45 protein-coding genes and 2 pseudogenes (2 of these 47 cut by a window edge) are annotated in these 56434 nt (G+C 71.9%); 27 read left to right on the top strand and 20 right to left on the bottom strand.

Annotated elements, in window-relative coordinates:
• Positions 1–2861: the 5' portion of a cytochrome P450 gene (locus AC3EUV_RS02640; protein WP_435602032.1), read on the bottom strand. Its footprint begins 328 nt before the window's first position; the window shows 2861 of its 3189 coding nt (coding positions 1–2861); it begins with the start codon at positions 2859–2861; the stop codon falls past the left edge of the window.
• 105 nt (positions 2862–2966) lie between these two features.
• Between AC3EUV_RS02640 and AC3EUV_RS02635 the strand changes: the two genes are divergently transcribed.
• The 4 genes from AC3EUV_RS02635 (at position 2967) to AC3EUV_RS02620 (ending at position 6105) form a co-directional block, all read left to right on the top strand.
• Entirely contained in the window at positions 2967–3674 is a 708-nt protein-coding gene (locus tag AC3EUV_RS02635) for a PAS domain-containing protein (protein ID WP_435602031.1), read from the top strand.
• Between the two features lie 79 nt (positions 3675–3753).
• Positions 3754–4215: a universal stress protein gene (locus AC3EUV_RS02630; RefSeq protein ID WP_435602030.1), complete on the top strand. Its 462-nt coding sequence runs from the start codon at positions 3754–3756 to the stop codon at positions 4213–4215.
• A gap of 97 nt (positions 4216–4312) precedes the next feature.
• On the top strand, positions 4313–4528 hold the full coding sequence (locus AC3EUV_RS02625; protein WP_432140705.1) for a dodecin: 216 nt from the start codon (positions 4313–4315) through the stop codon (positions 4526–4528).
• Positions 4529–4653: 125 nt separating this feature from the next.
• Positions 4654–6105, top strand: a complete 1452-nt coding sequence (locus tag AC3EUV_RS02620; protein ID WP_432140738.1) for an amino acid permease — start codon at positions 4654–4656, stop codon at positions 6103–6105.
• Positions 6106–6180: 75 nt separating this feature from the next.
• Here the strand turns inward: AC3EUV_RS02620 and AC3EUV_RS02615 are convergent, their stop codons facing one another.
• Positions 6181–6657 (bottom strand): hypothetical protein, encoded by a 477-nt coding sequence (locus tag AC3EUV_RS02615; RefSeq protein WP_435602029.1) that lies wholly within the window; start codon positions 6655–6657, stop codon positions 6181–6183.
• Between the two features lie 570 nt (positions 6658–7227).
• On the opposite strand from AC3EUV_RS02615, the gene AC3EUV_RS02610 reads away from it, so the two are divergent.
• Positions 7228–7965 (top strand): class I SAM-dependent methyltransferase, encoded by a 738-nt coding sequence (locus AC3EUV_RS02610; protein WP_435602028.1) that lies wholly within the window; start codon positions 7228–7230, stop codon positions 7963–7965.
• A gap of 46 nt (positions 7966–8011) precedes the next feature.
• Here AC3EUV_RS02610 and AC3EUV_RS02605 read toward each other — a convergent pair whose 3' ends face one another.
• Positions 8012–8242: a hypothetical protein gene (locus AC3EUV_RS02605; RefSeq protein ID WP_432140702.1), complete on the bottom strand. Its 231-nt coding sequence runs from the start codon at positions 8240–8242 to the stop codon at positions 8012–8014.
• A gap of 1749 nt (positions 8243–9991) precedes the next feature.
• Here AC3EUV_RS02605 and AC3EUV_RS02600 point away from each other — a divergent pair.
• The gene (locus tag AC3EUV_RS02600) at positions 9992–10918 is read left to right on the top strand and encodes a phosphotransferase family protein (protein WP_432140701.1); all 927 of its coding nucleotides are present in this window, start codon (positions 9992–9994) and stop codon (positions 10916–10918) included.
• An 8-nt stretch (positions 10919–10926) separates the two neighbouring features.
• Here AC3EUV_RS02600 and AC3EUV_RS02595 read toward each other — a convergent pair whose 3' ends face one another.
• Positions 10927–11847: an NsdA family TPR-like regulatory protein gene (locus tag AC3EUV_RS02595; RefSeq protein ID WP_435602027.1), complete on the bottom strand. Its 921-nt coding sequence runs from the start codon at positions 11845–11847 to the stop codon at positions 10927–10929.
• On the bottom strand, positions 11823–12179 hold the full coding sequence (locus tag AC3EUV_RS02590; RefSeq protein ID WP_435602026.1) for a hypothetical protein: 357 nt from the start codon (positions 12177–12179) through the stop codon (positions 11823–11825). The genes AC3EUV_RS02595 and AC3EUV_RS02590 overlap by 25 nt, the downstream gene beginning before the upstream one ends.
• 272 nt (positions 12180–12451) lie before the next feature.
• On the opposite strand from AC3EUV_RS02590, the gene AC3EUV_RS02585 reads away from it, so the two are divergent.
• The 4 genes from AC3EUV_RS02585 to AC3EUV_RS02570 all read left to right on the top strand — a co-directional run bounded on the left by AC3EUV_RS02585 (position 12452) and on the right by AC3EUV_RS02570 (position 16749).
• Positions 12452–13126, top strand: a complete 675-nt coding sequence (locus tag AC3EUV_RS02585; protein ID WP_432140699.1) for a bifunctional DNA primase/polymerase — start codon at positions 12452–12454, stop codon at positions 13124–13126.
• Positions 13116–13412 (top strand): hypothetical protein, encoded by a 297-nt coding sequence (locus tag AC3EUV_RS02580; RefSeq protein ID WP_435602025.1) that lies wholly within the window; start codon positions 13116–13118, stop codon positions 13410–13412. Before AC3EUV_RS02585 ends, AC3EUV_RS02580 begins: the two co-directional genes overlap by 11 nt.
• 278 nt (positions 13413–13690) lie before the next feature.
• Positions 13691–14065 (top strand): tautomerase family protein, encoded by a 375-nt coding sequence (locus AC3EUV_RS02575; RefSeq protein WP_435602024.1) that lies wholly within the window; start codon positions 13691–13693, stop codon positions 14063–14065.
• A 299-nt stretch (positions 14066–14364) separates the two neighbouring features.
• The gene (locus tag AC3EUV_RS02570; RefSeq protein WP_435602023.1) at positions 14365–16749 is read left to right on the top strand and encodes a GH92 family glycosyl hydrolase; all 2385 of its coding nucleotides are present in this window, start codon (positions 14365–14367) and stop codon (positions 16747–16749) included.
• Here the strand turns inward: AC3EUV_RS02570 and AC3EUV_RS02565 are convergent.
• Positions 16714–17352 (bottom strand): LysE family transporter, encoded by a 639-nt coding sequence (locus AC3EUV_RS02565; RefSeq protein ID WP_432140695.1) that lies wholly within the window; start codon positions 17350–17352, stop codon positions 16714–16716. The two genes, AC3EUV_RS02570 and AC3EUV_RS02565, sit on opposite strands and share 36 nt — an antisense overlap.
• Before the next feature lie 115 nt (positions 17353–17467).
• On the opposite strand from AC3EUV_RS02565, the gene AC3EUV_RS02560 reads away from it, so the two are divergent.
• Positions 17468–18430: a LysR family transcriptional regulator gene (locus tag AC3EUV_RS02560; RefSeq protein WP_432140694.1), complete on the top strand. Its 963-nt coding sequence runs from the start codon at positions 17468–17470 to the stop codon at positions 18428–18430.
• An 8-nt stretch (positions 18431–18438) separates the two neighbouring features.
• On the opposite strand, the gene AC3EUV_RS02555 is transcribed toward AC3EUV_RS02560, so the two are convergent.
• The 5 genes from AC3EUV_RS02555 to AC3EUV_RS02535 form a co-directional block, all read right to left on the bottom strand.
• Positions 18439–18651, bottom strand: coding sequence for an EF-hand domain-containing protein (locus tag AC3EUV_RS02555; RefSeq protein WP_042160858.1), 213 nt, complete (start codon positions 18649–18651; stop codon positions 18439–18441).
• Between the two features lie 84 nt (positions 18652–18735).
• A complete protein-coding gene (gene uvrA / locus AC3EUV_RS02550) occupies positions 18736–21189 on the bottom strand; it encodes an excinuclease ABC subunit UvrA (RefSeq protein WP_435602021.1) in 2454 nt (817 codons plus the stop codon).
• 34 nt (positions 21190–21223) lie between these two features.
• Positions 21224–22588, bottom strand: a complete 1365-nt coding sequence (locus AC3EUV_RS02545) for an NAD(P)/FAD-dependent oxidoreductase (protein WP_432140692.1) — start codon at positions 22586–22588, stop codon at positions 21224–21226.
• A gap of 150 nt (positions 22589–22738) precedes the next feature.
• Entirely contained in the window at positions 22739–23908 is a 1170-nt protein-coding gene (locus AC3EUV_RS02540; RefSeq protein ID WP_432140691.1) for a CapA family protein, read from the bottom strand.
• A 108-nt stretch (positions 23909–24016) separates the two neighbouring features.
• Entirely contained in the window at positions 24017–25147 is a 1131-nt protein-coding gene (locus AC3EUV_RS02535) for a tetratricopeptide repeat protein (RefSeq protein WP_435602020.1), read from the bottom strand.
• 188 nt (positions 25148–25335) lie between these two features.
• Between AC3EUV_RS02535 and AC3EUV_RS02530 the strand changes: the two genes are divergently transcribed.
• A complete protein-coding gene (locus AC3EUV_RS02530) occupies positions 25336–25542 on the top strand; it encodes an alpha/beta fold hydrolase (RefSeq protein ID WP_435602019.1) in 207 nt (68 codons plus the stop codon).
• Positions 25543–25614: 72 nt separating this feature from the next.
• Here the strand turns inward: AC3EUV_RS02530 and AC3EUV_RS02525 are convergent, their stop codons facing one another.
• Positions 25615–27693 carry a restriction endonuclease gene (locus AC3EUV_RS02525; RefSeq protein ID WP_432140688.1) on the bottom strand — a complete coding sequence of 693 codons (2079 nt, stop codon included), beginning with the start codon at positions 27691–27693 and terminating at the stop codon, positions 25615–25617.
• A 494-nt stretch (positions 27694–28187) separates the two neighbouring features.
• On the opposite strand from AC3EUV_RS02525, the gene AC3EUV_RS02520 reads away from it, so the two are divergent.
• Positions 28188–30296: an alpha-galactosidase gene (locus AC3EUV_RS02520; protein ID WP_432140687.1), complete on the top strand. Its 2109-nt coding sequence runs from the start codon at positions 28188–28190 to the stop codon at positions 30294–30296.
• A gap of 584 nt (positions 30297–30880) precedes the next feature.
• Entirely contained in the window at positions 30881–31723 is an 843-nt protein-coding gene (locus AC3EUV_RS02515) for a nitroreductase/quinone reductase family protein (RefSeq protein ID WP_432140686.1), read from the top strand.
• 30 nt (positions 31724–31753) lie between these two features.
• Here the strand turns inward: AC3EUV_RS02515 and AC3EUV_RS02510 are convergent, their stop codons facing one another.
• Entirely contained in the window at positions 31754–33316 is a 1563-nt protein-coding gene (locus tag AC3EUV_RS02510; RefSeq protein ID WP_435602018.1) for an AMP-binding protein, read from the bottom strand.
• Between the two features lie 308 nt (positions 33317–33624).
• On the opposite strand from AC3EUV_RS02510, the gene AC3EUV_RS02505 reads away from it, so the two are divergent.
• Positions 33625–35460, top strand: coding sequence for an alpha-L-fucosidase (locus AC3EUV_RS02505; RefSeq protein WP_435602017.1), 1836 nt, complete (start codon positions 33625–33627; stop codon positions 35458–35460).
• Positions 35461–35579: 119 nt separating this feature from the next.
• Positions 35580–35981 (top strand): annotated as a pseudogene (locus AC3EUV_RS02500) (TIGR03086 family metal-binding protein); the annotation flags it as partial.
• Between the two features lie 55 nt (positions 35982–36036).
• Here AC3EUV_RS02500 and AC3EUV_RS02495 read toward each other — a convergent pair.
• Positions 36037–36207, bottom strand: a complete 171-nt coding sequence (locus tag AC3EUV_RS02495; RefSeq protein WP_159742382.1) for a hypothetical protein — start codon at positions 36205–36207, stop codon at positions 36037–36039.
• 391 nt (positions 36208–36598) lie between these two features.
• Here AC3EUV_RS02495 and AC3EUV_RS02490 point away from each other — a divergent pair, with 391 nt between their 5' ends.
• Positions 36599–38023, top strand: coding sequence for a lipase maturation factor family protein (locus tag AC3EUV_RS02490; RefSeq protein ID WP_435602016.1), 1425 nt, complete (start codon positions 36599–36601; stop codon positions 38021–38023).
• Here the strand turns inward: AC3EUV_RS02490 and AC3EUV_RS02485 are convergent.
• Complete coding sequence (locus AC3EUV_RS02485) at positions 37917–39005, bottom strand: tetratricopeptide repeat protein (protein WP_435602056.1); 1089 nt, start codon at positions 39003–39005, stop codon at positions 37917–37919. The two genes, AC3EUV_RS02490 and AC3EUV_RS02485, sit on opposite strands and share 107 nt — an antisense overlap.
• 295 nt (positions 39006–39300) lie before the next feature.
• On the opposite strand from AC3EUV_RS02485, the gene AC3EUV_RS02480 reads away from it, so the two are divergent.
• Positions 39301–40503: a lactonase family protein gene (locus AC3EUV_RS02480; RefSeq protein ID WP_435602015.1), complete on the top strand. Its 1203-nt coding sequence runs from the start codon at positions 39301–39303 to the stop codon at positions 40501–40503.
• 99 nt (positions 40504–40602) lie between these two features.
• The gene (locus AC3EUV_RS02475; RefSeq protein ID WP_435602014.1) at positions 40603–40863 is read left to right on the top strand and encodes a hypothetical protein; all 261 of its coding nucleotides are present in this window, start codon (positions 40603–40605) and stop codon (positions 40861–40863) included.
• Positions 40864–40886: 23 nt separating this feature from the next.
• Here the strand turns inward: AC3EUV_RS02475 and AC3EUV_RS02470 are convergent, their stop codons facing one another.
• Positions 40887–42155 (bottom strand): aspartate aminotransferase type Ic, encoded by a 1269-nt coding sequence (locus tag AC3EUV_RS02470; RefSeq protein ID WP_432140680.1) that lies wholly within the window; start codon positions 42153–42155, stop codon positions 40887–40889.
• A 298-nt stretch (positions 42156–42453) separates the two neighbouring features.
• Between AC3EUV_RS02470 and AC3EUV_RS02465 the strand changes: the two genes are divergently transcribed.
• Entirely contained in the window at positions 42454–43872 is a 1419-nt protein-coding gene (locus tag AC3EUV_RS02465) for a hypothetical protein (RefSeq protein WP_435602013.1), read from the top strand.
• Positions 43873–44007: 135 nt separating this feature from the next.
• Positions 44008–45414, top strand: coding sequence for an alpha/beta hydrolase family protein (locus AC3EUV_RS02460; protein ID WP_432140678.1), 1407 nt, complete (start codon positions 44008–44010; stop codon positions 45412–45414).
• A gap of 83 nt (positions 45415–45497) precedes the next feature.
• Here the strand turns inward: AC3EUV_RS02460 and AC3EUV_RS02455 are convergent, their stop codons facing one another.
• Complete coding sequence (locus tag AC3EUV_RS02455; protein ID WP_435602012.1) at positions 45498–46271, bottom strand: PaaX family transcriptional regulator C-terminal domain-containing protein; 774 nt, start codon at positions 46269–46271, stop codon at positions 45498–45500.
• An 83-nt stretch (positions 46272–46354) separates the two neighbouring features.
• Between AC3EUV_RS02455 and AC3EUV_RS02450 the strand changes: the two genes are divergently transcribed.
• The 4 genes and pseudogenes from AC3EUV_RS02450 (at position 46355) to AC3EUV_RS02435 (ending at position 50694) form a co-directional block, all read left to right on the top strand.
• Positions 46355–48019, top strand: a complete 1665-nt coding sequence (locus AC3EUV_RS02450) for an acyl-CoA dehydrogenase family protein (RefSeq protein WP_435602011.1) — start codon at positions 46355–46357, stop codon at positions 48017–48019.
• Positions 48019–48570 (top strand): annotated as a pseudogene (locus AC3EUV_RS02445) (crotonase/enoyl-CoA hydratase family protein); the annotation flags it as partial. The gene AC3EUV_RS02450 and the pseudogene AC3EUV_RS02445, both read left to right, overlap by 1 nt.
• A gap of 165 nt (positions 48571–48735) precedes the next feature.
• Entirely contained in the window at positions 48736–49245 is a 510-nt protein-coding gene (locus AC3EUV_RS02440; RefSeq protein ID WP_435602010.1) for a DUF1990 domain-containing protein, read from the top strand.
• Positions 49246–49470: 225 nt separating this feature from the next.
• Positions 49471–50694: a metallophosphoesterase gene (locus AC3EUV_RS02435; RefSeq protein WP_435602009.1), complete on the top strand. Its 1224-nt coding sequence runs from the start codon at positions 49471–49473 to the stop codon at positions 50692–50694.
• Between the two features lie 60 nt (positions 50695–50754).
• Here the strand turns inward: AC3EUV_RS02435 and AC3EUV_RS02430 are convergent, their stop codons facing one another.
• Positions 50755–51186 (bottom strand): DUF2000 family protein, encoded by a 432-nt coding sequence (locus AC3EUV_RS02430; RefSeq protein WP_435602008.1) that lies wholly within the window; start codon positions 51184–51186, stop codon positions 50755–50757.
• Between the two features lie 333 nt (positions 51187–51519).
• On the opposite strand from AC3EUV_RS02430, the gene AC3EUV_RS02425 reads away from it, so the two are divergent.
• Positions 51520–53664, top strand: coding sequence for a SpoIIE family protein phosphatase (locus AC3EUV_RS02425; RefSeq protein WP_432140672.1), 2145 nt, complete (start codon positions 51520–51522; stop codon positions 53662–53664).
• Between the two features lie 165 nt (positions 53665–53829).
• On the opposite strand, the gene AC3EUV_RS02420 is transcribed toward AC3EUV_RS02425, so the two are convergent.
• Together AC3EUV_RS02420 and AC3EUV_RS02415 are read right to left on the bottom strand one after the other, a co-directional pair.
• Positions 53830–55227, bottom strand: a complete 1398-nt coding sequence (locus tag AC3EUV_RS02420; RefSeq protein ID WP_432140671.1) for an NADP-dependent succinic semialdehyde dehydrogenase — start codon at positions 55225–55227, stop codon at positions 53830–53832.
• A gap of 467 nt (positions 55228–55694) precedes the next feature.
• On the bottom strand, positions 55695–55907 hold the full coding sequence (locus AC3EUV_RS02415) for a hypothetical protein (RefSeq protein ID WP_435602007.1): 213 nt from the start codon (positions 55905–55907) through the stop codon (positions 55695–55697).
• 31 nt (positions 55908–55938) lie between these two features.
• Here AC3EUV_RS02415 and AC3EUV_RS02410 point away from each other — a divergent pair, with 31 nt between their 5' ends.
• Positions 55939–56434: the 5' portion of a L,D-transpeptidase family protein gene (locus AC3EUV_RS02410; RefSeq protein WP_435602006.1), read on the top strand. Its footprint extends 200 nt past the window's final position; the window shows 496 of its 696 coding nt (coding positions 1–496); it begins with the start codon at positions 55939–55941; its stop codon lies beyond the right edge, outside the window.

Below are 56434 nucleotides of genomic sequence, written 5' to 3'. Positions count from 1 at the left end.
GCGGTGGGGTCGTCGCAGCCGAAGTAGAGCCGGGCGGGGGACCGCCGGCCCGCGGCGACGCGGTCGGCGACGGCGCCGCGGAAGGGCGCGAGGCCGGTGCCCGCCGCGACCAGGATGACGGGGGTGTCATCGGCCGGGTCGAGGCGGAAGGCTTCACGGCAGGGCTGGACGCGGGCCAGTACGGTGTCGCCGGGCCGCACACCGTGCAGATAGGTCGAGCCGGTGCCGCCGGGCAGCAGCGAGACCATCAGGTCGGCGTGCCGGGCGTCGGTGGCGGGCGAGGACGACAGCGAGTAGTGCCGGGTGCGCAGCGGCGGCAGCAGCTCCAGCAGCACCGGCCAGGGCAGCGCCCCGCGCAGCGCCGGGTGGTCCTCGATCAGCTCGATCAGGGTGCGCGGGTCGTCCTCGGCGAGGGTCTCCAGGGCCTGGCGCTCGGGCGGGCAGGGGTTGCGGGCGGCGAGCACGGCGGCCTGTTCGGGCGTCGGCCGCATCCCCAGCTCCAGGTGGTGGGTGAGCAGCTGCCGCACCGTCAGGGGCCGGTCGACCGGCAGGGTGTCGCGTCCGGCGCGGCGGCCGGCGTGCAGCGCGAGGACGGTGTCCGGGTCGGCGCCCAGGGCCCGGGCGGCCCGCTCGACGGCGGCCGGGGCGTTGACCGGCAGCACCGCGAGGTGGTCGGCCGTGCGGTAGGTGACGCCGTCCGGCAGGGCGATCCGCAGGAAGCGCTTGGGCCGCGGCCACTCCGGGGCGGTGAGGTCGTGGGCCTCGGTGACGGTCATCGGGACGAGGTCATGGCGGGCGGCGAGGGCGTCCAGCGGGCCGCCGGTGATCTCGGTGACGGTGTAGCCGGTGTCCTGCCCGGACGACGCGGCGGCGCCGATGGTGGCTGGGTCGCCGTACCGCGTCAGCAGCTCGGTGCGCAGTGCCGCGGTGAACTCCTTGACGGTGCCGCCGAGGTCGCCGGAGGCATCGGCCTCGGCGCGCGGCAGCAGCCGGTGGGCGCCGAGCGCGGCGAGCCGGTCGTCGATCAGGGTGGGGATGTGCTGGTAGGTGGCGGCCCAGTTGCGGTCACCGACACCGAGCACGGCGAACGGCAGGTCCGCGGCGGCGCCGTCCTGCGCGGTGTTCAGCCACTGGACGAAGGCGGCCGCGTCGTCGGTGGGCTGGCCGTTGTAGGAGGCGGCGACGATGACGACCGGGCAGTCGGCGGGCAGCGCACCGGCGTGGGCGTCCAGCGGCGCCACATCGGCGGCGAAGCCGAGTCCGGTGGCCTCGTCAGCGAGCCGCTCGGCGAACTCGCGGCAGGTGCCGTAGTTGCTGCCGTGCAACAGCAGCAGTCCGGTGCCCTGGGGGACGCGGGTCGGCAGGCCCTCGTCGGTGGCCGGGTCGTTCCCGGTGCCGTCGGCGCCGCCGGGGAGCACGGCCAGCGCGGCCCGGACCGCGGCCCGGTCGGCGGGCGTCCGGGCGGCGAGGGTGAGGGTGAACCCGTCGGGCTTGAGGGTCAGGGTCTCCTTGATGCGCAGCCGGTAGTCGCCGTGGTCGATCAGACGGTAGCGGTGGGCGAGGAGGGCGAGCAGCATGGTCGCCTCGTGGAGGGCGAACTGCCGCCCGATGCAGGCGCGTTCACCGGTACCGAAGGGCTTGTACGCGTGCGGGGAGCGGGCCGCCTCGGCCTCCGGGCTGAAGCGGGAGGGGTCGAACAGCTCGGGGTTGTCGCCCCACACGGGGTCGCGGTGCAGCATCGGGGTGAGCACCGTGATCAGCTGCCCTGCCTGCACCGGGTAGCGGCCGCCGAGCAGGGTGTCCTCGTGGGCCTGCCGGGTGAAGGCGGCGGCGGTGGGCCACAGCCGCAGCGCCTCGTTGAGGACCTGCCGGGTGAACGGCAGCCGTCCGATGTCCTCGAACGAGGGGTCGGGGTCGGCCTGGTCGCCCCACAGCTCGTCGGCCTCACGCTGGACCATGCGCAGCGCGAGCGGGTCCTTGAGCAGGTGGTAGAGGGCGAAGGAGAGCGCGCCGGAGGTGGTTTCGTGGCCGGCGATGAGGAAGGTGATGACCTGGTTGCGGATGTTGGCGAGGTCCAGGGTGGGGCCGTCGCCCGCCGCGCCGTCCTCCTGCCCCCGGGCGCCGAGCATCAGGCCGAGCAGATCGTCGTCGCCGTTCTCACCGCTCGCCGTGCGGGCGGCGATGACCTCGTCGACAACCGACGCGAGATAGTCGGCGTCCGCCTGGAAGGCCGCGTCCGCCGCGGAGTGGTCGGCGTCGGGGTCGCGGGAGAACTTCGCACCGCTCCATTGGAGGCAGCGCACCATGGCCTCGACGAACGGGTGCGGGGTGTCGCCGCGGGAGAACGACTCGAAGTCGAAGCCGAAGCCGGCCAGTCCGATGGTGTCCAGCGTCATCCGGGTCATGTCCTCGGCGACCTGGACGGGGGTGCCGTCGGCGACCCGCCGGTCCCAGGCGGCCATGACCCGGCGCGCGACCTTGAGCATCGCCGGGTGGTACGTACGCATCGAGCCGAGCGCGAAGGCCGGCATCAGGACCTCGTGCGCCTTGGCCCAGTTCGGCTCGTCGTTGTAGGCGGTGAACAGACCGTCACCGGCGAACTCTCTGACGTTCTCCAGGATCACCGACACACCCTTGCTGAAGCGGGATTCGTCGGCGACCTCGGTGACCAGGTCGAGCGCGGAGACGAACAGCGTCTCCCGCTCGCCGAGCTTGCGCTTGAAGACCGGGCCGTGGATCCGGGCGAGGTCCATGGACTGCTGGAGGGGCGTGTGGGTGAGCCCGGTGTCCGTCAGGTCGGCCACCGGAATGCCGTCATCGGCGGCGCGTTCGTCGCTGTGGAGCGCGAGGGTGTCGGTCATGTCTCCAGCGTGCGCGCCCCCGTGCGCAGGTGACGCCCGGACAACTGCATGATTGTGCAGTGGTTTTTCGCTGCTCGCTCTTGCGCGCGGACCGGAGAAGAGGCAATGGACAACGGGACTGCCGGCGGTACGCCGGGCGCCGGCACCGACGGCGCGGGCGCACCAGACTGTGAACGCCCGCACATCGACCCGGCCGGGCCGTACGCGGACGGTCCCTGGCGCAACTACTTCCTGATCCTGCTGGACCGTATCCCCACCCCGATCGCGGTGTGCCGGGCCGATGGCACGGTGCTGATCGCCAACCCGGCCATGGCCACCCAGTGGGGCGCGGCACCGGGACAGCTGCGCGGCCGCAATCTGCTGGATCTCTTCGAGCCCCGGGCGAAGGCACAGGTCGACCGGCTGATCGAGGCGCTGCGCATGGGGCGCCGGTCGCGCTATCCGGTGGAGGTGCGCTGGCAGGACGGGTCCGACGGCAGTGCACGGGAAGGGGAGCTGACGATCGATCCGGTGGGCGATCCGTCGGTGCACCCGCCCGCCCTGCTGGCGCTGCTGCGGGTCGCCGAGAGCGCTCCGGCCCCGGCGCCGCGCGCCCCGGCGAGCCCGGTGGAGGCCCGCATCCTGGCGCTGGCCGCGGGCGGCGCGACCACGGCGTCGATCGGTACGGCGCTCGGCCTGACGGTCGACGGGGTGAACTACCACCTCACCCGGCTGGCCCGCCGCTGGCGGGTACAGGGCCGTACGGCACTGGTGGCCAGGGCGTATGTGCTGGGCGTGCTGTCGGCGGACAGCTGGCCGCCGGCGCCCGCCTGACCGGGCCGGGGCGGGCCCCGGGGACGGCGGCGCGGCCCGGGGGGCCCGGCAGCACGTGTGTGCGGATAACCTCCGTGGTGTGGAGGAGAACGCAGCCGCGCAGTTCGAGCGCGGAACGGACGGCCCTAAGGTCATCGTCGTCGGCATCGACGGCTCCGACTCGTCGTGGCGCGCCGCCGCCTACGCGGCGGGACTGGCCAGGCGCCAGAGCTCGAAGCTCGCCCTCGTCTATGTCCAGCCGGTGCTGCCGGCCGGTGCGGCCATGGGGGCGCCAGTGGTGGATGCCACCAACGAGGTCGCCGAGGAGCTGATGGCCGAGATCCGCAGCGCGAGCGAGCGGCTCCAGGGGATGTACCAGGTGCGCTGGGAGTTCCACACCCTGCGCGGCGACCCGTACAACGGCATGGTGCAGATGGCCGACGAGCTCAAGGCGGACGCGGTGGTGGTCGGCGCCTCGGAGTCGGCCGGGCACCGCATCATGGGCTCGGTCGCGGTGCGGCTGGTCAAGGCCGGCCGCTGGCCGGTCACCGTCGTCCCGTAGGTCCCGGCCCGCCCGCCGCTCCGCTGGTGGGGTGCGGCGCCCTGATGCACGGTGGAAAGTGGACGGGCGGAGCGCCGCCCCGGCGAGGGAGACCACCGTGACCGACCGCACCTATCGCGTGACCGAGATCGTCGGTACGTCCCAGGAGAGCATGGACGCCGCGGTCAGAAATGGCATCAAGCGCGCCGCGGACACCCTGCGCAATCTCGACTGGTTCGAGATCACCCAGGTCCGCGGGCACATCGTCGACGGCGAGATCGACCATTACCAGGTCGGCCTGAAGGTCGGATTCCGGCTGGAGGACGCCGATTGAACACCTCTCCCGTGTACGTCTCCCGGCGAGTCCCGGCAGTACTAGGGAGTCGCCTTCCTTAGTCGCCCCCGAGGGTCCATGATGATCCGCCGTCGGACCACGACGGAGCGTACGGAGGGATGACGATGGGCCTGCGCGCGGGACAGGGCGTATTGCGCCGTAAACCGATCGAACACATTGAAGAGGCGGAAGGCACCGCGAGCCAGCAGCTCACCCGGGCGCTCGGCCTGTGGCAGCTGACCGCCATCGGCGTCGGCGGCATCATCGGCGCGGGGATCTTCACACTGGCCGGCACCGTCGCGAACGAGAAGGCCGGACCGGCGGTGCTGATCTCCTTTCTCATCGCGGGGATCGCGAGCGCCGCGGCGGCGTTCTCCTACGCGGAGTTCGCCGGGCTGATCCCGAAGGCGGGCTCGGCCTACACCTATGGCTATGCGGTGCTCGGTGAGGTGGCGGGCTGGTTCATCGGCTGGGACCTGCTGCTGGAGTACACCGCGATCGTGGCGGTGGTCGCGATCGGCATCTCCGGCTACTTCGGCTTTCTGCTCGGCGAAATGGGCGTCCATGTGCCCGCCTGGATGCTGGGCGCGCCGGGAACGGGGCCGGGGCACCGGGTGGACCTGTTCGCCGCGGTGCTCTGTCTGCTGATCGCCTACCTGCTGACCCTGGGCATCAAGAACGCCGCACGCTTCGAGACGATCGTGGTGGGCCTGAAGGTCCTGGTGGTCGTCGTGGTGATCGTGGTCGGCTTCTTCCACATCAACACCTCGAACTACCACCCGTTCTTCCCGTTCGGGGTAACCGGCGCCTTCACGGGCGCGGCCACCGTCTTCTTCGCCGTCTTCGGCTATGACGCGATGAGCACCGCGGCCGAGGAATCCAAGGACGCCCAGCGCCATATGCCGAAGGCGATCATCTATTCGCTGGCGGTCTCGATGGTGCTGTACGTCCTGGCCTGTCTGGTGCTGACGGGTATGCAGAACTACAAGGACATCGACCCGGAGAGCGGTTTCTCATCGGCGTTCAAGTCGGTGGGGCTGAGCAGCCTCGCGGATGTCATCGCGGTCGGCGCGATCATCGGCATTCTGACCGTCATGTTCACCTTCATGCTCGGGGTGACCCGGGTGTGGTTCTCGATGAGCCGCGACGGTCTGCTGCCGAAGTGGTTCGCCAAGACGAGCCCGAAGCACCATGTGCCGACCCGGGTGACCTGGATCGTCGGCTTCGCCTCCGCGGCCATCGCGGGTTTCCTGCCGATCGGTGAGGCCGCCGAGCTGACGAACATCGGCATCCTGCTGGCGTTCGTGGTGGTCTGCATCGCGGTGATCGTGCTCCGCTACAAGCGCCCCGACCTGCCGCGGACCTTCCGTACGCCGGGAATGCCGGTGGTGCCGGCGATCGGGGTGTGCTTCTCGATCTGGCTGATCACGTTCCTGGCATGGCAGACCTGGGTCCGGTTCGCGGTGTGGTTCGTGATCGGCATGGTCATCTACTTCGCCTACTCCTACCGCCGCTCGAACCTGGCGCGGGCGGAACGGGAGGCGTCCGGTGCGGGGGACGGCCCGGCGAAGCTGTGAGCCGCGCCCGCTGACCGGGCGGGAGTCGTGCGGCGGGGGCCGGCGGGCGTGGGTCCGCCGGCCCCCGCCCGTCTCTCAGAAGACGAACGGTCCGGGCGACTGCTTGGACGTGGCCTTGCAGGTGGCCGTGACGCCGAACACCACGACCTTCAGGGAGGTGGCCTCCAGGCGGTCGCCCGCGGCGACCTTACCGCTGAGCGGTCCGGTGGAGACCGGACTGCCGGCCGGGATCGCCGGGTTGGCCTGACCGCTGAACTGGGTGGTCCCGGAGCCGTTCTTGGTGAGTGTGAGGGTGGACGCCACCGTGTTCGCGCCGATGGCTATGGGTGAGGTGATCGCCGAGGTGGAGAGGCTGATGGTCGCGGCCGTGCCGTTCTGGGTCGCGGTGAGCGTCCCCTTACCGGAACCGTAGAAGCCGCAGTCGAAGGAGAGGGTGGCGGTGCCGGGGGTCACCGCGGGGGCGGTCGGTGCCATCGCGAGGGTGCCCGCGGTGGCGACGGCGACGACAAGTGCCGTACGGAGGCCGAATCTGCCGGGTCTGAGGTGCTTCATAGGGGGGTTACCGCCTTCGTGAGGGGGGTGCAGGTCCATGGCACCGGCCGTCGAGGGGTGCGGGAGGAACGACAGGCAGCCACCCGGGGGCCGCGGTCGGACCCCGTGCCGACGCACCGTCCAGATCTGACGGTTGGTCAGCGACCTGAATCGCTGCCCATTGAGGCATGCGCCCCTGAAGAGAGCAAGGCAGAACCCCATGATTTTCCGGCCTCCCGGCCGACGGAACGACGCGGCCGGAACACCCTTCTCATCCGTCACTCTGCGCCGCCACGAGGGCCTCGCCGGCCGCCGTCTCCGGACAGAGCGCACGGACCGCCCGGCCGGACGGCGGTGACACCCGGACCGGCCGGAAATCGGCCGGGAAACTCGGCCCGGAGCAGCGGGAATTGGCCCCTTCCCGGCCTTCGATGGGGGCGTGAGCGGCGTGCCACCCCGCGGCGCGGGTGGCGCCCTTCGCCGTCTCGCCCCAGCCCCGCACACAGCCGCCAACAGTGTCCCGACATCGCCTCTGATCTGGGCTTTTGTGCCTGCTGAACCTACGATCGCCGGACAGGAAAGGGGGACCCGATGGACCGGAACATCCGCACCGTGGACGACGTACTCAGGCTTCTGGACGGCCTGTTCGCGCCGGAGGCCGACCGCTGGACGAGCGAGGGGGCCGCGTGGTGGGACGGCTTCTACGCGGACCGCGAGCGGGCGGTGCCGTTCTTCGTGGCAAAGCCGGACGAGCATCTGGTCGCGTACGTCGAGCGCGGGCTGATCGCCCCGGGCCGGGCCCTCGACCTGGGCTGCGGGCCGGGCCGCAATGCGCTGCACCTCGCCTCGCTGGGCTGCGCGGTGGACGCCGTCGACCTCTCCCCGGCGGCCGTCGCCTGGGCCGAGGACCGCGCCCGGGAGGCGGGCGCCCAGGTCGCCTTCCACTGCGGCGACGCCTTCGCGATGGCCGGCGACGCACTCGACGGGCCGTACGACCTCATCCACGACTCCGGCTGCTTCCACCATCTGCCGCCGCACCGGCGCATCAGCTACCTCGCCCTCCTCGACCGGCTGCTCGCGCCCGGCGGCCATCTCGCGCTCACCTGCTTCGCGGCCGGCGCAATGGGCTCCGAACTCCCCGACGTTGAGTTCTACCGCCAGTCCCGCCTCCACGGCGGCCTCGCCTACAGCCCCGAGTCGCTGCGCCGGATCTTCTCGGACCTGACGGAGGTCGAACTGCGCCGTATGCACGACGAGCCGCCGGAGTCCCCGTACTTCGGCGAGCCCTTCCTCTGGACCGCGCTGTTCCGCCGCGACACCCGGGCATGACCTCCACGAGCCATGGGCGCAGTCGGCCGCGGCTCCCCCCGTCTGCTCAGTGGCTGCCGCTGGGCAGGGGGTGGCCCTCGACCAGCCCCTGGCAGACCGTCGGTGTGGCGGCCAGCCGCACGGTGCCGGTCATCGTCCCGGTGGCCTCGGCCGCGATCTGCTCCACGGACCGGGCCGCCGACAGCGCCATCCCGGCGTGCGGCAGGACCCGTTCACCGAGGGGGCACTGGTGATCACGGCGCTGACCTGCGCAGGGGCCAGCCTGCGGGATTACCAAGCCAACCGTCCGTCAAAGTCCGCCGTTGTCCGCCCGTGCCCCACCATCTGGCACGGATCTGGCATGCCCGTGACTGCTTCAGTGGCAGTGGCAGTCGTCACGAACGATGTCCGACGGTCGTGGAGCGGAAGATCTGGGGCCACCGGACCCTCCCTGCGGCCCTTTCGGCTGCGGATGCCTATAGACGGGGCCGACCGCCCTTGGTGCTTGCCGAACGAAATTGGCTCCTGGAGAACAAAGTTGCGTGGTGCGGGTTCATGCGGCACCATCTCTGGCTAGGCCGGATAGGCGGCCTGTTCCGGCATCGCGCTGCCCCTTCTGCGGTGCCATCCGAGGGACGAAGAAGCCAGCGCTCCACCTGTACTTGTCGAGTCTGTTCTTGCGCGCCCAAATTTGGGTGCACCGATCAGTTTTCGAGTGTGTGGGGCAGCAACGCTCGAGGACGGATCCAACTGTGACCGCTGGTGGTCGTCTCACCCGCCTTGCTCGTACTCGCAGCCATTATTCGGGCGAGCCCGTCCAGTACGCCTCAGAGGCGCTTCGGAATCATCGTCACCTGCCGCTACTGCCGGACGCTCAGGACGCACAGGCAGTCCTCGAAGCAGCAGTGATGGAGAAGCTGGGGCGCGGGGGCGAGTGGTGGGCGCATCCAGTGGGAATTGCTGGTGTGCATCTGGCCCCTCATCGCTCAGTGGTTGTCCTCGACAGCCATAGCGGATCTCGCTCGGGCAAGAAGCTCCCGACGAGCGATTACGCCTTAGCGCATCTCCTGCCGTCTGCGGAACCGGGCGTCCAGGTTGGTGGTGTAATGCGGCTGCGTGTAGCTGGCATACGAAATCTTGATCTTCACCTCAGGCTGGTCAACACCGAGAGCCGCTTGGTCCTCAGGGGGACTCCAGGGACTCGCTGGCATCACCTTCTTGCAGAGCGGCGACGTGACCTGGAAGAGGGCGGCTTTGTTCCCCTGTGGGACGAACCCGGGCCCTCGCCCTACGAGCGTGAGGATGAGCGTGAGTTTGCGTCACTGGTTCAAAGAGGCCGAGATTTGGCATGGCTCGGTTCTGGCCTTCTTCGGCGCATCGCGATCTTCCAGCACGCCAGTACCGCTTATTCGACTCGATCGTGGATCACTGGAGACGAGTGGATCTTCGAGCTGGACACGCACCGGGACGTACCTCTAGCGCATGACGGGTTTCTCAAGTCCCTAGTGGATGACGTATGGGGCCTCCCACTGAAGATCACGCGCCGATTCTGCGATTGCAGCTTGCAGGGGACAGCGAGACGGGGCTACCAGTGCACGTACTACCTAGAGCACAGGGACCCCGAAGTGCCAGGGACCATGCAGATCCGCTTCAGGTGGGGAGACGCTGTATACGGCGACGACGTACGAGAAAGGCTTGAGGAGCTCAAAGCTGATCAAGAGTGGCTCGAAAGGGTACTGCCTCGCCGATCAAGCCAACTCGGCGGATCGGTCGTTCGGAAGGGCGGGCCTCGATGAACTGGGACAGCATTGCCCTGTTGGTTCTGGCGCTCTCGGGAACCGTGAGTCTGCTGCTGTCGCAGGTACACGATGTCTTGGCGAAGACTGCCGAGGTCATTACTGCATGGCAGGAGGTACGGCGGTGCCTGGAGAGGCGAGATGGTGACCAGAGCCGACAAAGCCCGCCTCAGGAATAAGGCGGGTGGCCTGTACCCGCTCCGCTCCTGCCCTCTGGCACCAATCTGGCACGGCCCGGTACGGTCGATCGCATGATCTCGGACCTCGGCACGAGTCCAGACGCACCGCGGGATTTCACGGCAGAGGGCGTGGAAGCCGTGCTCCGCGAGGCGTGCGAAGAGGCCCGGATCGATGCGTCCGGGGCGGAGCTGCTGCGGCTCGGCTCGAATGCCGTCTACCGGCTGCCGTCCGTTCCGGTGATCGTCCGCATCGCGCGTGATCCAAATGCGGCAGCGGAGATGGAGCGGGCTGTCCAGGTAGCCCGCTGGCTTGAGTCGCAGGACTACCCGGCAACGAGAGCGCTGCCCGGCGTGCGTCAGCCGCTGTCGGCCGGCGGCAGAGTCGCCACGTTCTGGGAGAGCGCCCAGGACCGCGAGGAGTACGCGACGGTGACCGAGCTGGCAGAGCTGCTGCGGCAGCTGCACTGGCTTGAGGAGCCGGAGTCGTTGCGTCTGCCGTACTTCGATCCGTTCGCCAAGGTGTGGTCCTCGTTCGAAGCCCTTAATGGCGTCTCGCCGGATGAAGCAGCGTTCCTGGAACAGCGGGCTCGGCGATTGCACAAGGAGTACGACCGGCTGGACTTCGTTCTGCCGTACGGCCTGATCCACGGTGACGCCAACATCGGCAACATTCTGCGGCACCGCAGCGGGCAGGCCGTCCTGATTGATCTGGATGGCGTCTGCCTGGCCCCGCGGGAGTGGGACCTGATCCTTACGGCGATCTTCTACGACCGCTTCGGCTGGCATGACCGGAGCGATTACGAAGGCTTCGTCCACCACTACGGGTTCGACATCATGAATTGGCCCGGCTACTCGGTGCTGGCCGATGTCCGTGAGCTGATGATGGTGCTGTGGATGGGCCAGCAAGTCGGCAGCAGCGAGAAGTCTGCTACCGAGTTCAGCCGCCGGCTGCATGCGCTCCGTACCGGGGGCAGCCGGCGGGACTGGAGCCCATTCTGACCTGACGACTACGAAGCCGTCAGCACTTGCCCGCTTGCGATCCACAAACGGTGTTCCGCGGCCTGCTCGTGGAACTCGCGGTCGGCGGCGGTAGACCCTGACACCGCGAGGTGTTGGCGGAACTCGGCAAGGTAGGCGACGCATCGGGCGGACCGGAGCTGTTCCCCGAGGTCAAGAGCGTCTAGGGCGACGTTACAAGCTTCCTCCACGTCGCCGGCGTGGAGGTGGGCGTCGGCCAGGACCATGGTGGCGAAGAAATCGCTGCGGACGTGGCTGCCGCTCATGGCGTTTTCCGCGTGGGAGACGGCCTGACGAGCGCTGCGCACGTCGCGGAAACAGTGGGCGGCCTCCGCTGCCAGTTCGGCAGCGTCGAAGTAGGTGATCCACTCGGGCTCCTCGTCCGCATTGCAACTCTCCAGCGCTTTGGCAGCTGCGGTGAGCGCGCTTTCGCACGCGTGCCGGTCACCGGTGCGTGCCAGCGCCCGCGCTTCCATCGCGTGGAACTGTGCTCGCAGGGTCGGAGTGGCAACGGCGGAGATGCCCATCAGGGCAGCACGAGCGAGGGTGGCGCCGTGGGTGAACTGGCCCAGAAACGTGGCCTGGTGGCTCATCGCAGACAGGATGCTGCCGGCCAGGCGCCGTTCGTTGCCATCTTGGGCGAGCCTGAGTGCCTGGAGAAAATACCGCTGCGCAAGCCCGTGCTGGCAAGCGTCGTACGACATCCACCCCGCCAGCAGGGTGGCTTCGGCGACGGTCGAAAACAGGGCGCGCCCCACGGACTCGGTGTACTGGCCGGAGAGCAGGGGCGCTACGTCCCGGCTGAGGTACTGGATCACGGACTGCCGAGCATGGTCTCCGCCGAACCGGTCATCGAGCTGGGCGAACATGTCGCAGGTCGACTTGATCACCGCGACGTCGCCGAGACCCACACGCGGCTCTCGATCACCAGCGCCTTGGGAAATGCCGCGTCCGGAGCAACAAGCCACCGTAACGACGCTTCACTCCATGCGGGCTCGGAAGCCTGGGCCTGAAGCAGGGGGTCATAGCCGTTCAGGTCCGCCCGCCAGAGGCGGTCCACATTCGCAATGGCAGCGTCGGGGCTAGTGGGGTAGCTGGCGTCCAGGAGGGCGGAGTCCTGGCCGGTGAGGTGGCCCAACCCCAGTTCAGCGGAGGACATCCCCAGGGTTTCGCAGACCACGGGGCCGTAGAACTCATCCGGAGCGCTGTGGCCGTTCTCCCAACTGGCGATTCGCCGCTTCACGCTCGCATCGGCCGGGAGCGACTGGCCATGACGAACGGCGACTTGGCGTAGTTCATGGACCAGCCGAGCCTGACTCCAACCGTGGCTCTTTCTGGCACGCAGCAGGAGAGGACCGAACGACGTCGGCGTCGATTCCGTGGTGATCGCCTCCCCGGACGGCGTGGGCGATGCCCGTTCCTTCCCCTGAATCTAGGGATCTGACACGCGCCGCGTGGCGACTCCGGTGGATTTCCCGCGGTCCGGACCCTGACGGGTGATGACGCGACCGTGCAATGCCCGTCATCCCCCATCACCACTCGTCATCTGCCCAGCTCAGGGCCTCACGCAGGAGTCTGGTTGCACCGCGGCAGACGAGCCGCCGCAGTTGCCGACCGAGGTGGGATGACGTGCAGAGGATGACGAGGCGAGGCATTCAATGGCTGTCCGCTGTCGCTGACGATCCAGTGATGTGCCGGGCTCATTGGGCGGATGACCCCAGGCGCCCTTACACGCTGCCGACCGGGCGCCTCTTCGATGTGGTGGTCATGAGCCAGCGGTTGGGCATGGAGACCTTCGACCAGTTGGTACGCCGCGAAATGCCGCTCGGCCCGGTCATGATGGACCGTCGAGCAAAGCAGATCGGCTTTCTTCTGTCGTCCAAGTCGCGGGCTCGCTTCGCGCGTCTCGTGTCCCTGGAGACGCCCACCCCGCCCGAGTACCGCTACCTCGACGCCGGCTCCTTCGTCGTCGTACCCGGGCCGATGCCGATGGCCGATGACCGCCACCAGTGGCTACGCGCGCCCATTCGCCGCCCCGAGGCATCCCCGCTGCGCACGGCATCGCTAGCAGTGATGTTCGCGGCCGCATCAGCCCTGATCGAGCGAGCAGACCGCTACGGCGAGCAGTACCCGAGCTCCGAAGCGGCCGGGCCCGAGAAGCTTGAGCGGGTAAGCGACCGTGCCCAGTAAGGAAGATCCCGAGGACTCCGCCCGCTGGTCACCGCTGGAGACAGACGAGTGGTACGCAGCCCGCAACGCCACCACCGCGTTGCGGGACGTACTGACCGCAGCCGGCATGGCACGTGACTTCCCCTACCTCCGTGCCGACCTGAAGGCCTTCGGCCACGGCCTCATCGAACTCGGCCGAGTCTCGCCGGAGACGGCGGAGCGCCTGGCCGAGCTGCTGCGGCGGGCGTTGCTTTGCTCCCGTGGTTCTGAAGAGGCAGGCGACTCGTGCACTCGCAAGACGGACTGACCAATAGCAAGGAGGGGGTGGAGAACGTGACGGACCCGCGTCGTGTAGTCGCCAAACGAGCCGAGAACCTTTCGCCGGCAATGCCCTACGTACGTGGTTGGGCCGAAGCCAAGCGCGGCGCTGACGCGCTGGCCGAACAGCTCCACAGCGCCGGCCTGGGGACGGACTTCCTTGGGCTGAGGGCTGATGTGACGGTCTTCGGCGATGGGTTTGGTGGTGACGCTGGCTCCGTGCCCCCGGTTCCGGCGGCGGAACCGCGAGCACCACCGAGGAGAGCCATGCCGTACTTCCGGGTCACCGTTCCCGACCCCGATCTCCCCACCGACGTCCAGCGCGCCCTCGCCGAGGGGCTGACGCGGCTGGCGGTCACGGTGCTGGGCAAGTCCGGCACGCGCACCATCGTCCATCGCAACCTGGTGCCGCCCGGCCGCTATTACGTCGACAGCGAGCCTCTGACCGACGGCCGTGACGCGCATGTGGAGGCGAGTCTCACCGCGGGCACCAACAGCGCCGCGGAGAAGGCCGCCTTCATCGCCGCGGCCGATGAGCTGCTGACGGACCTCCTCGGCCCACTCCCCCGCTCCGGTGTCGCGCTGCACGAACTGCACCCGGAGAGCTATGGCTACAACGGGGTGACGCAACTCGACTACTAGCGGCGAGCCGTGGCCGCACCGGGCGCACCGGAGGCCGCCGCCGCAGCCGTCCGCTGAGCCTTCTCCCCGTTTGCGCGCGTGGTGTCCGGTGCGCCCCGTCGGCCCCCGCAAGGGTGCCCCCGGCTCCTCGACCGGGGCCGGGCGCACCGGAGTTACTTCCGCGGCACCTCTTGACGCGTACCGGGTCGCCGCCAAGAATGAGCGCGCTCTGACAACGTTGTCGGCCGCGCAGGCCGTGTGGGCTCGTCCGCACGGGCCGGCCGGCAGTCCGGCGACCCAACCCCCGGAGGTCCGGATCCATGCCATGGCTCAGTCGTACCCGGCTGCGTACCGCGGGCGCGGTGCTGGCGGCCGCGCTCATCGGGAGCGCGCTCGCGGTCCCCGCCGCGCGGGCCGAGCCGCCCGGCGGCCCGCTCACCGACCTGGTCAATCCGTTCATCGGCAGCCAGAAGGACGGCAACACCTACCCGGGCGCCGCCGTACCGTTCGGCATGGTCCAACTCTCCCCGGACACCGGGCATTACAGCGGCTACGGCTACGACGACGACCACATCCGCGGCTTCAGTTCGGTGCACATCTCGGGTGTGGGCTGCGGGCTCGGCGGTGATCTGCCGGTGCTGCCCACCACGGGCGACATCACCGAGACCGACTATGCGAAGTACGCGTCCGGCTACCGGCACGACGACGAGTCGGCCCGGCCCGGCTATTACCGCGTCGGCCTGACGTCCTACGGCGGGATCACCGCCGAGCTCACCGCGACCGCCCGCACCGGGAAGCAGCGCTACACCTTCCCGGCCACCGACAAGGCCAATGTGCTGCTCAATACGGGCCAGTCGCTGCACAAGACGGTCTCGACCCGGGTGGAGGTGCTGGACTCCCGCACCATCCGCACCGCCATCACGGGCCGCGGTTTCTGCCAGGACACCAAGCCGTACACCGTCTACACGATCACCCGCTTCGACCGGCCGTTCACCTCGTACGGGACCTGGGACGGCGACAAGGTGACGGCCGGGTCCAGGAAGTCCACCGCCACCGGACGGCACGGCGCCTACGCCCGCTTCGACACCCGCTCGGACCGGACCGTCGAGGCGACCACGGCCCTCAGCTATGTGGACGCGGCGGGCGCCGCCCGCAATCTGCGGGCCGAGGGCGGCAGTTCCTTCGACGGTACGAAGGCCGCGGCCGACCGTGCCTGGGAACGGCGACTGGGCCTGGTGAAGGCCCGGGGCGGCGACCGGACACTGCGCCGGACCTTCTACTCCTCGCTCTACCGGTCCTTCCTCGCGCCGAACATCGGCAGCGATGTGGACGGCCGCTATACGGGCTGGGACCAGCGGACCCATCGCGCCAAGGGCTTCACCTATTACCAGAACTGGTCGTTGTGGGACACCTATCGCACCCAGGCGCAGCTGCTGTCGCTGCTGGCGCCGGATGAGTCCCGCGATATGGCGCTGTCGGTGCTGCGGATCGCCAAGGAGAGCGGCTGGCTGCCCAAGTGGGGCTACGGAACGGTCGAAACAAACATCATGACCGGCGATCCGGTCACCCCGTTCCTGACCAACGCCTATCAGCAGGGGCTGTTGCGGGGCCATGAGGAGGAGGCGTACGCGGCGCTGAGGAAGAACGCCGACGGAGTGCCCCCGGCGGATTCACCGGCGGTGGGCCGGGAGGCCAACGCGCCCTATCTGAAGGACGGCTTCGCCCCGTACGTCAAGGGCCGTCCGCACACCAAGCCCGGCGACTCCGACTTCGACCACGGCGCCTCGGCGACCCTCGAATACGCGCTGTCGGACGCGATGCTGGCCCAGATGGCGCGCGATCTGGGGCACGACAAGGACGCCGACCGGTATGCGGCCCGCGCCCGGAACTACCGCAAGATCTTCGACGGTTCGACCGGCTTCTTCCGGGCCCGCGACGCACAGGGCGCCTTCACCGGTCCGGCCGACCCGGCCAAGAGCGAGGGCTTTCACGAGGGCACGTCCTGGCAGTACCAGTGGCTGGTGCCGCAGGATCTGCCGGGGATGCTGCGGCTGATCGGCGGCAAGGACAAGGCCGATGAGCGCCTGGATGCGTTCTTCGCCTACCAGAAGCTGCTGACGGACCCGGAGAAGACCGCTCGCGAGGTGTGGGTCAATGGCCCCTACGACTACTACAACGCCGACAAGTACAACCCGCAGAACGAGCCGGATCTGATCGCGCCGTACACCTATCTCTCGACCGGCCGCCCCTGGAAGACGACGGATGTGGTGCATGCGGCGCTGACCCTGTTCACCGACGCGCCGTCCGGGATGACCGGGAACGACGATCTGGGGACGATGTCGGCGTGGATGGTGCTCTCCTCTATCGGGGTGTTCCCGGTACAGCCGGGCACCGACAGCTGGGGGCTGAGCACCCCGGTCTTCGACCGGGTGGATCTGACGCTGGACCGGCGCTACTACCCGTCGGGGCACTTCACGGTCACGGCGCCCGGCACCTCCGCCGCCGACCGCTATGTGCAGTCGGTCCGTCTGGACGGCGCCCACCACGACCGGACCTACCTCACCACCGACGAGCTGCGCTCGGGTCGTGAACTGGCCTTCACCGTGGGGCCAAAGCCGTCCGGCTGGGGCACCGGCGACCGGGCCGCACCGCCGCCGGTGGGCACCGCCTCAGCCGCGCAGCAGCAGCCCGGCCGCCAGGGCTGAGATCACCACGGCGGAGAGCAGCGCGGTGACGGTCCGCCCCCGTGGGCCGGTCAGCGTCCGGCCCAGCACGGCTCCGCCCGCGGCCAGGAACAGCTGCCAGCTCACGGAGGCGGTGATCACGGCCGCCACGAAGGCGGCGGGACCGGCGGTGCCGTCGCCCAGGGCCCCCGCACCACCGGCCAGCACCAGCGCGGAGAAGTAGAGGACCGCCCAAGGGTTGATCAACGTCAGCCCCAGGAAGGCGAGATAGGCCCGGCCGGGGCGTCCCAGGACGTCCCGTTCCGGGCCTTTCTCCGTGCCCCGGTGGCGCAGGGCCCGTACGGCGGTCCGGAGCGCCATGCCGAGCAGGATGACGGCGGCGAGCGCGCGCAGCGGGCCCGCGACCGGGGCGAGCGCGCGCGAGAGGGCCGCGCCGCCGGCTACCGCGGCCAGCGCGTAGAGGCCGTCGGCGGTCGCCACCCCGAGCGCCGCCGAGGCACCGACCCGGAACGAGGTCCGGGCGGTCACGCTCACCAGCAGCACGGCCAGCGCGCCAACGGGAACGGCCAGCGCATAGCCCGCCCACAGGCCCGGCAGAAAGGCATCGGTCAGGATCTCGGTCATGCCGTCCACCTTCGGGCGGGCCCATGTGGTGGGTCCATCGAAAGTTTCCGTAGAGAACTGTGTGGCACCTCCGCACGGTTGGGGCGGCGCCCGTGGGCGTCTACGCTCTCCCCGCATGATCGATCCCCGCTTACAGACCCTGCGCGTCCTGCATCAGCGGGGCACCGTCACCGCGACCGCCGAGGCGCTGCATCTGACCCCGTCGACGGTCTCCCAACAGCTGCGGCAGCTGTCGGCCCGGCTGGGGCTGGAGCTCCTGGAGCCGGCGGGCCGAAACGTACGGCTGACTCCCGCGGCGTTGGCGCTGGTCGAGCACGCCGATGCGCTGTTCGTGCGCTGGGAGGAGGCGCGTGCGGATCTCGCGGGGTACGCGGACGGGGTGGCCGGGCGGCTGCGGATCACCGGGGTGGCGACGGCGATCGCCGGGGTGATCGCACCGGCGGCGGCGCGGCTGCGCGAGGAACTGCCGCGGCTGGCGGTGGAGATCGGCGAGGACCCGGGCGAGAACCGCTTCGAGCTGCTGCTGGCCGGCCGGGCGGACATCGCCGTGGTGATTCCGGCGCCGGGTGGTCCTCCCCCGAACTCGCGGCTTCGCGCCAGTAGGGAACTCCCCCCGCCGGACGATGCGCGCTTCACCCAGCAGCCGGTTCTGGAGGAGCCGCAGGACCTGTTGGTGCCGGCCGGGCACCGGTTCGCCGGGCGGGTGGCGCGGGGTGTGACACTGGCGGAGGCGGCCGGGGAGAGCTGGATCCGCGCCGGGGATCCGGCCGATCAGCATCAGCTGCTGCTGACCGCCTGTGCCACGGCGGGCTTCACCCCGCGGGTGCGCCATGACGCGGTGGACTGGTACGCGGTCGCCGCCCTGGTAGCGCACGGCTTCGGGGTCTGTCTGATACCGAGGCTGGCACCGGTGCCGGAGCGCTGTCCGGTCGTCCGGGTGCCGCTGCGCGGGGAGCCGCTCCCCGTACGGCGGTTCCTGGCGGCCGTGCGGCGCGGCAGTGAGCGCCGGCCGCCGATCGCCCGCGGGCTGGCGGCGCTGCGCGCGGCCGCGGGCGAACGGGAGGCGAAGGGGGTGTGAGCGGCGCGTCAGGCCTGAAGGGCCTGCCAGAACTCGTCGAAGGACATCCGGCCGTCGCTGTCGGTGTCCTTGGCCTTGATGACCGCCTCGGCGACCGGGCCGGTGACGAACGGGTCGCCCATCTCGGCCATCGCGTGCTTGAACTCCTCCGGCGTGACCTGGCCGTCGCCGTCCGCGTCGAACCGGTCGAACGCCGCCCTGGCCTTCTCCATGTCTGCCATGTGAGGTGCCCCCTTCGTGGTGCTGCGCAGTGCTGTGCGCGGTGGTGATACCTGGTGATCTGACCTGCGTACATTAGCGGACCGTCAAGAAGCGTCCGGCCGCGCCCTCCGCCGTGCCAGGTAGTGGGCGGTCCGGCTCCCGGGCGCGTCCGCGACCTCGGCAGGGGTGCCCGCCGCGACGATCCGGCCGCCGTCCGCGCCGCCGCCGGGACCGAGGTCGATGACATGGTCGGCGCCGGCCACCACCCCCATGTCGTGCTCGACGACCACCACGGTGTGGCCGGCGTCGACCAGGCCGTGGAGCTGGCGCAGCAGCACCTCGGTGTCGGCGGGGTGGAGCCCGGTGGTGGGCTCGTCGAGGAGGTAGAGGGTGTGGCCGCGGCGGGTCCGCTGGAGTTCGGTGGCGAGCTTGATGCGTTGGGCCTCGCCGCCGGACAGCTCGGTGGCGGGCTGGCCGAGCCGCAGATAGCCCAGGCCCACGTCCTGGAGGGTGCGCAGGCTGCGGGCGGCGGCCGGGATGTCGGCGAGGAAGTCCGCGGCCGTGTCCACGGTCATCGCGAGGACGTCGGCGACGGTGCGGTCCCGGTAGGTGATCTCCAGGGTTTCCGGGTTGTAGCGGGCGCCGTGGCAGGCGGTGCAGGGCGCGTACGTGCCGGGCAGGAAGAGCAGTTCGACGGCGACGAAGCCCTCGCCCTGGCAGGTCTCGCAGCGGCCGCCGGTGACGTTGAAGGAGAACCGTCCGGCGGTGTGGCCGCGGGCGCGGGCCGCGTCGGTGGCGGCGAAGACCTTGCGTACCGCGTCGAAGAGGCCGGTGTAGGTGGCGAGGTTGGAACGCGGGGTCCGGCCGATCGGCTTCTGGTCGACGCGCACCAGCCGGTCGATCGCCGACAGGCCCTCGGCGCCGGTGAGTTGGGCACGGGCCATCGGCCCGGCCCCGGCCGCGTCCTCGCCCGCCTCGGGCGTCCCGTCGCCGAGGTGCTCCCGCACGGCCTCCGCGAGCACTCGGGTGACCAGCGTCGATTTGCCCGACCCCGAGACGCCGGTGACGGCGGTGAAGACGCCGAGCGGGAAGGCGGCGTCCAGATCGCGCAGATTGTGCAGGGTGACACCGCGCAGCGTGAGGGTGCCCGCGGGGCGGCGCACGGTGCGCGCGGCCGGCGGTGCGGTGTCGAAGAGGAAGCGGCGGGTGGCGGAGGCGGTGGCGTCCGCGAGCCCGGCGACCGGCCCGCTGTGCAGCACCTGTCCGCCGTGTTCCCCGGCGCGCGGGCCGATGTCCACGATCCAGTCGGCGCGCCGGACCACGTCCATGTCGTGCTCGACGACGAACAGCGAGTTGCCCGCCTCCTTGAGCCGGCCGAGCACCGTGAGCAGGGACTCCGTATCGGCCGGGTGCAGGCCGGCGGACGGCTCGTCCAGGACGTAGACAACGCCGAAGAGGCCGGAGCGCAGCTGGGTGGCCAGCCGCAGCCGCTGGAGTTCACCGGCGGACAGGGTGGGCGCGGGCCGGTCCATGCTGAGGTAGCCCAGCCCGAGTTCGGTGAGCACCTCGATGCGTGCCACCAGGTCGCGGGCCAGTGTGGGGGCCACCTCGTCGTCCGCCCGTGCGGCGGTGGGGCGCAGCAGCTCGGCGAGGGCGCCGAGCGGCATTCCGGCGAGGGCGGCGATGTCCCGGCCCTCGAACGTCACGGCCAGCGCCTCGGGGCGCAGCCGCCGCCCGGCGCACACCGGGCAGGGCTCGGCGACCATGAACCCCTGGACGCGCTTGCGCAGGGTCTCGCTCTTGGAGTCGGCGAAGGTGTGCAGCACATAGCGCCGGGCGCTCATGTACTGGCCCTTGTAGGGGCGCTGGATCCGGCCCACGTCGCGTACGGGGTGGACGGTGACGACGGGCTGTTCGTCGGTGAACAGGATCCAGTCCCGGTCGGTCTGCGGCAGCTCGCGCCACGGCCGGCCGATGTCATGGCCGAGGGCCGCGAGGATGTCACGGAGGTTCTTGCCCTGCCAGGCGCCGGGCCAGGCGGCGATGGCGCCCTCCGCGATGGAGAGCGCGGGGTCGGGGACGAGGGACTGCTCGGTGACGCGGTGGACGGTGCCCAGACCGTGGCACTCCGGGCACGCCCCGACCGCCGTGTTGGGCGAGAAGGCGTCGGAGTCGAGCCGTTCCGTCGTGCCCTCCGGGTAGTCGCCGGCGCGGGAGAAGAGCATCCGCAGGGTGTTGGAGAGGGTGGTGACGGTGCCGACCGAGGAGCGGGAGGTGGGCGCGGAGCGCCGCTGTTCCAGGGCGACCGCGGGCGGCAATCCGGTGATGTCCTCAACCTTGGGCGCGCCGACCTGGTGGATCAGCCGCCGGGCGTAGGGGGCCACCGACTCGAAGTACCGGCGCTGCGCCTCGGCGTAGAGGGTGCCGAAGGCGAGGGAGGACTTGCCCGATCCGGACACCCCGGTGAACGCGACCAGCGCGTCCCTCGGGATGTCCACATCGATGGTGCGGAGGTTGTGCTCACGGGCGCCGCGCACCCGTACGTACGAGTCGGCCATCCCTCCATGATCGGGCACCGCCGGCGCCGATCGGTCACCGCCTCGGGGTGTCTGCGCCGGCGGCCGTGGCGGCGCCGATCCGCTCGCGTGCCTCCTCCCAGGGCAGCGGGGTGGCGATGACCGCGCGCAGCGCCCGGAGCTGCCGGGGCGGGAGCCCGGCCGCCAGGACGCCCACGGCGCGCCCGCCCCGCCCGTAGAGCGCGAGGAGGCGCCGCTCCGCCCGGTCCAGGACGGTGGCCTCGACCCGGTCGGCACCCGCGGTCAGCCCGTACGCCTGGAGCTTGAGGCCGTACTGGTCGGACCAGAAGTACGGCACGGGGGCGAACGGTCGGCGCTCCTGGGTGGGCGCGTCGTTCCCGGCACCGGGGGCGGCGGGGGCCGTCGCGTTCAGTTCGGCCAGGAGGTTGCGGGCGGCGGCCATGCCCTGTTCGGTGGCGTTCATCCGGTGCTCGAACCGCAGCGGCCGGCCGTGCACCGGGTGGTCCCAGCGGGCCACGTCGCCCGCGGCATAGATGCCCGGGGCGGCGGCGCAGTACGCGTCGCAGCGCAGCCCGTCGGTGGTGTCCAGGGCCGGGTCGGCCAGCCACTCGACGGCGGGCCGGGAGCCGATCGCCAGCAGCACGAGGTCGGCGGGGAGCCGGCTGCCTTCCTCTTCCCCTCCCCCGGCGGCTATGCCCCCACTGCCGGGCGTGCCCCCATTGGCCAGCCGTACGGCGGTGACCCGCGGGGCCCCGGTACCGGCCGGGTCGGTGGGCTCCGTCTCGAACCCGTCCACCTCCCCGGTGCACAGCCGCACGCCCCGGGCGCGCTGCTCCTCGGCGAGCAGCGCGCCGACCTCGCTGCCGACGACGGCGGCCATCGGTGTCTCCTCGATCCCGACGAGGGTGACGTCATGGCCCAACTCCCGTGCCACCGCGGCGGCTTCGCAGCCCAGTACGCCGTTTCCGACGATCACCAGCCGGCGCCCACCCCCGGCCAGCCGGGCGCGCAGTGCCAGCGCCTCGTCGAGGGTGCGCAGGGTGTGCACACCGGCGATGCGGTCGGCGCCGGGCAGGGTACGGGCCGCGACGCCGGTCGCGATGATCACGCCGGCGCAGCCGAGCCTCGCCCCACCATCGAGAGTGAGGGTGCGGGTGGCCACATCGAGGCCGGTGGCCCGGGTGCCGAGCCGCAGATCGAGGTCCAGCGGGGCGAGCTGCTCCTCGGTGCGCAGCCGCAGCCGGTCCGGCTCCCAGGCGCCGTGCAGCAGCTGCTTGGACAACGGCGGCCGGTCGTACGGGAGATGGGGTTCGGCGCCGATGAGGCTGAGCGGGCCGCGCCAGCCGCCGCGGCGCAGCGCCTCGGCCGCGGCGAGCCCGGCCGCGGAGGCGCCCACGACGGCGATCGGCCGGGTGGTCATGCGGGCACCTCGCTCACGGCGGCCGGGCAGCGGGCATCAAGGGTGATCTTCATGCCAGAAGGCTCCAGGGGAGTCGCGGCGGGGTGAAGGGGTAATCCGGCCGTGATCGAACCGCCCGGGCGGCGGTGCCGGTGCCACCGCTCCGCGCGATCACCGCCCCATCGTCAGCCCATCGGCCGCGGCGCCCCGGCTCAGCACCGCCGTGCCGATGCTCTTGCGGATCCGGTCGTGGCCGCCGGTCGTGGCGAGATTGCGCACCCGGACCCGCGCCCCCTGCTGAATGAACTGCGGGACGTACTCGGCCTCCGTGACCCGCCAGCGTTCCCCGGCGTGGTGCGGCGGCGCGAACCGGAAGCGGGCGATGCTGCCCCAGTTGCCGCCCGGCTGCTTCATGACGCCGGAGAGCTGGTCACCGAGGCCGTAGACGACCCAGGTGCCGTTGACCTTCTCGTACGGCTGCGGGGTGTGCGCACGGGTGCCGACGATCAGATCGATGTCGGGCCGGCCGCCGGTCTCGGAGGCGGTGAGCAGCCGGGCCAGCCTGATTTGCCGCGCGTCGGGGGCCGTTCGGTACTCCGTGCCCCAATACGGGCTGACGACCACGACATCGGCGCCGGCCCGGCGGGCCGCCCGGGCATCCCTGATGATCCGCTTGGCGTCGAGCAGATTCACCGTCCACGGTGCGTACGCCGGCCGCCGCCCGCTCCCGGTGCCGTAGGTGTACGCGAGCTGGGCCACCCGTGCGCCGCCCGGCGCCCGCAGCAGCGCCGGACGGCCCGCCTCGGCGGCGTCCCGGGCCGAGCCGGCATGGCGCAGCCCGACCGTGTCCAGCGCCTCCAGGGTGCGCCGCACGCCCGGCACACCGCGGTCGAGGGCGTGGTGGGAGGCGGTGGCGCAGGAGTCGTAGCCGGTCGCCTTCAGTGCGGTGGCGATCTGCGGGGGCGCCTGGAGGACGGGGTAGCCGGTGAAAGGCCCGGTCAGCGGTCCGAGCGGGGCGTCCAGATGACACAGCGCCAGATCGGCGGCGGAGATGACCGGCCGTACGCCCTTGAGCATCGGCCGGTAGTCGTACCCGTCGTGCGGTGCGTCCCGCCGGGCCGTGGCCAGCACCTCGCGGTCGGAGGGGTGCACGTCCCCGGCGGCCACCAGGGTGAAGGGCCGCCGGCCGGCGGCCCGGGTGACGGGGGCGCCGGCATGGGCCCGCGGGGTGGGTTCCGGGGAGGGCCTCGGGGCGGGCCGTGGGACGGGGTGCGGGCGGGTGCAGCTCACGGCCAGCGCGGCGAGCAGGGCGACGGCTGCATACCGGGTGTACGCGCTCATCCCCGACAGATATCAGCAGGGACATGACCGGAAATGCCCCGAGACGCCGATGTCCGCGGCTCTCCCCCGTACGGACTCACCTCTGCCGCCATCGGGCGGCCGGACGGCTCATGGGGTCTCCGGTTCCGTCTCCCCGAGGACCGTTGCCTCGTCCCGTGCCATCTGCGCCTCGGCCGGGCGGTCCAGCGCCGCCAGCACGTCACCGAGGGTCTGGAGGGCGCCGGCGAGATGGTGGCTGCCGAGGAGGCCGACACAGGCACGGTGGAGGTCGACGGCTTCCTGAGCGAACGGCAGCCCTTCGGCCGGGCGGTCCAGCTTTGCGAGAATCTCGCCGAGGGTGTGCAGCGAGAGCGCGAGGCCGGCCCGGTAGCGACGGTCGTCGGCATGGGCCTCCGACACCCTCCGCCAGCGTTCGACGGTTTCCCGGGCGAACGGCAGTGCCTCCTCCGGGCGGTCCAGCTGAAGCAGCAGCCGGACGAGGCCCCGCAGGAACAGGGCGAGCCCGATGCCGCGACGCGGGTCCGCGTCGGCCGCTGCCCGGTCACGGCCGAGGGCAACGGCTTCCTCGATGTACGGCAATCCGTCGGCCGGGCGGTCCAGCTGCCCCAGAATCTCGCCGAGGAGGCACAGGGACCGGGCGAGAGCGATACGGCGGAGGAGCGGTTCCGCTTCGGCCTCCACCGGCTCGCGACGGAGCGCAATGGACTCCTCGAGGAACGGCAGCGCCTCGGCCCGCCGGTCGTGATCCTTCAGCCAAGCGGCTTGGTAGTACAGGGCGGCGGCGAGGGCGGGGCGCCGGTCGGGGTCGGCCTCGGCCTCGGCCAGGTCACGGTAGAAGGCGACGATTTCCCCGGGCTCCTTCTTCAGAGCGAGGGCCTCGTCCCGTGCGGCCTGCGCCGCGACCGGCCGGACCAGCGTCGTCAGCAGCTCACCGAGCGTGCCGAGGCACTCGGCGAGGAGGGCGCGATGGCGCGCGAGTTCGACGTCGGCCAGGGGGCGGCAGATCGAGACGGCTTCCTCGACGTGCGGCAGCCCCTCGGCCGGACGGTCCACCTTTGCCAGCAGCTCGCCCAGCTCGCGCAGGGACCGCGTCAGCGCGAGGCGGTAGCGGGGGTCCGCGTCGGCCTCCGCCTGACCGCGGTGCGTGGCGACGTCCTTCCTGGCCTCCCGGAGTTGTCTGCCCCACCGCAGCCTGGCCACCACCGTCGCGCCCCATCGGCGCCCTTCCTTGTGCACCATCACGTCACCGTTCCCGCCGCCGTCAGCCCTCCGGCCAGCCTTGATCAGCACCGTGGCTCGCAGCGACCGCCATGCGGGTAATTCGTGCCGCGCGGGCCCCGCACGGCACGCCCACCCCAGCCGCCACAATCGGCCATCCGGGGACACTCCCCGGCGCCCCGTAGAAGAGCGCGCCTAACCTCGGCCCCATGCCCAAGACCGTCATCAACGGGACCTGGGACACCGCCCACCCCGACCACCGGGAGTTCACCGGCACGGCGCTGATGGCCTGCGGCGCGTACCTCGCCGGGGCGATCGGTGCCCGGCATGTGCGGGTGTCCGGCGCCGGCCACGCGCCGCACCAGGACCGGCCGGACGAGGTGAACGCCGTTCTCGCCCGGCTGTGGCAGAGCTGACCCGGGCGACCGGGACCGGGGCGTGCCGGGAACCGGACCGCTCCGCCTCGCCCCACCGCCCCGCCCCGCCCGTCAGGCCACGTCGATGCCGTACTCCTGCACCAGCGCCTCCAGGCCGCCGGGGAAACCCTTGCCGCCCCCTACGAAGTCCCAGTCGCCGCCCGCCCGTTGCCGGAACGAGCCGAGCACCAGCGCGGTCTCGCCGCAGCGCCCCTCCGAGACCTCCAGCTGTCCCAGCTCCTCCCCCGACGCGTCCAGCAGCCGGATCCGGGCGTCGGTGAAGCCGGAGAGATCGGCGTCGGGGTTGACCTGGGGGTCGATCGCCGCGACCAGGACCAGCCGGTCGGCGTCCGGCGGCAGCGCCTCGAACCGCACCTGTATCGCGGCCCGGTCGGGTGCGAAGCCGGGCAGCATCCGCACCGAGCCGTCCGGGTTGCGCGGGTTGTTGTAGAAGACGAAGTGGTCGTCGCTCAGGACGCTGGTCCCCTTGCACACCAGGGCGCAGACATCGAGGGCGACCTCACCGGACCAGTTCATGCCGAGGACGTTGTGGTCCGGCGCCTCGTCGGCGGTGGCGGTGCCGGCCGGAGCTTCCGTGCCGAGCCGTCCGCGCAGCCCGTACCGGCCGAGCAGATCGACGAGTTCGGAGCCGGCGATCAGGCTTAGCGGTTTGCCGTTGGCGAAGGTGTGGGAGCCGGGGCCGAAGCGGGAGGTCGTCACCAGCACGCCCTTGTTGGCGCCTTCGGCCTGGACCGTGCCGTAGAGGTCGCGCACGGCGGTCGGCGGAACGGTGTGGCGGTAGCGCTTGACCTGCACCACGATCTTGCCGCCGCGGATCGGGTCGGGATCCAGCGCGTCCACATCGACCCCGCCGTCGCCGGAGCGCTGGGTGGTCACGGCCTGCATGCCCATGGCGCGGAACAGCTCGGCGATCAGGTTCTCGAAGGCGAGCGGGTCCATCTCGTACAGATCCGGCTCGCTGTCCGTGCCGTGGGCGACGACCTCGCCCCCGACGTCGCCCGGCAGGCGTCCGGGGCGTACCGCGGTCCGCTGGTCGGGGCGCGCGGCGAGCTGCCCGCGCAGCCCCTCGGTCAGACACTCCACCGCGCTGACCTGCGCGAGGTGGAACGCGTCAAAGGCGCTGCGGGCCGCCATGACGGTCGCCAGATACACCTGGGCGGGGCGGCCGGTCACCGGGTCCACATCGTCCACGAACCCGTTCAGGGCCACCGAGTCCAGCGTGCCGTAGGTGTCCGCGGCGAAGAGGTCACGCAACACCAGCAGCACGCTCTGGGCCAGCACATCGCGGTAGAGCGCCCGGCGCTGCGCGGCCGGCCGGGCGGTCTCCTTCTCCTGGTCGGCGGTGGGCATGTACCGGACGGACTTGGTCTCCGGCACGATGTCGTAGCCGGGGAGCTCCCAGTCCAGGACGAGCTGGCGGGCCCCCGGGTCGTAGGCGGCGGCGACCTGCCGGGGAAAGCCCTCCGGCCAGGCGGTGGAGGAGTACAGCGCGGCGGAGAAGTACTCGACGGCGGCGTCCGGGTCGCCGTCGCGCAGGCCGGACAGCAGCTCCGCCATCCCGGCGTTGTGCTGCCGGATCCCGGCGAGGGCGCCCGCGGCCCACTGGTCGTACTGCTGCCGGTAGGCCGCGAGTTGGGCCTGCCGCCGGCTCTCGGCGGCCTGCGCGGCATACCAGTCCTGCTCGTAGCGGGCGCGGGCCTCTCCCTGGGCACGGTCCCGGCGGACGCCGGCCTGCCAACCGCCCGGCGGGGCCTGGTAGCGCGCCGGGTCGGGCATCGGCACCGGGGTGGCGAGGGCGCCGGGCGCGAACTCCTCGATGCGCTCGGGGCGCAGCAGCGCGGCCGGGGAGAAGGCGGGGGCGCGGCAGCCCTCGGCGAGCAGGCCGGTCAGTGCGGCGACCCGGCCGTCCAGTTCCTCGGTGCGGCGGCGGGCATCGGCCTCACGCTGCTGCCGGTAGGCCGCCTGCCGCTCGCGGTGCATCCGCGCCATGGCCCGTTCCGCGTCCCGGGCCTGCCGTTCCTGGTCGCGCTGCTGCTGTGCTCGGGCGCGGTGCTGGGCTTCCTGCTGGCGCTGCTGCTGCCGCTGCGCCTCGGCCCAGATGGCCATTAACCCGTGGGAACGGCGGCTCATGTCGCTCTGTGTCCTCCCCCCGGGGCGACTGGCCCCCGGACCCTGTGGAAGCGGTTTCACCTGCGCTGTTGGTGAGACTTTAGCGGGGGAGGGAGCGGCCGGTCACGGTCGGGTGGGAAGAATCGGCCCCTTCGCGGGCGCGTTTCGCGGTCACCTTCGCGGGTGCCTTAGCGGGCGCCTTGGTGGGGCGAGTGCCGGCCGCCGTTCCGGCCCCCCGGCCGGGCCTCATCCGGCCGCCGCCGCCCGCAGCTTCGCCGCCGTGACGGCCGGGTCGTAGCCGTCGGGCACCCCCGGCACCAGCAGCCCTCGGGGTACGGGTCGATTACCTCCGGGGTCATGGTGGCTGCCGGCTGGAGGCCCTCTGGTGCGCCGGGCGGTGCGTCCGGTACCTCTCGGCAGCGAGGCCGCACAGTTCCGCCCGTCCCACCGCCCACGCCTCCCCGCCTCTCCCCCGGTACGCCCCACCCTCCCGGCCGTCACGAAGGGATCTCGCCATGGACGACCTCCTGCACTTCCGGGCCGCCAACACCAGCCTGGTGCTGGACGTGTCCGGAACCGGTCTGCCGCGCGTCGTGCACTGGGGCGCCGACCTCGGTGCGGTCGCGGCCGGCCGGCTCGCCGGGCTGTGCTCCGCCGACGTCCCGCAGACCGTCCCCAACGCACTGGACGAGCCGGTCCCGCTGAGCGTGCTGCCCCAGCAGTCCGCGGGCTGGCCCGGCACTCCGGGGCTGAGCGGCCATCGTGCGGGCCGTACCGCCGCGCCCGCCTTCACCGTGCGCGGCAGGTCCGTGGAGCACGAGAGCCGGCGGCTGACCGTCGAGGCGGTGGACCCGGCCGGCAGTCTCGCGCTCACGCTGGAGCTCGGGCTGACCGGTGCCGGGCTGGTGCGGCTGCGCGCGGCGGTCACCAACACCGGCGACGGGCCCTACCACCTCACCGGGCTGACGCCCGCGCTGCCGGTCCCCGCGCAGGCCACCGAGCTGCTCGATCTCACCGGCCGGCATCTGCGCGAACGCGCCCCGCAGCGGCATGCGTTCACGCTGGGCACGCATCTGCGGGAAGGCCGGCGCGGGCGGACCGGCAGCGATGCGACGCTGCTGCTGACCGCCGGGGAGGCGGGCTTCGGCTTCCGGTCCGGTGAGGTGTGGGGGCTGCATGTGGCCTGGAGCGGCAACCATCGCACGCTCGCCGAGCGCACCCCGGCCGGGCAGACGGTGCTGGCCGGCGGCGAACTGCTGCTGCCGGGCGAGGTCCGGCTGGCCCCGGGCGCGACCTACCGCTCCCCCTGGCTCCACGGCTCCTACGGACGCCATGGCCTGGACGAGCTGGCCGGCCGCTTCCACCACGAGCTGCGGGCCCGCGACGGACATCCGGCGTCCCCCCGGCCGGTCACCCTCAACACCTGGGAGGCGGTCTACTTCGACCAGGACCTGGCCACCCTGGAACGGCTGGCGCGGGCCGCGGCCGAGGTCGGCGCGGAGCGGTTCGTGCTGGACGACGGCTGGTTCCGGGGGCGGCGGGACGATCACGCCGGGCTCGGCGACTGGTATGTGGACCCGGCGGTCTGGCCGGACGGGCTGCGGCCGCTGATCGACACCGTGCGGGGGCTGGGGATGCAGTTCGGGCTGTGGGTCGAGCCGGAGATGATCAATCCGGACTCCGATCTGGCCCGTGCGCATCCGGACTGGATTCTGGCCGACTCCCCGTCCCGGCTGCCGCCGGCCTCCCGCCATCAGCAGGTCCTGGATCTGGCGCGCCCCGAGGCGTACGCCCATGTCCGCGAACGGCTGGACACCCTGCTGCGCGAGCACCCCATCGACTATCTGAAGTGGGACCACAATCGGGACCTCGTGGACGCCGCAGCGCACCACCAGACCATGGCCACCTACCGGCTGATGGACGAGCTGCGGGCGCTGCACCCGCAGTTGGAGATCGAGTCCTGTGCGTCGGGTGGCGCCCGGGTGGACCTGGGCGTGCTGGAACGCACCGACCGGGTGTGGACCAGCGACTGCATCGATGCGCTGGAACGGCAGCACATCCAGCGCTGGACCGGGCTGTTGCTACCGCCGGAGCTGCTCGGCGCGCATGTGGGGGCGCCGGTCGCCCACACGACGGGGCGGCGGCACACCCTCGATTTCCGGGCGGGGACCGCGCTGTTCTGTCACTTCGGGATCGAGTGGGACCTGACGGCGGCGAGCGCGGCGGAGCGGGCGCGGCTGGCCGAGTGGGTGGCGTTGTACCGGACGCTGCGGCCGTTGCTGCACAGCGGGACGGTGGTGCGCGGCGACCATCCCGACCCGGCGCTGTGGGTGCACGGCGTGGTGGCCGGGGACGCCGGGCGGGCGGTGTTCGCGCTGGTGCAGATGGCCACGAGTGTGCAGGCCCCCGCCGGGCGGGTGCGGCTGCCGGGGCTGGATCCGGACGCGGACTACCGGCTGTCGCCGCTGGCGCCGGGGGACCGCCCGGAGGGGCCGGTCACGTCCGCACTGCCCTGGTGGGAGCGGGGCGTGACACTGCCGGGGCGGGTACTGGCCGAGGTGGGGGTGCAGGCACCGACGCTGTTCCCGGAGCGGCTGGTGCTGCTGGAGGCCGTACGGCGGTGAGCGAGTGAGCGGGTGAGCCGGTGAGCCGGTGAGCCGGTGAGCCGGTGAGCCGGTGACGCAATCGGTCGTCCGTGACGGCGAGTTCGGCCCCTCTCGTCGGGCGGTCGGGCGCGCCGCCCGATCCGGCACCCGGGGGCTACGGACCCCTGACCCTATTCCGCCTCGCCGTTGCCTTCTTTCCTTTATGGCATTACCTTTGTCGCGTGACTACCGGGTCGGCCATGTGCCATGAGCGAGTGAGGTTCCCGGTCACCACGTGACCGCCAGGCGGGCGCCAAGAGGCCCGCCCCCTCCGCTCTTTCAGCTTTCGCGCGCTGCGCGCTCTTCCTTTCCTGCGGGTTCGGCTCGCGTACGGGTTTCACCCTGCCTGCGCCCCGCTTCCGCACGCACCTTCCGCGTAACCGCGCGCCCTTTTCCCCAGCCGCCTTTGCGGCGCCCCCGAACCTCGGCCGAATGCCTTTCACCCGAGGTCAATTCGCCCTGCCCGATGAGCGGTTCTCCGTCTCTCCCGCAGGGCTTCTTCGCCCTGCCCGCATATCTCAGCGGGCTCACCGCATTCCCTCATCCTGGAGAAGACACCGAATATGCCGATCGATTTCAACCGACAGATCATCGAGGAGTTCCGCGCCAACGGCGGCCGCGTCGGCGGCCCCTTCGAGGGCGGCCGACTGCTGCTGCTGACCACTACGGGTGCGCGGTCCGGCGCCCCGCACACCACTCCGCTCGGCTACCTTCCCGACGGCGACGGACGGGTCCTGGTTATCGCCTCGGCGGCCGGCGCCCCGAAGCATCCGGCCTGGTTTCACAACCTGGTGGCCCATCCCCGGGTCACCGTCGAGGCGGGCGTCTTCACCTACGAGGCGCAAGCCGTTGTCCTGGAAGGCGCCGAGCGCGACCGGGCCTTCGCCCGCGCGGCCGCGACCGATCCCGGCTGGTCCGACTACCAGGAGCGGACGGAGCGCATCCTTCCGGTGGTGGCCCTGGAGGAAATCCCGGCCGGGCCGCCGCGCATCAACGCGTCCTCGGCGGGTGCGGCACTCAAGGCCGTACACGACGGATTCCGCCAGGAACTCACCCTGATCCGCAAGGAAATCGCCGCCTCGGGCCCCGGTCTCGGCGCCCAGCTCCGGGTGAACTGTCTGACCCTCTGCCAGGGGTTTCGCAACCACCACACCGGCGAGGACGCCGGAATGTTTCCGATGCTCGGCCGGAACCATCCCGAACTCGCGCCGGCCCTTGAGCGGCTTCAGGAGGAACACAAGAAACTCGCCGTCCTTCTCGCCGACCTACAGAAAGTCATCTCCGCCCAGGACGCGGATCCGCAGCGGGTGCTCGCCGAAGTCGAGCGCCTCACCAAGGAGGTGGAAGACCATCTCACCTATGAGGAGGAGCAATTGATTCCGGTCCTCGACGGAGGAATGTGCTGAACCGCTGGGCCCACCGGGCGGGCCCGGCGTTCAGATCACGCCGTCGTGTCCCGCCCAGTACGGATCCCGCAGCTGCCGCTTGAAGAGCTTTCCCGACTCGTCGCGCGGCAGCCGCTCCTCGAAGACCACGGCCCGGGGGACCTTGTACCCGGCGAGCCGCGCCGCCACATGGGCACGTACCGTCTCGGCGCTCAGCAGCACGCCGGGTTCGGTCTCCAGATGCACGGCGAGGACCTCGCCGAACTCCTCGTCGGGGATACCGAAGACCGCCACGTCCCGGACCCCGTCGAGGGCCAGCAGACAGCCCTCGATCTCCGCGGGGTAGATGTTGACCCCACCGGAGATGACCATGTCGTTGCGGCGGTCGCTGAGGTAGAGATAGCCGTCCGCGTCGAGGTGGCCGATGTCCCCGATGGTGACGTACCCGGGCAGGCCCGCCGCTTCCATGGCGGCGCGCTTGTCCGGGTCGCCGAGGTAGGTGAACCGCGGCCATTCTTCGGCGGGTTTGAGGTAGATGTCGCCGGTGGCACCGGTCGGCAGCGGCTCCCCGTCGGGGCCCAGGACCGCGACTCCGCAGGTGCCGGTGGCCCGTCCGACGGTGCCGGGGTGGGCCAGCCACTCCGTGCTGTCGCACCAGGTCACGGCGCCGGTCTCACTGCCGCCGTAGTACTCCCGCAGCACCGGCCCCAGCCAGTCGATCATGGCGTGTTTGATATGCGGCGGGCAGGGCGCCGCGGCATGCACGACCGAGGTGAGCGAGGACAGGTCGTAGCGCTCACGGACGTCCTTGGGCAGCCGCAGCAGCCGGACGAACATCGTGGGCACCACCTGCACCTGCTCGATGCGGTGGTGGGAGATCAGCCGGAGGAACTCCTCGGCGTCGAAGCGCGGCATCAGCGTGATGTCCAGACCGGCCGCGAGCGCGAGGACGGCGTGCTGGCTGGGCGAGGCGTGGTAGAGCGGGGCGGGGATGAGCGTACGGCCGCCGGGGGCGACGGCGAAGTACTCCAGGAACCGCAGCACCGCCTCCTCCAGCCGGTCCGCGGCGACAGGTTCGCGCAGCACCCCCTTGGGGCGGCCGGTGGTGCCGGAGCTGTAGATGATGGTGGGCGGGCGTTCGGCGGCGGCCTGGGGCAGCGGTGCGCAGTCCTCCAGCCAGTCGTCGAGCAGCGGGTGTTCGCCGGTGGGCGGTGGCGGGGCGATGCCGCAGGCGGCCGCGACACCGGCCGGGACGGCCACCTCGACGATCCGTACGCCGTCGGGGAGCACGGCGGACACCGCGGCCAGCAGATCGGTGTGCACAAAGACGACCTTGCTGCCGCTGTCGCTGAGCACATGCCGTAGTTCGTGGTGCCGGAAGTGCCAGTTGACGGGTACCGCCGAGGCCCCGAGGAGCGCGGCGCCGGCGGTGATCTCCAGATGGGCGGGCTCGTTGCGCAGCACCACGGCGATCCGGTCGCCCGGCTCGACTCCCCACTCCGTCAGGCCGTTGGCTATCCGTGCCGCACGGTCGAGGAAGGCCGGATAGTCGCGTTCATGGCCCGCGCAGCGGATGGCCGGGGGCCCGGCGGCGGATCGGACGACGGCTTCCATGGTGCCTCCAGTGGGTGCGGCCGGCTCGCTCATTGAACCGGCAAGGGGCGCTACCCGCCAGGGCGCTGACCATGCGTCAGCACCGCTTCCGGCCATCGGACGCCCACTTCTCGGCCACTCCCCCGCACTCCTCTTAGGTCCGAGGTCTTCCGGCTCACCAGCGGTCAACTCCCCCAACTCTCCGCCTTCTTCCCCAAGGTGCTCCGATGTTTGTGGCGCCCGGGGTCTTCCGGTCCGGGTGCCGGGGCTGCACCATGCGGGATGGCACAGGAGGCACGTACGTGACCAACTGACCCGAGGAGCGAGCGATGCACAGCCGCACAAGACGGTTCGGGCTGCTGGGACTGACGGGGGCGCTGGGCGCCCTGCTGCTGACCGCCGGTGGCCCCGGGGCCGCCGCACAGCCCCCGCCCCGGCCCACCGCCGGCCCCGGCACCAATCACGCCACCGACGATCCCTTCACCTCGGCGCGCACCTCGTGGTGGCGGCAGAGCCGCTTCGGGATGTTCATCCACTTCGGCGCGTACTCGAATCTGGAAGGCGAGTACACCCGGCCCGACGGCACGGTCTGCCGCAACGCGGAGTGGATCAAGCGCGAGTGCCGGATCCCGGACGAGGAGTACGAGCGGCAGGCGGCCACCTTCAACCCGTCCGCCTTCGACGCCCGCGCGATCGTCCGGGCGGCCAAGGACGCCGGTCAGCGCTATATCGTCATCACCGCCAAGCACCATGACGGCTATGCGATGTGGCCGACGCGGCAGAACACCTGGAATCTGCGCGACCACTCCGCCTTCGACCCGCGGCGCGACCTCTTCGCCGAGCTGAAGAAGGCCGCCGACGCCGCCGGCATCAAACTCGGCTTCTACTACTCGATCTGGGACTGGCACGACCCGGACTTCGCCGGACCGGACACCTTCCCGCGCTACAAGGAGCGGATGTACGCCCAGCTCAAGGAGCTGATCGAGAACTATGCCCCGGCGCTGCTGTGGTTCGACGGCGAGTGGGACACGGACAACCCCACCAACCCCTGGTCCCGCCGGGACGGTGCGGACCTCCAGGCGTATCTGCACACCCTGAACCCGCGCCTGATCCTCAACAACCGCGTCGGCAAGCGCGAGGTGGTCGACGGCGACTTCGGCACGCCGGAGCAGGAGATCCCGGCGGAGCCGGTGGACGGGCAGCTGTGGGAGAGCTGTATGACGCTCAACGACCACTGGGGCTTCGCCAAGTACGACACCCACTGGAAGTCGTCGGAGACCGTGCTGCGCAATCTGCTGGACGTGGCGAGCCGCGGCGGCAACTATCTGCTCAACGTAGGGCCGGACCGGCTCGGGCGCATCCCGCAGCCGTCCGTCGACCGGCTGCGCGAGACCGGCGGCTGGCTGGCCGCGCACGGCCAGGGCGACGCGGTGTACGGGGCCGGGCACACCGGGCTGGTGGCGGACCCGCCCTGGGGCGCGGTCTCCCGCCGGGGCAACGAGCTGTACGCCGCGGTCACCTCCTGGCCGGCCGCCGGCGCTCCCCTCCACCTCACGGCCCGGGCACCGTTCGGCCTCACCGCCGCCCGCGTGCTGGGCAGTTCCCAGCAGGTCAAGGTCGCCCGCTCCGGGGACGGCTTCGATATCACGCCGTCCGGCGCGGCCACCGATCCGCGGGCGAGCGTCATCCGGCTCACCATCCGGCCGCCGGCCGCGGCGCCCGCCGGCAGCGGCACCGGGCTGACGGCACACAGCTGGGCCAATGACTCCTTCTCCGGCCCGCCCGCGGTGACCTCCGTCGATCCGACGGTGAACAAGTCCTACCGCTTCGACGGCTCACCGGCCCCGGAGATCCCCACCGATCACTTCAGCACCCGCTGGACCGGCAGCATCCAGCCGCGCTACGACGAGACGTACACCTTCACCACCGTCTCGGACGACACCGTGCGGCTGTGGATCGACGGCAAGGTGGTGATCGACAGTGCCACCCCGCACGGTCCGAAGACCGACAAGGGGACGGTCACCCTGAAAGCCGGTCACCGGCACCGGATCCGGATCCGGATCGACTACACGGAGCAGACCGGCGAGGCCCATATGAAGCTGCTGTGGTCCAGCCCGAGCCAGGACCGGCAGATCGTGCCGCGGCGTCAGCTCTACGCCGACTGACCGCGGACGGGGGCGGGAAGCAGACGGGGGCGGGAAATCGACCGCCCCCGTTGGGCCGTTCGGGTCACCGCGGCCCTGAGGTGACCGGCCGTACGTCGGGGCGCCGTTGCCGGTGCCCGCGGGACGGCGCCTCGATCACGGACGTCGGATCGGCGTACGACGGCGATGTGCTCGGGGACGACCCGGCCGGGGCCTGGGACCGCGCGGCGGTGGCCGCCGTGGCGGCGTTCACGGAGCGCGGTGCGCTGGGCCGCCCGGTCCAGCTGTCCTACGGCTCGCAACGGGCCGGCGCGTACTGCACGCAGATGACGGCCGACGCGGTGGTGCACGCCTGGGATCTGTCCCGTGCGATCGGCGCCGAGGAGCGGCTGCCGGGCCATCTGGCGACGGCGGCGCTGCGCGAGGTGGAGCCGTATGCCCCCGGGCTCTCCGCTTCCGGGCTGTTCGCCCCGGCGGTCGAGCCGCCGGCGGACGCCGACGCGCTCACCCGGCTGCTGTGCCTGCTCGGGCGCCGGCCCTGACCCGGGAGGAGGAGGCCCACGGGTCAGGGCCGGCGTCACACCTGAGATCAGCCGATCAGTCGATGCCGCGGAAGATATTCGGCTCGGCGGGATCGTCCTCGCAGCCGGCCAGACGCACCGGGGCACAGCGGTCCCAGACTTCCAGATTGCGGACTTCCTTGATCCGACCTGGCCGCTCGCCCTGCTTCAAACGGGGCTGCTTGTGTTGAGCCTTGTGCAAAGCCACCACGCACTCCTTCATCGAGGTATTGGTTCCGACGCGGTGGCGCCTTGTTCACAAACCGGGAGGTCAGCCAAGGTTTGTGGCGTTCCCGCGACGGGCCAATGGTGTTGGCGTCTCCCAGAAAGGTCGTCCGTCGCCCCTCAGAGTAACGACGCGGCACGCGGCGCGCTCGACGTTTTCCCTTGCGAAAGTCAAGTCCTCGAAAAGCGCGAATATCGCTCCCCTCAACGACGGGGGGAAAGGGTGAGATTTGTGATGCACATCACTCACTCCAATGGCCCTGCGGTTGCTGCATTCGCCTCGCTCCCTACGCTGGGGAAGGAGCGAAGGATCCAGCCACCGGGGCCGCGCGCCATGCGGCAGAGCGCGCGGTCGCGGTGCTACCCATGGGCGGGTGGCATGGTTCTCCGATTCCGGTTACTGGCTCGGGCGGCTGGTCTTCCAGCGCACGCTGGCCGTTCTCTATGTGGTCGCCTTCCTCGCGGCGGTGCGGCAGTTCCGGGCACTGATCGGTGCCCGCGGCATGCTGCCGGTCCCCGCGTATGTGGCGATGGTGCCGTTCCGCGCGGCGCCCTCGGTCTTCCACCGGCACTACTCGGACCGCTTCTTCGCCCTGTGGTCGTGGAGCGGGGTCCTGCTCGCCGCGGCCGTGGCGGCGGGGGCCGCGGACGCCGTGCCGCTGTGGGCGTCGATGGTGCTGTGGGCCGCGCTGTGGGCGATGTATCTGTCCATCGTGAACGTCGGGCAGACCTGGTACGGCTTCGGCTGGGAATCGCTGCTGCTGGAGGCCGGCTCGCTGGCGGTGTTCCTCGGTAACGCCGAGACCGCTCCCCCGGTGACGGTCATGTGGCTACTGCGATGGCTGCTGTTCCGGGTGGAGTTCGGGGCCGGGCTGATCAAGATGCGCGGTGACACCTGCTGGCGGGATCTGACCTGCCTCTACTACCACCATGAGACCCAGCCGATGCCGGGGCCGCTGAGCTGGTTCTTCCACCATCTGCCCAAGCCCCTGCACCGGGTCGAGGTGGCCGCCAACCATGCCGCCCAACTCGCCGTTCCGGTCCTGCTGTTCACACCGCAGTCGATCGCCGGATGGGCGGCGGTCGTCATGCTGGTCACCCAGCTGTGGCTGGTGCTGTCCGGCAACTTCGCCTGGCTGAACTGGGTGACCATCGCGCTCGCCCTGTCGGCCGCCGCCCCGCTGTGGGCGCAGCCCGCCGCGCCACTCCCGGCACCGCCCGTGTGGTTCGAGGTCCTGGTCCTCCTCGCCACCGCCGGGGTCCTCGCGCTCAGCTACCGCCCGGCCCGCAATCTGCTGGCCCGGCAGCAGCTGATGAACACGTCCTACGAGTCGCTGCATCTGGTCAACTCGTACGGCGCGTTCGGCAGTATCACCCGGGTCCGCCGGGAGATCGTGGTGGAGGGGACGGCGGACGCGGTGACCGGGCCGGACACCACCTGGCTCGCGTACGAGTTCCACGGCAAGCCGGGCGAGGTGCGCCGGCTGCCGCGTCAGTTCGCGCCGTATCACCTGCGGCTGGACTGGCTGATGTGGTTCGCCGCGCTGTCACCGGCCTACGCGCAGGCGTGGTTCGTGCCGTTCGTGGCCCGGCTGCTGGAGAACGACCGGGACACCCTGCGGCTGCTGCGCGGCAATCCGTTCCCCGATCTGCCGCCGGCCCGGATCAGGGCCCGGGTCTTCCGCTACCGCTTCACGACCTGGCGGGAACTGCGGGATACCGGGGCGTGGTGGCATCGCACCGAGGAGCGGGAGTTTCTGCCGCCTCTCGCGCGGTCAGCTCTGCGCGGAAGGCGATGACCATATCGCGCGCATGGCGCAGTCCGATGCGTACGAAGTCCTTTTCCAGCGCGGCGAGTTCGGCCAGGGTCTCGTGCTCGTCGCGGCCGAGGCGGGCGCGGGACTTGGCGAGGCCGAGCCGGGAGAGCGCCTCGCCACGGGGCTCCTGCATCTCGCGGAACTCCGCCAGCGAGAGGGTGTAGGTCTCCTGCGCGGACTCGTAACGGCCCGCCCGGTAGAGGACGTTGGCGCGCATCTTGTGGTTGTACGCGAGCGCGCTCGCCAGGTCCATGGTGCGGCAGATGGCCTCCGCCTCGGACAGCAGCGCCAGCGCCCGGTCCGTCTCGCCCTGTACGGACAGGACATCGGCGACGCCGCGCAGCGACCAGGCGCGCCCGCGGAAGTCATCGGCCTCGGCGGCGATCCGGGCGGACTCCTCGAACAGCTCCAGCGCCTTGTCGTAGCCGCCGGTGTTGCGGTGCATCTGGGCTATGCCGGACATCGCCCAGACCATGTGCCGGGCCTCGCCGTGCGCCCGGCCCTGTTCGAGCAGCTGCTCATGGAGCTCGGCGACCGCGGCGTAGTCGCCCTGTATGCGGCCGGTCTCGGCCAGGCCGGCGAGCGAGTAGCCGTGGGCGAGGCGGTCGCCGCTGCCGTCGGCCAGCGCGACGGCGTGGGTCAGCAGCCGGCGGGCGAGCGGCAGGGTCCCGCACTGGCGGGCCAGGGTGCCGCCGCTCCACAGCGCCCAGGCCATGGCGCCCGCGTCCTCGGCGGTGCGGGCGCTGCGGTAGCTGTCCCGCCAGGCGTCGCCCGCCGCCTCGACGCGGCCGAGCCGGCGGTTGGCCTCGGCGACCGCGAGCGCGGCCCGGGACCGCTCCAGTGGTGTGCCCGCGTCGGCGTGTGCCCGGCTCGCCGTCGCCAGCACCTCCTCGTAGGAGGAGTTCACACCCAGGGCCGAGCCCAACTCACCCTGATATTCCGGGGCGAATGCCTTGCCGTACATATATCCGTGGCCCTCTCGACTCATCTCCGTGCCTTGATCAACAACCTATGAGCGGTGGGGGGTCCGGCGAATCAGTCCGCGTATGGGTTATGCCGTACGACTCGAGTGCTACGGATGAGGACCATGGTCATCTTGAGGATGTACGGGTCCGTCAGGGTCATCCCTCCGAAGGAAGACCCCGCGAGCCCGGTGCACCGCACCCCGCGGGGTGCTCTGCTTGCCCGAGCGGGCAGGACGGGACACCCTGCTACGACCACCCGATCACGGGCCACCGACCGCGAGCACGAGGTGTGGCATGGGAGCAGAAGACACGGGAACACCGGCCGGGACCGGGACCGGCCGCCGGCGATTCCTCGGCACCGTCGCGGGGCTCACCGCGGCGGCCGGGACGGGGCTGCTGTCGATCCGGGACCCCGGACCGGCCCGGGCCACCCACCGCCCGGCGCCCCGCCCGCCCCGCGTCCGTCCGCTCTTCCTGGGGACGTACACCTCGGTCGCGGGCGGCGGCACCGGCGTCGGGTTCGGGACGTACGACACTGTGACCGGGCAGCTCACCGCCGGCGGGGTGGTGGAGGGGGTCGCCGATCCCTCGTACCTCGCCCTGGCGCCGTCCGGCCGGACGCTCTACGCGGTCAACGAGCGGGAGCAGGGCGGGGTGACCGCCATGGCGCTGCGGCCGGACGGGCCGCCCGCGGTGCTGGGCACCCGGTCCACCGGTGGCGCGGGCCCCTGCCATCTGTCGGTGCATCCCGGCGGGCGCTGGCTGCTCAGCGCCAACTACCTCTCCGGCAGCGTCGCCGTGCATCCGGTCGACCCGGCCACCGGTGCCCTGGGCGAGCGCACGGATCTGGTCACCCACACCAGCCCGCCGCCCGGCCCCGGCCAGGACGGGCCACACGCCCACCAGATCATCACCGCCCCGGACGGCCGTCACGTACTGGCCGTGGACCTCGGCAACGACACCGTCTACACCTACCGGCTCGACACCCCGGCCGGAAAGCTGACCCAGGTGTCGTCGGCGTCGCTGCGGCCCGGGGCCGGCCCCCGGCATCTGACCTTTCATCCCTCCGGCGACTTCGCCTACCTCGCGAACGAGGTCGACAACACGGTCGTGGTCTGCCGCTACGACCGCCGCAGCGGACGGCTCACCCCCGGTGCGCCGCAGTCCACGGGCACCGGTCCGGGCACCAGCTATCCCGCACAGATCCTGGTCACCCGGGACGGCCGGTTCGCCTTTCTCGCCAATCGGGGTCACAACAGCCTGACCCGCTATGCCGTGGAGGCGGCCGGGGCCCGGCTGCGGCTGCTGGACACCGTGCCCGTGGGCGGGGACTTCCCCCGGCAGATCGCCTTCTCGCCGGATCAGCGCTGGCTGTTCGCGGCGAACCAGAAGTCGGGGTCGGTGACGGTGTTCGCGGTGGACGCCCGGACCGGGGCGCTGCGGCGCGCGGGAGCCCCGTTCACGGCCCCGGTCCCGGTGTGCGTACTGCCGCGGTGAGCACGGCACACGGGCCGCTCCGGCCCCCGCCGTGACGTTCCGCAGACGGAAACACTGCGGCAACAGCGCCGCAGGACGGGCTCACTAGCGTCGGCCCGCATGAGCACGGGAACGGTACGGGACGACGGCACGGTACGGGACGACGGCGCCGCACGGGGCGGGACGCCGGCCGCGGCGGGCGGATTGCAGCAGGGGCTCAGGCGCCGCCATATGCGGCTGATCGCGCTGGGCGGGGTGATCGGGGCGATGGCGTGGCTGCCGGACAGCCGGTCGCAGTTCTGGCTGAGTCTGCTGACGGTGGCCGTGGTGCCGGCCGCATACGAGCTGCGACGACGGAAGGGGCCGGCCGACGCGGTCTGAGCCGCGCCGGCCGACAGAGGCCCTTAGGCGGCCTGCTGCTCGTAGCCCACGAGCCGGACGCAGACGGCGAGGCCCTCGATGGCCTGCTCCAGCTCCGTGAGGCCCGGGTAGCTGGGCGCGATCCGTATGGTGGCGTCGCGCGGGTCGTCGCCGTACGGGTGGGTGGCGCCGGCCGGGGTCAGCACGATGCCCGCCTCGGCGGCCCGGCGTACGACCTCCTTGGCGCAGCCGTCCGGCACTTCGAGGGTGACGAAGTAGCCGCCCTTGGGGTCGGTCCACCGGGCGAGCCCGGTGCCGCCGAGCTCCGTCTCCAGGATCCGGGCCACCATCTCGAACTTCGGCTGGAGCAGGGCGCGCTGGCGCTCCATGTGGGCCCGCACCCCGTCGGCGTCCCGCAGGAACATCGCGTGCCGCAACTGGTTGACCTTGTCCGGGCCGATCGACCGCTTGGCGTTGTTGCCCAGCAGCCACTGCACATTCGCGGGCGACGAGCCGAAGAAGGCGACGCCGGCGCCGGCCGCGGTGATCTTCGAGGTGGAGCCGAACACGAACGCGCGGTCCGGGTTCCCGGCCTCGGCGCAGGCGGCGAGCAGATCGGCTATCTCGGCCGGCTCGTCGGTGAGGTGGTGGGCGGCGTACGCGTTGTCCCAGAAGATCCGGAAATCAGGCGCGGCGGCGCTCATCGCGGCCAGTCGCGCCACCGTCGCGTCGCTGTAGCAGACCCCGTCCGGGTTGCTGTACTTCGGGACGCACCAGATGCCCTTGACGGCCGGGTCCTCGGCGACCAGCCGCTCCACGACCGCCATGTCCGGCCCCTCGGCCGTCATCGGCACCGGGATCATCTCGATCCCGAACCGCTCACAGAGCGCGAAGTGCCGGTCGTAACCCGGAACCGGGCACAGAAACGCGATCCGTTCCTGGTCCACCCAGCGCGACTCGGCCCCCGGCAGCACGCTCAGCAGGGCGTGCACCAGGCAGTCGTGCATCAGCTCAAGGCTGGAGTTACCCGCCGCGAGGAGCTGCCCGACCGGTACCTGGAGCACATCGGCGAAGATCTCCCGGATCTCCGGCAGCCCCTGAAGACCGCCGTAGTTGCGCACGTCCGTACCGTCGGCGGCGGTGTGCCGCCCGGCCGGCAGGCTCAGCAGGTCCGTGGAGAGGTCGAGCTGCTCGGGCGCCGGCTTGCCCCGGGTGAGGTTCAGCGAGAGCCCCCGCCCGGCGAGATCCTGATAGTCCTTGCGGGCACGCTCCAGCAGCCCGCTCAGGGCTTCGGCGCTCAGCTCGGTGGTCATGGTGTTTCCTCTCAGGCCGGTGGCGCCGCGGGGACGGCGCCCGGGGCTTCGGTACTGCCTGCCGAGGATACAAACCGCCGTTCGAACGCCCCGGCCAGCCCCGGGTGGATCTTGCTCGGACCCGGGATGGTGGGGTTCCAGCCCTCCCCGCCGTCCCATTCGCGGCTTTACACCCGCAATAGGCATCCGTGAGCGTGTTCCGCTGTATGCGCAGATGGTCGCCGATACCGGCCACGAGGCACCGGCCCGCCGCCGGCCGCCAGGAACCCGGCACGGGTACCCCGACGTCGTACCGATCATGATCGACACTCCTGCCACCCGGACCCAGCGGCTCATCGAGGCGTGGGGGCACGTCTCGGCGGCCTCGGACCGTGCCGAAGCGGATCCGCTCGTACGCGACTGCGTCCGCCGCCTGCTCGCCGACCCCGGCGGCGAGCAGGCGCCGCTGTGGACGTTCGGGCTGGTGCGGGTGGCCGGCTACCTCACCTGGCGGCCGGGGCCGGAGGCCGCCCGGAGCGCACTGGAGGCATTGCTCGCCGTCGACCGGGCGCTGAGGGAGCTGCCGTGCCCCCATACCTCCCACCCGTATGAGGCCGCTCTGAAGGAACTCCTGGCGGACGAGGTGTGGCTGGCCGGGCCCGACCTGGAGAGCCTGGCCGGCCCGGCGCCCGAGGGCGACACCTGGCGCTGCCCGGCCAACGTGGCCGGCTTCGCCCGGCTCACCGCCGACGTCCTCGACCCGTTCACGGCGGGCGGCCTCCCCGAGCGGATCCCCGCCGCCCACACGAGCAGACTGCGCAGCCTGTCGTCGCTCCTCAACGGCTACCCCTACGGCGACCCCGGTGAGGAGCTGTCCTTCCAGGCCGGCGCCCTCCCCCGCCATCCGACGAAGGGGGTGCTCGCCGGGTACGTCGTCACCCTGCACGCGAGCCAGTGGTACGCGGCCTCCGGTCTGATCACCGAGCAGTCCGTGCTGGACGACATGATCGCGGGCCTGGAGGCGGCGCTGCCGCTACTGCGCGACACCTCCTGCCCGCACACCGCCGCCGAGCACCCCCAGCCGTCCGGTGACCCGAGCGGCGACGTCATGACGGGCTACTTCCTGTGCAGTCCCGGCGGCCGGGCCGAGCTCAGGGCATGGACCTCCGGTGAGCTCCTGAAGAGGTGGCTGTGCCACGGCTTCCTGCGCGACCTCGCCGACGAGGCGCTGAGCAATCTGCGCTATGCGCGGGACTCGCTCTTCGGCACCCGGGACGACCGCCTCCTGGACGACACCTACCTCCGCCCCGACGGACGGCTCGACATCGGCGCGCTCACGCACTGCTTCGACGAGGCGGAGTACGACAAGTCCTGGGAGGCCGAGAACGCCGTGCGCTGGGCCGCGCGGCGGTACGCGGCCACCGGGGACGACAGCCCGCGGGAACGTCTGGTGCTGCTGCTCCTGGTCCTGTGGTGCGCGGAGGCCGTCGAACTGGCCCCGGACGTCGGTGAGGAGATCCGGGAGGTGCTCACCGGGGTCCATACGGCGTCGCCCGACACGGCGTGTGCGCACGACGAGGCCCATCCGCCCGCCTGCCCGGACTTCCCGGCACACCTCAACCACCTCTACGCACCGGGTGAGTTCACCGCCCCGGAGGAAGCCCGGGGCGCCGAGACATGGGGCTGCCCCCGGTATCTGGCCGTCCTGGCCGAGGACGCGCTCGACGCCCTGGCGTGATGACGGACCGCGTCAGACGGGTCAGCCGGGTCAGCAGCTTGCTGAACTTCAGGTGGGCCGTGGAGCGTGGCGTTCGGGGGAAGGCCGGGTGTCGCAGAGGGGGGCCGGGGGGCGCGGCTCGTACGTTCGGGCGGCATGACGAACGCATCGGCTGATCGCGCTTCCGGCCCCACCCGCCGCACCACGCTGACCGGGCTCGTCGGCGGGGCCGGGGCCCTCCTGGCCGCCGGGTGCAGCGCATCGCCCGCGACGGCGCCGGCCACCCGTCGCACGGCCCGGGCCTACGCCTCGGCGAGCGATCCCACGCCCGGCGTGATGACGCTCTTCAAGGACCCTGCCTTCAACTTCAACGGGCTCTTGGCGCTCGGTGGATCCGGTTACGGCTCCGCCGAGGTGGGCGAGGTCCTCACCGCCGTGAACACGGTCAACAAGGCCGGGCTGTCCGCGCAGACGTACACCGAGACCTTCAAGTCGCTCGGCGATCAGCTGCGGAAGCCGCCCGGTAGCGGTGAGCCCGACACCCAGACCACCCGTTTCCGTGCCCTGCGGGCCGCGCAGTACTACGCACAGGCGCTGTTCTTCGTCCTCGGCTCCGACACCCCCGGCAGCGAGGAGGCGCTCTACAAAGCGGGACGCGGCGCCTGGGACGCGTTCTGCGAGCGGTGCGACCCGGTTCCGGTGACGGCACGCGTCCCGTACGGGAAGACGCCGCTGCCGGTGTGGTTCTTCCGGCCGGACAGCTCGGGCGAGCGGCGCCCGACCGTGATCCTCACGAACGGCAGCGACGGGCAGAACGTCGACATGTGGACCTACGGCGTGGCGGCCGCTCTTCAGCGCGGCTGGAACGCCCTGGTCTACGACGGGCCCGGCCAGGGCCAGTTGCTCTTCGTCGACCAGGTGGTCTTCACCCCGCGCTGGGAGCAGGTCGTCACCCCGCTCGTCGACTGGCTGTCCGCCCGCCCGGACGTGGACACCGGCAAGATCGCCCTGACCGGGCTGAGCATGGCCGGGGATCTGGCTCCCCGGGCGGCGGCCTTCGAGCGCCGGATCGCCGCGCTGGTGGCGATGCCCGGCGTGCTCTCGCCCTGGCTGGGCTTCCCGCCGGAGATCCGGGAGATCCTCATTCCGGGCAACAAGGAGAAGACCAACACCGTCTGGAACAAGGAGGCCGTCCCCGGGCTGTCGCCGGCCGAGGCCGCGACGATGAAGAAGCGCATGGAGCCCTTCTCGGTACCGGCGATGCTCGCGGCCCGTGCGGGCAAGATGTTCACCGACTTCTACACCCCGGCCACCCTCATCAAGTCGCTGGACATCACGGACGTCGTGAGCCGTATCAAGATGCCCACGCTGGTGCTGGACTACGAGTTCGAGCAGTTCTATCCCGGGCAGCCGCGCCAGCTGTTCGAGAAGCTGACGGCTCCCAAGGACTATGTGAAGCTCACCGCGGCCACCGGCGCCCAGCTGCACTGCTCCCCGATGGCCCCGCAGCAGCACTGCGAGGTCGTCTTCGACTGGCTGGAGGAGAGGCTGTCCGGCGGCTGAGCCCGGCTGTGGCGTACGCACCGGGCGCGCCGGGGGCCCGTCGGCGTCCGGGCGCGGTCCGTACGGGGCTGCGCACGAGAGCTCTAACCGGCCAGGTACTGCCGTAGCAGATCGCGCAGCTCCGTCTCGAACTCCGCGTAGGTGCGGCGGAGTTGTGCGCCCGGCCAGTTCTCCGGCAGGAGCTCGGCGGGCAGCAGCGGGTCGGCGAGGAGATGGCGGAGGGCGGCCGCCGCGACCGTGAAGCGGTCGGCGTGGGTGCCGGCGCGGTCCAGTGCGGCCGACAGCGCGCGGGCCCGCCCGGCCCAGCCGGTCAGGTCCCACAGCCGGCCGGCGAGCGCGGCCGGTTCGCCGTCCGGGGTACCGGTGAACCAGGTGCACTGGTCGGTGACGACGGCGGGGCGGGGCCGGTCGAGGTTGGCGGGGCGCAGCCAGCTGCCCTCACGGAGCTCGGCCAGCCGGAGCCCGGCCATGGCCTGGCGCAGCGCGGTGCGCTCGGCCGCCGGGCGGCGTTCCGGGGTGGCGACGACGGCGATCTCCCAGCCGCCGCTCCAGGGGACGGTCCGCGGGGAGCGGCTCTCGTCCTGCCGGGTCTGGCGGGCCAGCAGCCGGGCGGTGAGGGCGTACGAGCCATCCGTCTGCCGCAGGTCACCGGCGGCCACCATCCGGGAGAGCGCGACCCGGACGGTGCCCTCGGCGATGCCGAAGAGCTCGCCGACCCGCACCAGGGCGCGGACGGGCAGCCGGGGCGGGTGATGCCCGAGGAGGGTGCTCAACACGATGGAGCGGGCGGTGAGCGGGCGCAGTGCGAGCGCGGCGTCCTCGGCGTCGTCGATCGTGCGGATGCGGTCGTCGTTCATATGTGCCGGAAATTCTAGCGAGGGCGGCTCCGGTCGGCATTACAGTCTTCCCACGGTTGTTCAGTTTCTGTAACGTCAACGGTATGACCGTCACCCATGAAGTCGTGAATCAGGCCCCGCCGCTGACCGGGTTCAGCACGGCGGACGAGCCGGCCCTGCTGGAGGCGCTGCGCCGGGACGGCGCCGAGTGGGGCGTGCGGGAGGTGACCGAGCTCGGCGCGCTGGCGGGCTCCGCGCAGGTGCAGGACCAGGCCCGCTGGGCGGAGGAGCAGCCACCGCGGCTGCACACCCACGACCGGTTCGGGCACCGGATCGACGAGGTCGCCTTCCACCCGGCCTGGCATCAGCTGATGACCGTCGCGGTGGAGCACGGGCTGCACGCCGCGCCCTGGGCCGACGGCCGCTCCGGGGCGCATCTGGTGCGCGCCGCGAAGTTCTACGTCTGGTCGCAGGCCGAGGCGGGGCACGGCTGCCCGATCTCGATGACCTACGCCGCCGTGCCCGCGCTGCGGGCCGCTCCGGAGCTCGCCGCGCAGTACGAGCCGCTGCTCACCGCCCGCGCTTACGACTTCGGGCTGCGGGCGCCGCTGACCAAGTCGGGCCTGATCGCCGGCATGTCGATGACGGAGAAGCAGGGCGGCTCCGACGTACGGGCCAACACCACGCGCGCGGTGCCGGCCGGCGACGGCACCTACCGCCTCACCGGCCACAAGTGGTTCACCTCGGCGCCGATGAGCGATGTGTTCCTGGCGCTTGCTCAGACCGAGGAGGGGCTGAGCTGCTTCCTGGTGCCCCGGGTGCTGCCGGACGGCACGCTCAACGGGATGCGGCTGATGCGGCTCAAGGACAAGCTGGGCAACCGCTCCAACGCGTCCTCCGAGATCGAGTACGACGAGGCGGTGGCCTGGCCGGTCGGCGAGCCGGGCCGTGGGGTGCGGACCATCGTCGAGATGGTGAACATGACGCGGCTGGACTGTGTGCTGGGGTCGGCGGCCGGGATGCGGGCCGGGCTGCGGCAGGCGCTGCACCACACCGCGCACCGGCAGGCGTTCGGGCGGGAGCTGGACCGCCAGCCGCTGATGCGCTCGGTGCTCGCCGATCTGGCGGTCGAGTCGGAGGCGGCGACCCTGCTGGGGATGCGGCTGGCGAGCGCGGTGGACCGCTCGCAGGCCGGGGACGCCGGGGAGAGCGCGCTGCGCCGGCTGGCGCTGGCGGCCGGCAAGTACTGGGTGTGCAAGCGGGGCAGCACCCACGCCGCGGAGGCCCTGGAGTGTCTGGGCGGCAATGGCTATGTCGAGGATTCCGGCATGCCTCGGCTCTATCGGGAGGCGCCGCTGCTGTCCATCTGGGAGGGCTCGGGCAATGTCGCCGCGCTCGATGTACTGCGGGCCCTGGGCAAGGAGCCGGCCGCGCTGGACGCCTTCCTCGCCGAGGTGGACACCGCGGCGGGCGCCGACCGGCGGCTGGACGCGGCGGTGGCCGGGGTCCGCAAGATGCTCGGCGGGCTCGCCGATCCGGAGCGGGCGCAGCTGATGGCGCGGTCGCTGGCGGAGCGGATGGCGCTGGTGCTCCAGGGTTCGCTGCTGGTGCGGCACAGCCACCCGGCGGTCGCCGACGCGTTCTGCGCCTCGCGGCTCGACGGGGAGTGGGGCCATGCCTTCGGCACCCTGCCGGCCGGCGCGGATCTGACCTCGGTGCTGGAGCGGGCCCGGCCGGGCGCGGCGGATGCGGCCGGGAACGCGTCCTGATGACCGTACGGGTGGAGCGCGCCGGGCCGGTGACGACGGTGGTGCTGTCCCGGCCCGCCGCCCGCAATGCCGTGGACGGCGTGACCGCCCGGCAACTCGCCGACGCCTTCCGTGAGTTCGACGCCGATGAGGATGCCCGGGTCGCGGTGTTGTGGGGCGAGGGCGGGACGTTCTGCGCCGGTGCCGATCTGAAGGCGATCGGCACCGGGCGCGGCAACCGCGTGGCCCCGGACGGGGACGGGCCGATGGGCCCGACCCGGATGCGGCTCGGCAAGCCGGTGATCGCGGCGGTCGCGGGGCATGCGGTGGCCGGCGGCCTGGAGCTGGCGCTCTGGTGCGATCTCCGGGTGGCGGAGGAGGACGCGGTGTTCGGGGTGTTCTGCCGGCACTGGGGCGTACCGCTGACCGACGGCGGTACGGTGCGGCTGCCGCGGCCGATCGGCGCGAGCCGGGCGATGGACCTGGTGCTGACGGGGCGTCCGGTCCCGGCGGCGGAGGCGCTGGACATCGGGCTGGTCCACCGGGTGGTGCCGGTCCGCCCCGCGACCGCTCCGGACTCCCCCCGCTCCGGCCCAGGTCACGACGGCTGACGGCAGCTGACGGCGGCCGCGGGGCCCGCCACCCCGCGGACGGCCGGTGTCGTTGAACGCCCACGGCTCTGCGCGTACGGTCACTCTGCCCCGCCGTCGTCGCCGCCCGTCCTCCAGGAGCCCGTCATGCGCGATCTGAACTACCCCGAGGAGGGCGGCACTCGGCACACCCCGCTGCCGCCCGGCTACCACCACCTCCGCGAGGAGCTGCCGCTGGGCCACGGCCGCGCGGTGCTGACCGCGGCGGGCGAGGCGATCACCACCTTCCGGATGCATCGCGCGGCGGGCACCAAAATCCGCTCGGACGCCCCACGGGCCGCGCCGGGCGTGCAGGTTGAGGTGTCGCTGGGGTTCGGCCCGCTGCGGCTGCGGGCGCCGTGCACCGTGGTGTGGACGGTGGACGGGGAGAACCGCGTCGGGTTCGGATACGGGGCCCGGCAGGGGCATCCGGAATGCGGCGAGGAGGCGTTCGTCGCCGAGCTGCGCGCGGACGGCTCGGTCTGGTTCACGGTGACCGCCTTCAGCCGGCCCGCCCGGACGCTCACCCGCCTCGGGGGCCCGCTGGTCCCGGTCTTCCAGCGCCAGTACGTCCGGCATCTCGGCCGGACCCTCCGCCACCTTGTGAACCGTCCGTGAATGCCATGTGACGGCCCCCGGCCACCGCCGCCCGTCGCGGCACCCGTCCGGCCGGGCCGGCTCCCGGAGCAGCGCGCCCGCCACGACCCCCGCTCACGCCCTGATAGCCCCCGGAATACGGGTAGTTACCGACGCGTAGCATTGCGGCTGCCGATCGCCATACGTCCACTTCCGCTTCATCTTTTCGTCACCATCGCCTCCGGCGAGCATGAGAGAAAACCAGACATGTGTGATGACGAACTGATCCCGCCGCAGGCGGATATGACCGAGCGGGAGTGGCTGCGGGCCGGGTCGGAGGCGACGGCCGGGGGGCCGTCGATGCGGACGACGGGGCGCGTTCCGCAGTGGGTGAACCGGCGGACCCTGCTGGGCGGTGCGATGGCCGGTGCGGCGCTCGCGGTACTGCCTTCGCCGGCCCAGTCGCCCGCGTCCGCCGCACCCCGCCTCGGGGGTCCGGGAGCCTTTCCGTTCCCCGAACACCCCAATGGCAAGGGCGAGTTCGCCGTTCTGGTGACCGGTGACGCGGGGACGGGGGACGAGGCCCAGTACGCGGTGGCGGCCGCCGCCCGGGACCTCTGCCGCACCGAGGGGATCGGCCTCGCGGTCGGCCTCGGCGACAACATTTACGAGAACGGGCCGGAATCCGACGACGACTCGGAGTTCCAGGACAAGTTCGAGAAGCCCAACAGCGGTATCGATGTGCCCTGGCTGATGGTGCTGGGCAACCACGACTGCTCGGGGCTGATCCCCGGCAGCGGCGGCGACCCGTCCCGCGGTGACCGCGAGGTCGCCTACGCCGCCACCTCACGGCGCTGGTACATGCCGAGCCGCTACTACAGCGTGCCGCTGCCCGCCGCCGATCCGCTGGTGGAGTTCTTCGCCATCGACACCATCCCCTGGTCGTCGTACGTGGCCCAGCTCGACCCGCACTACCGCTGGGACGGGCCGTACATGCGCGAGCAGCGGAGCTGGCTGGACGGCGCGCTGCGCGCCTCGCGGGCCCGCTGGAAGGTGGTGATCGGCCATCACCCGTACCTCAACAACGGCAAGCACGGCAGCGCCGGTTCCTACGACGGTTTCGAGATCGGCAACTACACCAGCGGCGTCCACCTCAAGGACATGTACGAGAACGTGGTCTGCGGACGGGCCGATCTGATCCTGTCCGGTCATGACCACACGCTTCAGATCCTGGAGCCGACGGCCCGTACGGGCGGCACCCGGCAGGTGGTGTGCGGTGCGTCGGCCAAGACGGAGGACGGCACGGCACACTTCGGGCACCCGGCGGCCTGGCAGAACTTCTCCGACCACGGATTCATGGTGCTGAAGGTGTCCGGCGCCCGGCTGACCATCGACGCGTACACCGTCGACGTGGCGACCCGGAAGGCCACCCTGGCCCACCGCACCCGCCAGACCCGCCCGGTGGCGGCCCCGGCCGGGGCGCACGCCTGACGACAGCAGTCGTCCCGGGGGCGCGCCCCCGGGACGGCGTACACGGGTGTCCAGCGGTGCTCAGGGGTGCATACGGGCGCCCTTGAGCACCTTGTCGACCGCGTTGCGCGGTCCGTACACGGCGAGACCCACCAGGTCCAGCCGGTCCTTCGGTACCGCCCGCACCGCCGCGCGGTTGTCCCGGTCGTTCCCGGTGACGAAGAGGTCGGAGGTGAACACCGACCGGGGAAGCGCGCGGGACAGGGCGCGGCCGTGCGCGGCGGTCAGGTTTTCCTTCGTCCCTTCGAGGACCAGGACGGGCTGGCGGAACATGGGCAGGTACGGGGTGCCGTCGGCATCGGCGTACGGCACCCCGATGACTTCGGGGATCTCGGAGCCGAGGCCACTGACCAGGAACGCGGTCACATTCAGCCGCTGCCAGGGCTCCAGGTCCTCGCGCAGCAGCACGGCGATCTTGGTCTCGAAACGTACGGCGGTGTTCTCGTTCGTCATGCCTCCGAGAGTGCCGCCCGCCCCGTCCCGCCTTCTTGTACGTTCTTGGCGTCCTCGCTGGTCAGGGCGAGAACGACGTGTCACGACGGGTGCCGGTCGGCGCTCCCGGCCGGCCCGGCCTTCCCGGCGTACCGGAAATGCGGGGCCTGCGGCCCGCGCCTAGGGTGTTCGCATGGCCGCGTTCCGGTGGATATCGGCCCCGGTCAACGGCCCGCGACCGAGGGCACGAGGGGTGCTCGGCGCGGGGTCGCGGGCCGCCGTCCCGATGCGCCGCCGCCCGCGGGAAGCGGGCCCGTACGTCCCCCGCGGCGGGGTCACGAGACACGGCGCACCATGACCGGCCCGCCCCTGGAACCGTCCGACAAGGACTATGACCCCCGGGCCGACCGGGCGTGGCGGCATGTCGCGGAGGACGCCTCCGGGGTGTCGCACCGGGAGCCCGTCGGACTGCGCGAGCGGCTCTCCCTCAACCGGATGGGCACCTTCGACTGGGATCTGGACCGCGGGTCCATGGACCTGGACGCCGGTGCCATGGAGGTCTTCGACCTCCGCCCGGACGAATACGACGGCGCGCCGATGTCCCTGGTCACCCGGGTGCCGCCGGAGGAGGGGCTACGGCTCGACGAGGCGCTCTCCCAGGCCCTCCAGGACGGCCAGTCGTCGTACGGCGCCTACTTCCGGCTCCAGTGCCGCGACGGCACCCAGCGCTGGACGCACTCGCAGGGGCGGATTCTGCACGACGCGGACGGCAAGCCGTACCGGATCATCGGCATCGTCCGGGAGGCGACCAGCGAGCTGGCGGACTCCGCGCTGCTGCGTTCGCTCCAGCAGGAGCGGCAGCGGCAGACCGTGATGGTGCAGCACACCACCGCCGCGCTGGCCCGTGCGCTGTCCGTCAGGGATGTCACCCGGGTGCTCACCGGAGCCGGTGGGGCCCGGCGGTTCGGCGCGGACGGGCTGGTCCTGGGGCTGGTCGAGAACGACCAGTTCGAGATCATCGCCACCGCCGGGCTGGAGGGCGAGGTGCCCGACGACATGATGACCTCACGGCTGGACGACACCCTGCCGCTGGCCGACGCGGCGCGCTCCCGGCACTCCATCTTCCTCAGCAGCCGTGGCGAGCTGATCGCCCGCTATCCGCGGCTGCGCCCGTACACCGATGTGCTGCCGACGGGCAGCGCGGCGTTCCTGCCGCTGGTCGCGCAGGACACCGTCATCGGTGCGCTGGGGCTGTTCAACGCCGAACCGGCGGTGCAGTCGCCGGAGGCCAGGAACCTGGCGCTGGCGCTGGCCGGTGTCGTCGCGCAGTCGGTGCAGCGGGCGACCCTCTTCGATCAGGAGCGGGAGTTCGCGACGGGGCTTCAGGCGACGATGCTGCCGCGCCGGCTGCCGCCCCTCACGGGCGGCGCGGTCACCGTGCGCTATCACCCGGCGAGCGTCGGGCGGGACATCGGCGGCGACTGGTACGACGTGATCGCGCTGCCCCAGGGGCGGACCGGGCTGGTGGTCGGCGATGTGCAGGGCCACGACACCCATGCGGCCGCCGTGATGGGCCAGCTGCGGATCGCGCTGCGCGCCTACGCCAGCGAGGGCCACTCCCCGGAGACCGTGCTGGTGCGGGCCTCCCGCTTCCTGGCCGAGCTGGACACCGAGCGCTTCGCGACATGTACGTACATCCAGGCCGACCTGGAATCCGGGGCGCTGCACGTCGCGCGGGCCGGCCACCTCGGCCCGCTGATCAGCAACAGCTCCCGGCACATCGACTGGCCCGAGGTCCGCGGCGGACTGCCGCTGGGCCTGGCCACACACTTCGGGCACGACCACTTCCCGGAGACCCAGCTGTTCCTGGAGCCGGGATCGACGCTGCTGCTGTGCACCGACGGCCTGGTGGAACAGCCCGGCCGGGACATCTCCGCCGGTATCGACGCGCTGTCCGCCGCGGTCCGCGCCGGGCCCGCGGACCTGGAGGCGCTCGCCGACCGGCTCTCGGACCATCTGTGGGCCGATCCCGGCTCGGAGGACGATATGGCCCTCCTGCTGCTGCACCGGCTGCCCGGCCCCGGGGGCGCCACCACCCCGCGGCTGCGGCTGCATGTCCATCAGGCCGACCCGTCGGGCGCCGCGGAGGTCCGCTCGGCGCTGCGCCGCACCCTGGACCAGTGGCGCGCGGGCGCCGTGATGCACAACATCGAGGTCGCCGCCTCCGAGCTGATCGCCAACGCGCTGACGCACACCGAGAGCGGCGCCCTGGTCTCCGTGGAGCTGCTGTCCGGCACCCCGCGCCGGATCCGGCTGGAGGTCGAGGACCGCTCCAGCCGGTGGCCACGGCGGCGCAGCCCCGGCGAGACCGCCACCTCCGGCCGGGGCCTGATGCTGGTCGAGGCGCTCGCCGACGAATGGGGCGCGGAGCCGCGGGGCGCGGGCAAGGCCCTGTGGTGCGAGTTCGCGGTGCCGGACACGGCGGATCTGACGCACTGAATTCCCGTGCGGGGCAGGCCATTCGGGCCACAGGGGGCCGAGCCGACCAACCTGGCCGTTGGACGACTCGGCCTAACCGGAAAGTACCCGCTCACGTCCCCGGCGAAAACCGCGCCCGGGCAGACGCACCACGGGGGCCAACTCCCGTGCCGGCCTTAGAGGGTTTCAGTCCTCCGGCCCGTACCAGAGCGTCGTCATGTTGCAGAACTCCCGCATGCCGTGCCCGGAGAGCTCCCGTCCGTAGCCGGAGCGCTTGGCGCCGCCGAACGGGAGGCCCGGGTGGGAGGCGGTCATCCCGTTGAAGAAGACCCCGCCGGCCTGAAGATCGCGGGCGAGCCGGTCCTGTTCTTCGGGGTCCCGGGTCCAGGCGTTGGAACTGAGCCCGAACGGCGTGTCGTTGGCGACCCGCACCGCCTCGTCCAGGTCGGCGACCCGGTAGAGCGTGGCGACCGGACCGAACGCCTCCTCCTGGTGGATGCGCATCTCGGGGGTGACACCGGACAGCACCGTCGGCTCGTAGAACCAGCCCGCGCGGTGCTGCGGTGGCCGCTGTCCGCCGCACAGGGCGATGGCGCCCTTGTGGACCGCGTCATCGACGAGCTCCTCCAGGTCGGAGCGGCCCTGTTCGCTGGAGAGCGGCCCGACTTCGGTGTTCTCGTCCATCGGGTCGCCGACGGTCAGCGCGGCCATACGGCCGGTGAACCGCTCGGCGAACGCGTCGTAGACGTCCTCGTGCACGATGAACCGCTTGGCCGCGATACACGACTGCCCGTTGTTCTGGACGCGGGCGGTGACGCCGACGCGGGCCGCCTTGTCGAGGTCGGCGGTGGGGAGCACGAGGAAGGGGTCGCTGCCGCCGAGTTCCAGGACGGTCTTCTTGACCTCGTCGCCGGAGACGGCGGCCACCGCGCGGCCGGCCGGTTCGCTGCCGGTGAGGGTCGCGGCGGCGATCCGCGGGTCGCGCAGGATGTCCTCGACGGCGCCGGACCCGATCAGCAGGGTCTGGAAACAGCCCTCGGGGTAGCCGGCGCGGCGGAAGAGTTCCTCGATGTAGAGGGCGGTCTGCGGAACGTTCGAGGCGTGCTTGAGCAGCCCGGTGTTGCCCGCCATCAGGGCCGGCGCGGCGAACCGTACGACCTGCCAGAGCGGGAAGTTCCAGGGCATCACCGCGAGCACGGTGCCCAGCGGCCGGTAGCGCACCACGGCGCGGCGCGCGCCGGAGTCGCTCACATCGGCGGGGTCGGGGTGCTCATCGGCGAGCAGCTCCTCGGCGTGGGTGGCGTACCAGCGCATGGTCTTGGCGCACTTCGCGGCCTCCGCGCGCGCCTGGGCCAGCGGTTTGCCCATCTCCGTGGTCATGGTGCGGGCGATGCCGTCCTGGTCGGCCTCGAGCAGGTCGGCGGCCGCGAGGAGCAGTTCCCTGCGGCGGGCGAAGCTCGTGGTCCGGTGCTCCTGGAAGGCCTGCTCCGCCCGGACCAGATGATCTTCGATCTCGCCCGCGTTGAGCGCGTCGAAGGTCTTCAGGGTCTCGCCGGTGGCCGGGTTGACCGTGGCGATGGCCATGATCAGCACCTCCTCTGTGGTGCGGGGACGTGGTACCCGCGGTATACGGGGCGAAAGGCCGGGCGGCTCCTAGGAGAGCGGCGAAGGAGCCGGGGACGGCTCCGGGACCGGGTCGGGATCGGGTCCGGGCGGACGGGGTATCGGCGACGGTTCCGGCGGGATGGGTTCGGGCGGCGCGGGCGGGACCGGCGGGCCGGGGAGCGGGTCCGGGACGGGGTTCGGCGGTGGTCCCCCCGGATCCGGTGTGGGCTGCGGATCTCGGTCGAGCGTGCGCGCACTGCACGTATACGGTTGCCGCTGCACTGCGGGCCTCCAGAATGAGACGGCTAGTGGCACATCAGCCCCCGTACCCGAGTTTCGCCCGTCCATGGCCCCGGCGCACGGCGGATTGCCGCGGACGGGTTGCGCGCGGGCGGGGCACGGCGTATATGACCCGATCGGGCGTCGCCGGGCACATCGGTCACGCCCTACCGTGCGGTCATGCCCATGACGCGGACCGGGACAGGGACAAGGACCAGGACGAGGTCGAGGTCGAGGACGAGGACGGGGACGAGGACGAGGACGCGCCTGGCGGGGGCCGGCGGCGGGCTCGGGGGCGGGGCGCTGCCGGGGAGGGCCCGCGGCGGGTTCGGGGGCGGGGCGGCGACGCTGCGCGCGAGGGCCCGGAGCGGGCCAGGCATCGCGGCCACGGCCCTGCTGGCGGCGGTCGGTATGGCGCTGGGTGCGCCTGCCGCCCCCGGTGTGGCGGCCGCGCCACCCGCCGTCTCCCCCGCCCCCGGCGTCCCCCTCCCCGCCGCCATGGCCGACACCGGCGGCGGCTCCCAGCTGATCACCGCCCGGGCGGCCACCCTCGGCGCCACCACGGGGACCGTGCAGTGGTGGCAGCGCCACAACGGCCGCTGGCAGCAACGGGGTTCGGCGCCGGCCCGCTTCGGAGCCGGCGGACTGGCCGAGGGCGGCAGCCGGGTGCAGGGCACCTCGACCACCCCGACCGGCCTCTACGACCTGCCGTTCGGCTTCGGGACCGCCCCGGCACCGTCCGGCACCACGATCCCGTACCGCAGGGTCGGCGCTCACTCCTGGTGGTGCGAGGACAACGCCTCCGCCTCCTACAACCGCTGGGTGGACCCGCTGCCTCCCGACTGCGCGGCCGCCGAGTCCGAGCGGCTGGCCGGCTACCCGACGCAGTACAGCCGGGCCCTGGTCA

Source organism: Streptomyces sp. bgisy130 (assembly GCF_057708345.1).
Note: the sequence above shows the minus strand (reverse complement) of the source record. Positions and strands in the feature narration are given on the sequence as shown.

What these genes read in the sequence shown, in the direction of transcription:
- AC3EUV_RS02515 (WP_432140686.1), top strand. Translation starts at nt 30,881, where the DNA reads ATGCCGATCGATTTCAACCGACAGATCATCGAGGAGTTCCGCGCCAAC.
- AC3EUV_RS02575 (WP_435602024.1), top strand. Translation starts at nt 13,691, where the DNA reads ATGCCGTACTTCCGGGTCACCGTTCCCGACCCCGATCTCCCCACCGAC.
- AC3EUV_RS02435 (WP_435602009.1), top strand. Translation starts at nt 49,471, where the DNA reads ATGTGTGATGACGAACTGATCCCGCCGCAGGCGGATATGACCGAGCGG.
- AC3EUV_RS02475 (WP_435602014.1), top strand. Translation starts at nt 40,603, where the DNA reads ATGAGCACGGGAACGGTACGGGACGACGGCACGGTACGGGACGACGGC.
- AC3EUV_RS02520 (WP_432140687.1), top strand. Translation starts at nt 28,188, where the DNA reads ATGGACGACCTCCTGCACTTCCGGGCCGCCAACACCAGCCTGGTGCTG.
- AC3EUV_RS02420 (WP_432140671.1), bottom strand. Translation starts at nt 55,227, where the DNA reads ATGGCCATCGCCACGGTCAACCCGGCCACCGGCGAGACCCTGAAGACC.
- AC3EUV_RS02635 (WP_435602031.1), top strand. Translation starts at nt 2,967, where the DNA reads ATGGACAACGGGACTGCCGGCGGTACGCCGGGCGCCGGCACCGACGGC.
- AC3EUV_RS02615 (WP_435602029.1), bottom strand. Translation starts at nt 6,657, where the DNA reads ATGAAGCACCTCAGACCCGGCAGATTCGGCCTCCGTACGGCACTTGTC.
- AC3EUV_RS02470 (WP_432140680.1), bottom strand. Translation starts at nt 42,155, where the DNA reads ATGACCACCGAGCTGAGCGCCGAAGCCCTGAGCGGGCTGCTGGAGCGT.
- AC3EUV_RS02425 (WP_432140672.1), top strand. Translation starts at nt 51,520, where the DNA reads ATGACCGGCCCGCCCCTGGAACCGTCCGACAAGGACTATGACCCCCGG.
- AC3EUV_RS02525 (WP_432140688.1), bottom strand. Translation starts at nt 27,693, where the DNA reads ATGAGCCGCCGTTCCCACGGGTTAATGGCCATCTGGGCCGAGGCGCAG.
- AC3EUV_RS02465 (WP_435602013.1), top strand. Translation starts at nt 42,454, where the DNA reads ATGATCGACACTCCTGCCACCCGGACCCAGCGGCTCATCGAGGCGTGG.
- AC3EUV_RS02505 (WP_435602017.1), top strand. Translation starts at nt 33,625, where the DNA reads ATGCACAGCCGCACAAGACGGTTCGGGCTGCTGGGACTGACGGGGGCG.
- AC3EUV_RS02585 (WP_432140699.1), top strand. Translation starts at nt 12,452, where the DNA reads ATGCCCGTCATCCCCCATCACCACTCGTCATCTGCCCAGCTCAGGGCC.
- AC3EUV_RS02455 (WP_435602012.1), bottom strand. Translation starts at nt 46,271, where the DNA reads ATGAACGACGACCGCATCCGCACGATCGACGACGCCGAGGACGCCGCG.
- AC3EUV_RS02560 (WP_432140694.1), top strand. Translation starts at nt 17,468, where the DNA reads ATGATCGATCCCCGCTTACAGACCCTGCGCGTCCTGCATCAGCGGGGC.
- AC3EUV_RS02555 (WP_042160858.1), bottom strand. Translation starts at nt 18,651, where the DNA reads ATGGCAGACATGGAGAAGGCCAGGGCGGCGTTCGACCGGTTCGACGCG.
- AC3EUV_RS02480 (WP_435602015.1), top strand. Translation starts at nt 39,301, where the DNA reads ATGGGAGCAGAAGACACGGGAACACCGGCCGGGACCGGGACCGGCCGC.
- AC3EUV_RS02450 (WP_435602011.1), top strand. Translation starts at nt 46,355, where the DNA reads ATGACCGTCACCCATGAAGTCGTGAATCAGGCCCCGCCGCTGACCGGG.
- AC3EUV_RS02535 (WP_435602020.1), bottom strand. Translation starts at nt 25,147, where the DNA reads ATGGTGCACAAGGAAGGGCGCCGATGGGGCGCGACGGTGGTGGCCAGG.
- AC3EUV_RS02610 (WP_435602028.1), top strand. Translation starts at nt 7,228, where the DNA reads ATGGACCGGAACATCCGCACCGTGGACGACGTACTCAGGCTTCTGGAC.
- AC3EUV_RS02545 (WP_432140692.1), bottom strand. Translation starts at nt 22,588, where the DNA reads ATGACCACCCGGCCGATCGCCGTCGTGGGCGCCTCCGCGGCCGGGCTC.
- AC3EUV_RS02430 (WP_435602008.1), bottom strand. Translation starts at nt 51,186, where the DNA reads ATGACGAACGAGAACACCGCCGTACGTTTCGAGACCAAGATCGCCGTG.
- AC3EUV_RS02530 (WP_435602019.1), top strand. Translation starts at nt 25,336, where the DNA reads ATGCCCAAGACCGTCATCAACGGGACCTGGGACACCGCCCACCCCGAC.
- AC3EUV_RS02415 (WP_435602007.1), bottom strand. Translation starts at nt 55,907, where the DNA reads ATGCCTGGCCCGCTCCGGGCCCTCGCGCGCAGCGTCGCCGCCCCGCCC.
- AC3EUV_RS02440 (WP_435602010.1), top strand. Translation starts at nt 48,736, where the DNA reads ATGCGCGATCTGAACTACCCCGAGGAGGGCGGCACTCGGCACACCCCG.
- AC3EUV_RS02510 (WP_435602018.1), bottom strand. Translation starts at nt 33,316, where the DNA reads ATGGAAGCCGTCGTCCGATCCGCCGCCGGGCCCCCGGCCATCCGCTGC.
- AC3EUV_RS02540 (WP_432140691.1), bottom strand. Translation starts at nt 23,908, where the DNA reads ATGAGCGCGTACACCCGGTATGCAGCCGTCGCCCTGCTCGCCGCGCTG.
- AC3EUV_RS02600 (WP_432140701.1), top strand. Translation starts at nt 9,992, where the DNA reads ATGATCTCGGACCTCGGCACGAGTCCAGACGCACCGCGGGATTTCACG.
- AC3EUV_RS02620 (WP_432140738.1), top strand. Translation starts at nt 4,654, where the DNA reads ATGGGCCTGCGCGCGGGACAGGGCGTATTGCGCCGTAAACCGATCGAA.
- uvrA (WP_435602021.1), bottom strand. Translation starts at nt 21,189, where the DNA reads ATGGCCGACTCGTACGTACGGGTGCGCGGCGCCCGTGAGCACAACCTC.
- AC3EUV_RS02485 (WP_435602056.1), bottom strand. Translation starts at nt 39,005, where the DNA reads ATGTACGGCAAGGCATTCGCCCCGGAATATCAGGGTGAGTTGGGCTCG.
- AC3EUV_RS02565 (WP_432140695.1), bottom strand. Translation starts at nt 17,352, where the DNA reads ATGACCGAGATCCTGACCGATGCCTTTCTGCCGGGCCTGTGGGCGGGC.
- AC3EUV_RS02460 (WP_432140678.1), top strand. Translation starts at nt 44,008, where the DNA reads ATGACGAACGCATCGGCTGATCGCGCTTCCGGCCCCACCCGCCGCACC.
- AC3EUV_RS02570 (WP_435602023.1), top strand. Translation starts at nt 14,365, where the DNA reads ATGCCATGGCTCAGTCGTACCCGGCTGCGTACCGCGGGCGCGGTGCTG.